Raw genomic sequence first — 55,656 nt, 5'->3', positions numbered from 1 at the left:
GCATCCAGTGGTTCGCGCAGGTGGCGAGGTACTTTTCCCACGCCCACTTGTACTTGAATGGAACCAGTTGGTTGACGTCGGTCTGCCCATTGATGATGCGCTTGTCGGCCGCCACCACACGACGCGCCTTAGGCACCCCGGGGGCCGTCACAGTGCCTGTCGGCGCTGCCTTCGTGGGGGACACCAAGGAAGCGGCAGGGCTCGCACCGTGGGTCATGGGGCGCGGTTGCAGGCCGGGGCGTGCAAGGCTCGCAGAAAAATCTTCTTCCCAACTCAACATCATTTTTCCAATGCTCCAATTATGGGAGCAACTTCGGACATTGAAAAGCGATTCATGTCTTCAACGCTCCCTTCGAACTCAGGGTGTTGCGCGAGCTCACTGGCAGGCTTCGCAGCCCGGGTCGTCGATCGCGCAGAACTTCACGTCCGTTGCCGGCTCCGTCGTGGCCATGGCGGCAGCAGTTTCGTGGCCGGTAGCGGCCGAAACCGCGTTGAGGCGGCCGGCTTGGACGGTGGATTTCTCGGCATGGGTGGCACCCATGGTGCGCAGGTAATAGGTGGTCTTGAGCCCGCTGATCCAAGCCAGCTTGTAGGTCTCGTCGAGTTTCTTGCCCGATGCGCCTGCCATGTAGATGTTGAGCGACTGGGCTTGGTCGATCCATTTCTGACGCCGCGCTGCCGCGGCGACGAGCCAATAGGGTTCGATTTCGAAGGCGGTCGCATACAAGGCCTTGAGTTCCGCCGGAACGCGGTCGATCGGCTGCAGCGAACCGTCGAAATGCTTGAGGTCCATGACCATCACGTCGTCCCACAGGCCCAGGCGCTTGAGGTCGCGCACCAAGTGGCTGTTGACGACCGTGAATTCACCCGAGAGGTTCGACTTCACCGACAGGTTGCCAAACGAGGGCTCGATGGATGCGTCGACCCCGATGATGTTCGAAATGGTGGCCGTCGGAGCGATGGCGACGCAGTTGGAGTTGCGCATGCCATCCTGCGCGATCTTGCGACGCAGTGCGTCCCAGTCCAGGGTGGCGGAACGATCGACTTCGACGTAGCCGCCGCGGCTCTGCTCGAGCAGGTCCAGCGTATCGGGTGGCAGGATGCCCTGGTCCCAGAGCGAACCGCGATAGCTCGAGTACCGGCCGCGCTCGGCCGCGAGGTCGCTCGATGCCCAGTAGGCGTAATAGCAGACGGCTTCCATCGACCGGTCGGCAAACTCGACGGCGGCTTCGCTGGCGTAGGGAATCCGCAGTTCGTAGAGCGCGTCCTGAAAGCCCATGATGCCCAAGCCGACAGGGCGGTGGCGCAGGTTGGAGTCGCGCGCCTTCTTGACTGCGTAGTAATTGATGTCGATGACGTTGTCGAGCATGCGCATCGCGACTGCGATGGTTCGCTTGAGCCGTTCGTGGTCGAGTTCCTTGCCCAAGGGCCCGTCCTTGAGGTGGCGGGCGAGGTTGACCGAGCCGAGGTTGCAGACAGCGGTTTCGGTGTCACTGGTGTTGAGCGTGATTTCGGTGCACAGATTGGACGAATGCACCACCCCGACGTGCTGCTGGGGGCTGCGGACGTTGCAGGCATCCTTGAAGGTAATCCAAGGATGCCCGGTTTCGAACAGCATCGTCAGCATCTTGCGCCAGAGGTCGACCGCGGCAACGGTCTTCGTCGGACGGATTTCGCCGCGACGGGCCTTTTCTTCATAGGCGATATAGGCCTGTTCGAAGTCGCTGCCGTAACGGTCGTGCAGGTCGGGCACGTCGGAGGGGGAGAACAGGGTCCACTCGCCGCGCTCCATGACCCGTTTCATGAACAGGTCTGGAATCCAGTTGGCGGTGTTCATGTCGTGCGTCCGGCGCCGATCGTCTCCGGTGTTTTTGCGCAGTTCGAGGAATTCTTCGATGTCGAGGTGCCAGGTCTCGAGGTAACAACAGACGGCACCCTTGCGCTTGCCACCCTGATTGACGGCGACGGCCGTGTCGTTGACGACCTTCAGGAACGGGACGACACCTTGCGACTCCCCGTTGGTGCCCTTGATGTGGCTGCCCAAAGCGCGCACGCGTGTCCAGTCGTTGCCCAAGCCGCCGGCGAATTTGGAGAGCAGGGCGTTTTCCTTGATGGCTTCATAGATGCCTTCGAGGTCGTCGGGGACGGTGGTGAGGTAGCAGCTCGACAGTTGCGAGCGCAGCGTGCCGGAGTTGAACAAGGTGGGCGTGCTCGACATGAAGTCGAAAGACGACAGCACCTCATAGAACTCGACCGCCCGGGCTTCACGGTCGATCTCGTTGAGCGCCAGGCCCATCGCAACCCGCATGAAGAAGGCCTGCGGCAGTTCGATGCGCGTCTTGCGCACATGCAGGAAGTAGCGGTCGTAGAGCGTTTGCAGTCCGAGGTAATCGAACTGGAGGTCGCGCTCCGGCTTGAGCGCAGCCGCCAGGCGGTGCAGATCGAACTGCGCCAGCCGAGGATCGAGCAATTCATGCTCGATTCCCTTCTTGATGAACCTTGGGAAGTATTCGACGTAGCGCTCGCTCATCTCGTGCGGACGGACGTCCTCACCGAGAACCTCTTTCTGGATCGTGTGCAGCAGCAGGCGGGCGGTGGCGTAGGTGTAATCGGGATCTTTCTCGATGAGTGTGCGCGCGGCCAGAATCGCCGCTTTGTAGACCTCGTCGAGCGGCACGCCGTCGTAGAGATTGCGCAGCGTCTCCGCCAGGATGGGCTCGGCCTGGACTTCAGCGCCCAGGCCTTCGCAGGCCGTGGCGATGAGCGCGCGCAATCCTTCGAGATCGAGCGGCACGCGACGGCCGGCATCCACGACATGGATCGTGGGCGTGGCGCTGGCGGGCGACTCGGTGAGCCCCTGCCGGGCGCGCTCCTGGGCGCGACGCTCCCGGTACAGCACGTAGGCGCGGGCGACTTCATGGTGGCCGCCGCGCATCAGGCCCAGTTCGACCTGATCCTGCACGTCTTCGATATGGAAGGTTCCGCCGTTCGGCCGCGAGCGAACGAGCGCCCGGACCACCCCTTGCGTGAGTTCCTCGACGACGCTGCGCACGCTGGCCGAGGCGGCCCCTTGGGTGCCGTGCACGGCCAAAAACGCTTTCATCAGCGCGATCGCGATCTTGTCCGGGGTGAAAGGAACGACCGCACCATTGCGGCGAATGATTTGGTAGTGCGACAGCGCCGCTGCGGCCGTGGGGACGCTGCCTTCGCGGGCCAGGCCCAGGGTATGTGCGCTGGGATCAGCCAGCGCGGGCTCCGGTGTACGCAAGGGGGGTGGGGTGATCTGCATGGGGCGGTTCTCCGAGGGGTCAGGGCGGAATCGGTTTCGAAAATCGGCGGGCACGGCAGTGCGCATCGCGGCCATCAGGCCAGCAACCGAACCGGCGGGCTGTCGGGCCCAGTTTGGGTCTGGGGCACTACCGGTAGTGGTTCGGACGGCTACCTGCCACTAGATGTAGTGTACCGTGCGGTGAACCCGAGAAAGAACCAGGGGTTTTCCCGCAAGAGCCTCGTTCCCAGCGGCGGGGCGCGAAACCCTAGGGAAAATACCGATCCGGCCAGCCGAGGCTGTTTTGAAACCGGCGCCAGTCGAATTGGGGGCCGGGGTCCCACTTGCGCTCGGGCGCGATGTGCTGGTGGCCGGCGACGGCCTCGATCGGATAGCGCTCGGGCAGGGCGGCGCAAAGCGCGGTCAAGGTCTCGTACTGCGGGTCCTCGAAGGCGATGTCGGCCGTTCCTTCGAGTTCGATGCCGATGGACCAGTCATTGCAGTTCGAGGCCCCGAGCCAGCGGGATTGGCCGGCGTGCCAAGCGCGTTCGTCACAGTCGACGAACTGCCACAAAGCGCCATCCCGGGTGATGAAGAAATGGGCCGATACCTCCAAGCCGCGGATGGCCTGGAAGTCGGGGTGCGCATCCCAGGGCAGGGTGTTGGTGAACAGGCGCTGGACATCGCCGGTACCGAATTGCCCGGGCGGCAGACTGATGGCATGGATGACGACGAGGCGGACTTTGACGCCCAGCGGACGGGCATTGCGGTTGGGCGAAGGCAGCGCGCGCGCGTGCCGGTACCAGCCACCGCGCCAGAATTCAGAGGCTGAGAGGAAATTGGTCATGCCCGCTTTGACGTCCCAAAACACGCCCGAGGGCGTTGCAAATGCGCGCCGTAGCCCGAGCTACGGCTGTGCTTTGCGCCTACTCGGGCGCGTTTTGGGGCGCCCCTTCGGGCACGCCAATTCCCTCTCAGCCTCTCAGCTGGGCTCATCGTCGGTCTCGGGGGTGGGGTCCCGATCGGGGCTGGCAAGTCCCAGGCGCGCCATACGGTACCGGATCTGGCGCAGGCTCAAGCCCAGACGGCGGGCGGCGGCGCTGCGGTTGAAATGACATTCCTCGAGGGCCCGAAGCAGGATGCGTCGCTCTTGTTCGTCGAGCCACGCCGTGAGGTCTTGCGGCAAGGCCGCGGCTGCGCTCGGGGCTTGCGCCAGCGGGACCTTGGGCGCGGTCGCGGCTGGGAGGTCGAGCTCGAGAACGCCGTCCACATCCGGATCCGCGAGCGCCACGGCCCGGTGCAGCAGATTTTCGAGCTCTCGCACGTTGCCGGGAAACGGGTGGCGCGCGAGCTGCTCGAGGCTGGCGGGGGAGAGCTTGGGCGGCGCCGGGAAACCGCTTTCCGCCGCAATCTTCGCGAGCAGGGCTGCACACAACAGCGGCAAATCCTCGAGCCGCTCCCGCAGCGGCGGGACGGAGATGTCGATCACGTTGAGCCGGTAGTAGAGGTCTTGCCGAAACTGGCCCAGGCGGACGGCGGTGGCGAGATCGCGGTGGGTCGCGCTGACGAGGCGGACGTCGACCGGCTCCTCCTGCGTCGCCCCCAGCGGGCGCACGCAGCGCTCTTGGATCACGCGCAGCAACTTGGACTGCATGAGCAGCGGCAGTTCGCCGATTTCGTCGAGAAACAAGGTGCCGCCGCGCGCGGCCTGAAAGTAGCCCTCCCGGTCCTGGCTGGCGCCGGTGTAGGCGCCTTTGCGCGCGCCGAAGAACTCGGCTTCGAGCAGGGCCTCAGGGATGGCGGCACAGTTGACGGCGACGAACGGACCGGGGCTTCGGTGGCTGCAGGCATGAATGGCCCGCGCGACCAGTTCTTTGCCCGTGCCCGATTCTCCGAGGATCAGGACCGGTGCCATGCTTTGGGCGGCCTTGCGGATGCGCTCACGCACGCCGACCATGGCTGCCGAACGGCCGATCAGCCGCGAGAGCGCCTGTGCGGCGCCGTCACCCGGGGCCGCTCGGGTCACCGCTGACGAGGGGCTGCTCTGCGGGGCTTCCGTCGCGCTGTGGCTGGCGGGCCGGGGGCTGTTGCGGGCGTCGGCATAGGCGCTGGCAACGACGAGCCGCAACTGGCGCGGATCGACGGGCTTGGTGAGGTAATCGAAGGCGCCGGCCTTGAGAGCCTCGACGGCACTTTCGGCGGAGCCATAGGCTGTGACGACGATCCAACGCGTGTCGCGGCTGAGCGGAGCGTGTTCGCGGAGCAATTCGAGCCCAGTTCCGTCGGGCAGGCGCATGTCGGTCAAGACGACTGCGTAGCTCCGACGTTCCAGGGACTCGCGGGCTTGTGCCAGCGTCGCGGCAGTGTCGACCGCATAGCCTTCACGCAGCAGGGCCAGCTCGAACAGGGCGCGCAGGTCCGCCTCGTCGTCGATGACGAGGATGGGGCCGGTCGGAGCGGACGGATGCGTGTTCATGGCGGCAGTCAGAGGGCAGCAGGAATCGGAGCGAACAGGATACGAAAGCCGTTGCCCGGCTCGGCCGAAGTTCCCGCCGGGGACGGGCAGCGTTCATAGTCGATCTGAGCTCCATGACGCGCGCAGAGCTCGCGGCAGATGTAGAGCCCCAGACCGCTGGAGCGCCTGTCGGATGAGGAAAAAGGCTCGAACAGGCGGCGCTCGATCGCCGCGTCGAGCGGTGGGCCTGAGCTCCAGACCAGCAGCCAGGCGCGCGCGTCCGAACGGCGTCCCGAGGCTACCTGAATCCGCGAGCCGCGCGCCGCATAGCGCCGGGCGTTGTCGAGCAGGTTGGTCAAGACCCGGCGCAGGTGGGCTTCGGTGAAGGCCACCACCGAGGGATTCGGATCGAGCGTGCAGTCGACGAGCCGCCCCGTTCCTTGGGTGGATTGCCAATCACCGACGATGGTGCGGACCAGCGGCTCGAGCGGCACGGTGTCGCGCAGCGGCCCCGATCGGTGATGCTCGACCCGCGCGACGTCGAGTACGTCGTCGACGGTCTGGGCGATCCGCTCGGCGTTTTGTCGGATCATCCGGGTCAACTGACGTGCCTGATCCGCGGTCAGGGTTTCTTCGAGGAGCGCGTTGGCCTGCACGATCGCGGCCAGGGGGTTGCGGATTTCGTGGGCGACCGAAGCGGACATGCGGCCCAGCACCGAGAGTTTTTCCTGACGCAGCCGAGCTTCCAGCGCGCGCAGGTCGTGCAGCAGCACCACGCAGAGGCGTTGCCCGCCACCGGCCCCCACGCTCGCTAGGCGCAGCTGAGCCTGCACCCGGGCGGGCTCGGCACCGAGGTCGGCCAGTTCCACTTCGGCTTCCGATCGTTCGCTCGTATCGGCAGCCATGAACATCCGCTCGACCTGAACCGCCAGGGGCAGCCAGGAGGCCCGGCTGGCGAGGTTGAAGCGCCGGTGGGCCTGGGCGGCATGCTCGAAGTCGAGCAACTGGGCAGCGACCGGGTTGGCCGCCTGCACTTCGAGTTGGGGATCGACGACGAGCACGCCGTGGGCCAAGCGCTCGATGATGAAGCTGTTGACCTCGGTTTGCAGGGCGGCTTGCTCGGCGCTTCGGCGCGCGGCGGCCTCCTGCCGCGTTAGCCGTCGGGTGAGTTGTTGCGTGAACAAGGCCACGATGAACAGACCCGTTCCGGTCAGGCCGGCCTGCACCGGCCCGAGGAAGGCGCTTTCCCGGCCCAGCGGCTGCAGCAGGTTCCAGCCCGCCTCCGCCAGCAGCAACAGGCTCACGGCGGCGGCTGTGCCCAGAGCGAGTCGGCGTGAGCCCAGGATGCCCGCGGTCAGAACCGGCAGCGCGAACAGCGGCGTGAGGTCGAGGTGGCTGCGTTGCGTGAGGTGCAGAAACGCCAATGCGAGCACATCGAACCCAATCAGCAAGGTTCCACGCGGATCGAGGCGACGGGCTTGGGCCCCGCCGCGCAGGCGCCAGACGAGTGCGGCGACGAAATAGAACGCCCCCGAGCCGAGCAGCAGCGCGCCGTTGTCCTGCCCCAGAGAGATCGCCATGGCCGCGAGCAGCAGCCAAACGGCGCCGACGAGGATGCGCGCGCTCATCAGCGCATTCCAGATCGAGGGCGACAGCGCGGCCAGGCTCGCAGGGTTCGGGGCTGTGGCGAGCGTGCTGCCAAACCAGGTGCTGGGGGCTTGGCTGTCCATCTTGGGTGCTCGGGCTTGGTCGGGCCCCGGGGCTCATGCGCCCTCGTGGGCTTGCCGGTGCTCGGTGCTGCAGTAAAGCCCGAGACGACCGGTGACGGCCTCGCGCTCGGGCAAATGCACGCCGCAGTGGGCGCACTGCACCATGCGCTGTGGCTGCTCGGTGCGCTGGCGTCCCGAGTTCACGGGCGTGGCTGTGCCCGGTGGCTTGCTTCGGCGGCTCAGGGAGGCGCGGATCAGCCCGATCAACGCGAGCAGGGCGAGCAAAAACAGCAAGGCCTTCATGGGCTGCGCCTCAGGATGACTTCCAGCACGAAGCGCGAGCCGGCATAGCCGAGCAGCAGGAACACGGCACCTGCGTAGATCATCTGGACCGCGCGACGCCCCCGCCAGCCCAGGCGCGCGCGGGCGGCGAGCAAAACCGCGTAGGTGAGCCACGCCAGCAGCGAGAACACGGTTTTGTGGTCCCACTTCCAGCGTGCCAGCGAGGTGCCGTAGATTTGCTCGCCAAACAGAAAACCTGCGGCCAGGGTGGCCGTCAGCAGCACGAAGCCGGCTTCGACGAAGCGGAAGGTGATGCGCTCGAGCGTCAGCAGAGGCAGTCCGACCGGAGCGCCGCCGCCGATACGCATGAGCCGTTCGGCGCGGCTCATCAAGGCGGCATGGACGACTGCGGCGCCCAAGAGCCCGTAGGCCGCGAGCCCGAGGGCCCAGTGCAGCGGCAACCAGGCCGAGGCGCTGGGGTGCAGCGGCGCGCCGGGAAAGGCCAGGGGCAGGAGGACGGTGAGGGCGCCGAGGGCCGCGAGCGGCCAACGCGCCTGCAACTGCGGATAGATTTGCGACTCGACCACGTAGACGGTGAGCACCAGCCAAGCCGTCATCGACAAGGCGGGCGCGAAACCGAAGCGCGGCGGCGCCTCCAGCAGCCCCAGGACGAGCGTCCATGCATGCAGCAGCCACGCGAGCGCGAGCCAGCGCTGGGCGCGGCCCGCGCCCGCAGCGCCGGCTCCGAGCGCTGTTGCGGCATAGACCAGCGCCGTGGCGCCCGAGAGCCAAAGGCCCGCAGAGGGCAGACTCGATAAAATCATGGGTCAAGTTTAGGGCAACGCTGAACAAGTCCCTCGCGCGTCGCGCATCCCGGCTGCGGGCGGTCTGCGTCGAAAGCAAATCCTCGCCATAGCTTCGGCTATGGCTGCGGTTTGCGCGGCGCATCCCGGCTGCAGGTGGTCTGTATGCTGAACGCTGCGCGCTGATCCTCATTCCCTCCGTCTCCACATCGGCCTCAAGGCGTTCCAACATGGCTTCTGCTCTTACTGAAAAGCTCTCGCGCCTGGTCAAACAGATCAGCGGTCAGGCGCGCATCACCGAATCGAACGTGGCCGACATGCTGCGCGAGGTGCGCATGGCCTTGCTCGAGGCCGACGTAGCGCTGCCGGTCGTGCGCGATTTCATTGCCCGCGTCAAGGACAAGGCGCTGGGCCAGGAGGTGATGGGTTCGCTCAAGCCGGGCCAGGCGCTCGTGGGCATCGTCAACCGTGAGCTTGCCGCCACCATGGGCGAGGGCGTGGCGGATCTGAACCTGGCCACCCAGCCGCCCGCGGTGATTTTGATGGCCGGCCTGCAAGGCGCGGGCAAGACGACGACCACGGCCAAGCTTGCGCGTCACCTCATCACCAAGCGCAAGAAGAAGGTGTTGACGGTTTCGGCCGACGTGTATCGGCCGGCGGCCATCGAGCAGCTCAAGACCGTGAGCGCACAGGCCGGGGCGGAGTGGTTTCCGAGCACGCCCGACCAAAAGCCGGTCGACATCGCGCGGGCCGCGCTCGACTACGCGAAAAAACATTATTTCGATGTGCTGCTGGTCGACACCGCGGGCCGGCTGGCGATCGACGAAGCGCTGATGCGCGAGATCACCGAGTTGCACGCGGTGTTGAACCCGGTCGAGACGCTGTTCGTGGTCGATGCGATGCAGGGTCAGGATGCGGCCAATACGGCCAAAGCGTTCAAGGAGGCGTTGCCGCTGACCGGCATCATCCTCACCAAGACCGATGGCGATTCGCGCGGCGGCGCAGCCCTGTCGGTGCGTGCGATCACGGGTGCGCCGATCAAGTTCGCGGGCACGAGCGAGAAGATCGACGGGCTGGAGGTGTTCGACGCCGAGCGCCACGCGGGCCGCATCCTCGGCATGGGCGACATCGTTGCGCTGGTCGAGCAGGTGGCTGCGGGCGTGGACATGGCGCAGGCGCAAAAGCTCGCGGCCAAGGTCAAGAGCGGCGCGAGCTTCGACCTCGAGGATTTCCTGAGCCAGATTCAGCAGGTCAAGCAGATGGGCGGGCTCTCGAGCTTGCTGGACAAGCTGCCGACGCAGATGGCGGCCAAGGCGAGCGAGGCGGACCTCAGCCGTGCGGAGCGTGAAATCGCGCGCAAGCAGGGCATCATCCACAGCATGACGCCGCTCGAGCGCAAGAAGCCCGAGCTCATCAAGGCCTCGCGCAAGCGCCGCATCGCGGCCGGTGCCGGCGTGCAGGTGCAGGATGTCAACCGACTGCTCAAAGAATTCGAACAGATGCAGGACATGATGAAGAAGATGCAGGGCGGCGGCCTCATGAAGCTCATGAAGCGTATGGGCGGCATGAAGGGCATCGGCGGCGGCATGCCGCCCATGCCGCGCTGAAGGGATGCCGGCGTCGTGCCCGCGTCGACGCGGCCTGTGTTTGCCTACGGCACGCTGCTGCCCGGCCTCTCAAGCGAGGGCTGTCTCGCGCAGCACCAGCTCGCCGCGCAGCGAGTGCGGCAGCGCCTGGGTGATGCGCACGTCGAGCATCTGGCCCACCAGCCGCGCGGCGTTGGGGCCGCCGTCGAAGTTCACCGCGCGGTTGCACTCGGTGCGGCCCATGAGCTCGGCCGGGTTCTTGCGTGAGGGGCCTTCGACGAGGATGCGCTGCACCGTGCCTTCCATCGAAGCGCTGATGCGGCGCATGTTGGCGTCGATGGCGGCCTGCACCTGCTGCAGCCGCGCGAGCTTGACCGCGTGCGGCGTGTCGTCGTGCAGGTTGGCTGCCGGCGTTCCGGGGCGCGGGCTGAAGATGAAGCTGAAGCTGTTGTCAAAGCCCAGGTCGTCGATGAGTTGCATGAGCTTGGCGAAGTCCTCGTCGGTTTCGCCAGGGAAGCCAACGATGAAGTCGCTGCTCAGCGCCAGTGCGGGCCGCACGGCGCGCAGCCGGCGAATGATGCTCTTGTATTCCATAGCGGTGTAGCCGCGCTTCATCGCCATGAGGATGCGGTCGCTGCCGTGTTGTACCGGCAGGTGCAGGTGGCTCACGAGTTTGGGCACGCGGGCATAGACGTCGATGAGGCGCTGCGTGAACTCGTTGGGGTGGCTCGTGGTGTAGCGGATGCGCTCGATGCCGGGAATCTCGGCGACGTATTCGATGAGCGTGGCGAAGTCGGCCACTTCTCCCGATTCGCCCATGGCGCCGCGGTAGGCGTTGACGTTTTGCCCCAGCAGTGTGACTTCCTTGACGCCTTGCTCGGCGAGGCCGGCCACCTCGACCAGCACGTCCTCGAACGGGCGGCTGACCTCTTCGCCGCGCGTGTAGGGCACCACGCAGTAGCTGCAGTATTTGGAGCAGCCTTCCATGATGGACACGAAGGCCGAGGCGCCCTCGACGCGCGCAGGCGGCAGGTGGTCGAATTTTTCGATTTCGGGGAAGCTGATGTCGACCTGCGGGCGACGCTCACGCTCGCGCGAAGCCAGCAGCTCGGGCAGCCGGTGCAGCGTCTGTGGGCCGAACACCACGTCCACATAGGGGGCGCGCTTGATGATCTCCTCGCCCTCCTGGCTGGCCACGCAGCCGCCGACGGCGATGCGAGTGCCCTTGAGCTTCTTGAGCTGCGCGGCACGGCCGAGTTCGCTGAAGACCTTCTCCTGCGCCTTTTCGCGTACCGAGCAGGTGTTGAAGACGATGAGGTCGGCCTCCTCGGGGTCGGCGGTGGGCTCAAAGCCCTCGGCGGCGCGCATGACATCGGCCATCTTCTCCGAGTCGTACTCGTTCATCTGGCAGCCGAAGGTTTTGATGAAGATTTTCTTGGCCATGGAAGGCTCCATCCGAATGCTATGAAGTTAAGAGCGACAAACGTCCATTTGACGCCGGGACTCAAAGAAAAATGCTCAAAAACCGCGCCCAGCGGTCGTCCGCGGCCCGCTCAGCGCGCGGGGAAGCCGGGTAGCTGGTGGTACGGCGTGTTGCCGTCGTCTCGGGGGGCGGTGTCAGCTTCGGACGCAAAGAGGAAGTTGCGCCCGGAACTGGCGCCGGCGCGCTTTTGCGCGGCCTCGGCGGCGTTGAGGATCCAGACCTCATGCACCAGGCCCTGCGGGTCGCGCAGGTAGTTCACCGTGAGTTCGCGTCCCGCCAGTGGCGCGGGCAGCACCAGCAGGTTGTTGACGTCATGGATGCGGGCACCCGGCGAGAGGCGTGCAGGGGCGCCGTCGAGCAGCACCTCGGGCGCGGTCTGCACCACCAGCGTGCCGCGCAGCGCGCGCTCGGGAAAGCTGCGCACCGCTTCCTGCGCCGAGCTTTGCATGGGGAAAAGCACCAAGCCCAGCGCCAACGCGCCGCTTGTTGCTACGGAAAAAGAAGCGACCAAAGCGATCATCCAGCGGTTCATGGTGTACATCCAGAGGCTGAGAAGGGAACGGACCGGCGCGCCGATTGTAGGCGGCCACATTCGTAGGCAGCCACATTCGTAGGCGGCCACATTCCGGGAAAGCCCGAAAAAAGAAAACCCGCACTGGGGCCAGTGCGGGTGGTATTGTTGGTGGCGCTTCACGGATTCGAACCGCGGACCTGTGGATTATGATTCCATCGCTCTAACCGACTGAGCTAAAGCGCCAGCAAGCTGCAAATTATAGCCAAAATTTGCGGCCTATTTGGGCGTCCACGGGTGCCCGCCATGGCTGGGCGCGGCGCGCGCCCAGGGTGGGCTGTGGGGCTCAGGCGTTGCGGAAGTTCGGGGCACGCTTGGTCAGGAAGGCGTCCATGCCCTCCTTCTGGTCGGCCGTGGCGAAGAGCGCGTGGAACAGCCGGCGCTCGAACATCACCCCGTCGGACAAACCCCCTTCGAACGCGCGGTTGACCGCCTCCTTGGCCGCCATCACCGCCAGTTGCCCGTAGCCGCAGATGGTCAGGGCCGCGGCGAGCGCCTCGTCCATCAGCTTCTCGGCCGGCACCACGCGGCTCACCAGCCCGGCGCGCTCGGCTTCTTGTGCGTCCATCATGCGGCCGGTGAGCACCAGGTCCATGGCCTTGGACTTGCCCACCGCGCGCGGCAGGCGCTGCGTGCCGCCGGCGCCGGGGATGATGCCGATTTTGATTTCCGGCTGGCCAAACTTGGCGTTGTCGGCAGCGATGATGAAGTCGCACATCATCGCCAGCTCGCAGCCGCCGCCCAGCGCAAAGCCGGCCACGGCGGCGATTACGGGCTTGCGGATGCTGCGGATGGTTTCCCAGTTGCGGGTGATGAAGTCGTCGCGGTAGACCTCATGGAACTCGAACTTGGCCATGGCGGCAATGTCGGCGCCGGCGGCAAAGGCTTTCTCGCTGCCGGTGAGCACGATGCAGCCGATGGCGGGGTCGGCATCGAACGCCTTGAGCGCGGCGCCCAGTTCGTCCATCAGCGCGCTGTTGAGCGCATTGAGCGCCTTGGGGCGGTTGAGGGTGATCACGCCGACGCGTTCGGCTTCGGTGCGCACGAGGATGTGTTCATAGGTCATGGTCTGGGTCTCCTGGAAAGGGGCTGTTCGGGTTCCGCCGGTATGGAATGCGGCCGCGGTCGAGGCACTATAGCGGCTCGCGCCCCAGGGAAAACATTGACCAACCGACCGGTCGGTCAATGGTAAATTCCCCGGCACCGAGGAGACCCCATGACCGAAGAACCCGTTTTGTTCGAGGCACGCGGCGCCGTCGCCCTGCTCACGCTCAACCGTCCGGCCGCACTCAACAGCTTCACCCGCGCGATGCACCAGGCGCTGTGGGCCGCGCTCGACCGCGCCGAGGCCGATGAAGCCGTGCGCGCCCTGGTCATCACCGGCGCGGGCCGGGGGTTTTGCGCGGGTGCCGATCTGGCCGAGTTCGACTTCACGCCCGGCCCCGACCTGGTTGCACGCGCCGACCCCGGCCCGGTGATCGAACAGGCCTTCAACCCGACGGTGCGTCGGCTGCAGCGGCTGCGCATGCCGACCATTGCCGCGGTCAACGGCGTGGCTGCAGGCGCAGGGGCCTCGCTGGCGATGACCTGCGACATCGCCATCGCCGCGCCGCAAGCCAGCTTCATCCAGGCGTTCAGCAAGATCGGGCTGATTCCCGACGCAGGTGGCAGTTGGTTCCTGGTCGAGCGGCTGGGGCTGGCGCGGGCGCTGGCGCTCGCCATGACGGGGGACAAGCTGCCAGCCACCCAGGCGCGCGATTGGGGGCTGATCTGGGACGTGGCCGAGGATCCGCTCGCCGCCGCGCTGGCCCTGGCCGAGCGGCTTGCGCAGATGCCCACGAAGGCGCTCGTGGCCACGCGCGCGCTGCTGCGCGAGGCGGGCACGCGGACACTCGATGCCCAGCTCGACGCCGAGCGCGACATGCAGTCGGCGCTGGGCCGCACGCACGACTACATCGAGGGCGTGATGGCGTTCCGTGAAAAGCGCAGCCCGAACTTCAAGGGAGCCTGAGGATGAGCCACCCACATTCACTCGACGAAGCAGCCGCGCGCGCTTTGGCCCAGCGCGTGGGCCAGGCGATGTTCGCCGCCGACGTTGCCTCGCGCGAAACCATGGGCATGGAGCTGCTCGAATGCGCACCGGGCCGTGCCGTCATGCGCATGACGGTGCAGCCGCTGCACCTCAATGGCCACCGCATCTGCCACGGCGGCTTCATCTTCACCCTGGCCGATTCGACCTTTGCGTTTGCCTGCAACAGCTACAACAAGAACGCGGTGGCCGCGGGCTGCAGCATCGAGTTTCTCAAGCCTGCCCACGAGGGCGACGTGTTGACCTGTGAGGGCGTGGAGCAGGTGCTCAGCGACCGTCATGGCATCTACGACATGACCGTGCGCAACCAGCACGGCCAGGTCGTGGCGCTGTTTCGCGGCAAGAGCGCGCAGATCAGCGGGACCGTGCTGCCCGAGGCCGGCGCCTGAACCCGCCGGCCGTACCCACGCTCACGCCCGACCCCAAAACAAGGACCGAGGAGACGACCCCCATGACCGAGAGCACCTTCCCGCTCGAGCCGATCGAGCGCGCGAGCATCGACGAACTGCGTGCCCTGCAGCTCCAGCGCCTCAAAGCCACGCTGCACCACGCCTATGCGAATTCCCCGGTCTACCGGGCGAAGTTCGACGCCGCGGGCGTGCACCCCGATGACCTGCGCACGCTCGAAGACTTGGCGAAGTTTCCGTTCACGACCAAGAAAGACCTGCGCGACCACTACCCCTTCGGGATGTTCGCCGTACCGCGCGAGCAGTGCGTGCGCATCCATGCCTCGAGCGGAACCACCGGCAAACCGACCGTGGTCGGCTACACCGCGCGCGACATCGACACCTGGGCTGGCGTGGTCGCCCGCAGCATCCGCGCCGCCGGTGCGCGCCCAGGCGACATGGTGCATGTCAGCTACGGCTACGGCCTGTTCACCGGTGGCCTCGGCGCGCACTACGGCGCCGAAAAACTGGGCCTGACCGTGGTGCCCTTTGGCGGCGGGCAGACCGAGCGCCAGGTGCAGCTGATCCAGGATTTCCGGCCCGACATCATCATGGTCACGCCGAGCTACATGCTGGCGATTGCCGACGAGGTCGAACGCCAGGGCATCGACCCACGCACGCTGTCGCTGCGCATCGGCATCTTCGGCGCTGAACCCTGGACCAACGACATGCGCCGTGCGATCGAGGAGCGCATGGGCATCGACGCGGTGGACATTTACGGTCTGTCCGAGGTGATCGGCCCGGGCGTCGCCAGCGAGTGCGTCGAAACCAAAGACGGCCCGACCATCTGGGAAGACCATTTCTACCCCGAGATCATCAACCCCGACACCGGCGAGCCCGTCGCCGACGGCGAAATGGGTGAACTCGTGTTCACCAGCCTCACCAAGGAGGCGCTGCCCATCATCCGCTACCGCACGCGCGACCTCACACGGCTGCTGCCCGGCACCGCGCGGCCGATGCGGCGCATCGAAAAAATCACCGGCCGCAGCGACGACATGATGATCGTGCGGGGCGTCAACGTCTTTCCTTCGCAGATCGAGGAACTCATCCTCAAGCGCCCCGAACTCGCGCCGCACTACCAGTGCATCCTCACGCGCGAGGGCCCGCTCGACAACCTGCGCGTGGCGGTCGAGACGCGGCCGGGCGTGTCCCCCGAGAGCATCGAGGCGCGCGCCGCGGCCAAGATGCTGCAGCACGAGATCAAGGTCTATGTCGGCAGCAGCGTGGAAATCGAACTGCGGGCCGAAGGCGGGGTCGAGCGCAGCCAAGGCAAGGCCAAGCGCGTCGTCGATCTGCGGCCGAAGTGAACCTATTAAGGCAACGCTGAACAAGTTCCTCGCGCGCCGCGCATCCCGGCTGCGGGCGGTCTGCGTCGTTGCAAATCCTCGCCATAGCTTGGGCTATGGCTGCGGTTTGCGCCTCGCATCCCATCCCGCGGCCGGGCGCGCGCCATCGCAGGAACTTATTCAGCATTGCCTTAACCCGTCCCTCGCGCGCCGCACATCCCGGCGGTGCGCCTTGATGCAGCGGTATCCGGCGCTTTTTTGAATTTTTCACCCAGATTCCGGCGTGAAATGGCGCTTGTCTGCTCTACTTTTTGATATTGACCGGCGTGGCGCGAAGCGCGCGCACCTGTGCGTGCAGCGTTTGCGCCCAGGCGTGGCGGGTCTGCTCTCCGGCGCTGTGCGGGGTGCCAAAGCGCACGACGGCCGTGATCGTCGGTTCGCCGAGCGTGCGCAGCACCGAGGCCAGCAGCGTCTCATCCCCCACGTAAGCGGGGTGGGTGCTCGGTTGCCCGTCGGCCCCGAGGTAGATCAAGCCGACCGGAATGGCAGGGGCTTTTCGATCGATCGCGGCCTGGAGCAGATTGGGGTGAAAGGGCAGCACGTCCCGCCCGTCGCTCGTCGTGCCCTCGGGGAATACCGCCAGGACTTCACCGTTGTCGAGGGCTTCGGCCATCCGTTGCACGGTGCGGTGGGCGTCGCGGCGGGATTGGCGCTCGATGTACAGCGTGCCAGCCGCGCTGGCCAGCCGCCCGAGCACCAGCCATCGCGCGACTTCGGACTTCGCGACGAAACGGCAGTGCCGGGTCGCGTGGATCACCAGAATGTCGAGCCAGGACACATGGTTGGCGACCAGCAAGGCCGGCCCGAGCGCCGGTGGCGCGCCTTCGACCCTCAGCCGGATGCCCCAGAGCTCGAGCAACTGCGCGGCCCAGGCTTGCACCCGGGCCTCGCGGTGCGAGGGCGCGAGCCGCGGAAAGCGCCACAGCACGGTGGCCAAACCGCGCAGCACATGGATCAGCCCGAGCAACAGCCGCCGCGCCGTGCGTGCGCCGCGCCGCAGCGCCGACGGGATCCGGGCAGATCGCGCAGGGCGGTGCGTCGATGGGGAGCGGTCGGCACGGGCCATCGCGGGCGGGGGCTCAGCCTCTCAGCCGGTGGCTGTGGTGCGGGCTGGCACAGCGCCCAGCCAGCGATGCGCCGCATCCGCATCGGCCAGCCGCAGCCGCACGGTCTGCGTGTTTGGCGGGATGTCGATCGGCAGCCGCAGCAAGCGGCCGTCACGCGATACCCAGGCCACGGCCGAGGCGGCATCCGGGCGGAGGTGGAGCGTGAGCTCGTCGAGCTTGTTCAGGCGCCACGCGCCGCCTGCAGTTTCGCCCACGCCTTCGATGCCCAGCCACTCGTCACCGGCCGCCAAGCCCGCGCGTTCGGCCACGCTGCCGCGCAGGACGGCGCTGAGCTTGACCGTGCCGCCGGACTCCGAGGCGCGCACGCCCAAGCGCTGCGCCCAAGAACCGGGTTCGGCCAAGGTTTCGACGCCGTGTCTCTCGAGCAGCGCCGACAGCGGCAACTCGTCGGTCCCATGCACCCAGGCGTCGAGCTCGGCGGCGTGGTCGCGGGCGCCGACCTCGGCCAGCGCGGCGCGCACATCCGCCTCGTCGATCGGGCCGCCGCGGCTGCGGCGCCACAGCATGCGCAAAACGGCGTCGAGCGACCCTGCGCCTTCGGCCCGCAGGCTCAGGTCGAGGCACAACCCGACCAAGGCGCCTTTGGTGTAGTAGCTCACCGTCGCGTTGGGCGTGTTCTCGTCGGGCCGGTAGTATTTGATCCAGGCATCGAAGCTCGCTTCCGCCAGCGACTGCACCCGGCGCCCGGGCGTCTGCTGCACCTGGTTGATCGTCTTGGCCAGCAGCTTCAGATAGGTTTCGTCGTCGATCAGGCCGGCGCGGCGCAGCAGCAGGTCGTCGTAATAGCTCGTGAAGCCCTCGAAGAACCAGAGCAGATCGGTGTAGTTCTCGCGTGCGTAGTCATAGCGCTCGAAGGCACGCGGCCGCAAGCGCTTGACGTTCCAGGTGTGGAAATACTCGTGGCTGATGAGGCCCAAGAGCCCGACGTACCCCTCGTTGGCCAGTGCCGCTTCGCCCAGCCGCGGCAGGTCGCGACGGGCACACATCAGCGCCGTGCTGTGGCGGTGTTCGAGCCCGCCGTAACCATCGGCGCTCGCGCGCAGCAGGAAGACATAGCGATCGTGCGGCGGCCGACCCCGCGGATGCCAGAACCGGATCGCCGTGCTGCAGATGCGTTGCGCGTCGGCCAGCAGGCGCTCGCCGTCGAAGTTGGCGCTCGCGCCGCTCACGACGAAGCGGTGTTTCACGCCGCAGGCGTCGAACTCGCCGCTCCAGAAGTCGCCCATTTCAACCGGGCTGTCGGCCAATTCGTCGTAATCGGCGGCGGTGTAGCGGCCAAAGCCCCGGGCGTCGACCCGCACGGGCCGCAGCGCGGTCGCGACGCGCCACCGACGCGCGCCGTCTGGGGCCACGATCTGCAGCTCGTGGCGGCACGCATCCGCCGCGCCCTCGACCCGCAGACAAAGGCTGGTGGCATTGAAAAATCCCCGCTCGGCATCGAGCCAGGCCGCCCGCACCGAGGCATCCCGCGCCCAGACCTGGTAGTGCAGCAGCAGCGGTCGGCTCGGGTCGCATTCGATCGTCCAGCTGCATTTGTCTTCGTGGATCACACGGCACGCGCGGGCGCCTTGTCGGGCCTGCAAGCCCTGTAGGTGTCGCGCAAATTCCCGCACCAGGTAACTGCCCGGAATCCAGACCGGCAGCATCACGCGCTGCTCGGCGGCGGGTCGAGGGACGGTCAGCGTGACCTGAAACAAATGGTCGTCGCGGTCGGCCGCTTCGACCCGATAGTGCAGGGCTTCGTTGGAATGCTTCATTCGAGATCCGGCAGTGGGGCGCGCCCAAAGGCGGCGGGTTCGTCGGCTCAGCCTCTCAGACCTTATGTGGCGCCCGCGCCCAGCAGGCAGGCGAGGGTGGCGACCCCGGTGAGGTGCAGCCGCATCGGCAGCCAGGCTTCGAGTCCGGCCTGACGCCAGGTTCGCCGGTCGACGAGATAGCAGCCGACGAGGATGAACGCCAGCAACGGCAGTCCGGCAAAAGGCGGCAGCAACAGTGCGAGCCACGCCAGCAGCGGAGGAATGATGCCCCAGACCAGGTGCAGATGGCGCACGCGGGCATGCTCGCTGGCCAGACGCAGCCCCACGCCCCAATGGATGCCTCCGAGGAACGAGACGATCGCGGCGCCGTAAGCCGCGAGCGCGAGCGCCACGAACGGCACCAGGGCTGGGTCGACGATCCACAGCAGCAGCGCCAGCAGTACGAAGGGAATGAGGCCCGCGTAGCCCAGGCGCTGGATCAGTCGTTCGGTGGGGTCGGTGGCGTGCATGCGTCGGTCTGGGTTCAGCGTTTGCTGCTCGCCTCGCTCAGGCGTTTTTCGAGTTGGGCGGCGCCCACCGCGCCGGGTACCCGCGAGCCGTCGGTGAAGAGCACCGTTGGCGTTCCCGTGATGTGGTGCTGACGACCGAATTCGAGGTTGCGGCTCAGTGCCGCGGTGTCACAGCTCGCGCCAGCCGGCGGGGTGTTGCGCTGCATCCAGTCTTCCCAAGCCTTAACGCGGTCTTTGGCGCACCAGATGTTCTTGGCTTTCTCGGTCGAATCTTTGCCGAGCACCGGGTAGAGGAAGTTGTAGATGGTCACGTTGCTGATTTTCTGCAGGTCTGCCTCGAAGCGCTTGCAGTAGGGGCAGTTCGGGTCGGTAAATACCGCCATCTTGCGCGAGCCGTCACCCCGGGTCACGACGAAAGCGTCCTTCAGGGGCAAGGTCGAGAAATCGACCGCGCTGAGTTTTTCAAGCCGCTCTTCGGTTAGGTTGCGGCGCGCGCGGGTGTCGACCAGCGCACCCTGGATCAAGTAATTGCCTTCGGCGTCGGTGTAGAGGATGTCGTTGCCTTGCAGCCGCACTTCCCAGAGCCCGGGCATCGGGGTTTTGCTGACCTCTTCGATCTTCGGCAGATTGGCCAGCCGTTCACTGAGGTTTTTGCGGATGGTCGCTTCCTGAGCGAGCGCGCCGCCCGCGAGGCAGAAGCCGAGCGCCGAGAGGATGAGCGGTCGGACGAGCGTGTGGAGAGAAGGGTGCATGGAAATCCAGTTCAAAGAGGAGCGAAGGAAGCGGAATGAGCAAGGCAGAAGGCCGGGCGCTGGGTGCTGCGCCTTCGCCCAGGCGAGCGGCGAGCGACCGTCAATGGGGCGGCAGCGTGCGTGCACCGTCGAGGTTGATGGCACGCCGCGCCACCCATTGTTTGATCCAGCCGCTGCGGTCAAAGCCGCCGAGCCCGCGGTTGCGCAGCGTGCGAGCCCACTCGCCGGGCGTGGTGAACAGCCGCTGGATGGCATCCGTGACGCCCGAGGTGACCCACACGTCGGCCGCGCGGGCGCGCTCGTAGCGCCGCAGCAGTTTCGGGTCATCGAGACTGCGCCAGTATTCGCGCTCATGAATGACCCGCGCCAACTCGGCCGCATCGGCCAAGCCCAGATTCAGGCCCTGCCCGGTCAGCGGGTGCACGGTGTGCGCGGCATCGCCGGCCAGGGCCCAGCCGGGACCGACCCAGCGCCGCGCGCGGGCAAGTTGCAAAGGCCAGTGCCGTCGCGGCGCCACCAGGGTCAAGGGACCGAGTCGCCCGTGGCTGGCCGCTTCGAGGGCCTGGCAAAACGCGTCGTCGGGCTCGGTTTCGAGGGCGGCGGCGCGGGCTTCGCTCATCGACCAGACGACCGCAACCGTGTCGCCCTGCGGGCCGTCCAGCGGCAGGAAGGCCAGGATCTCGTCGCCATCGAACCACTGCCAGGCGGTTTGGCCGTGCGGACGTCCGCGAACGCGGGTGGCCACCGCGTGCTGACCATACGGGGTGACGTCGAACTCCACGCCCAACTCGGCGCGGCTCTGGCTGGCACGGCCTTCGCAGATCACCGTCAGCGTCGCTGGCACCGGCTCGCGGACCACCTCGATGCGGGGCTGGAACCGAACCGCATCGGCCAGCAAGGCTTCGAGTGTGGCCACGTCGGCAATCCAGGCGAGCGCCTCGGTGCCGAGTTCGAGCGCATCGAAATCGACCGATCCTCGGGCGTCGCCACACACCCGCATGTGCGTGACCGGTGTCGCCGCGGTGGGCGCGGGCCAGCACCGCAGCGATTCGAGCAGCGCGCGCGAAGCGGCATTGAGGGCGTAGGCGCGCACGTCGGATCCGGTCGCCGCCTGCGCCGGCGCGACGAGCGCCACGCGCAGCCGCTCGCGCGCGAGCAACAAGGCCAGGGTTCGCCCGACGATGCCAGCGCCGCGGATGCAGATGTCATGGGTTGCAACCATGAGCGCGATTGTAGAAGCGAGCGGCCATGAGCCGCCCTCGCCCGGTCGCAAGTCCCATGTCCGGACCCCGTCTTTCCCGAGCGTCGCCCGCGAAGGTGGTCCTTGGGCGTCCGATTCGGGCGCGCCGGTAAAATTTTGAACTTTGTGATTTCGTTCGAAAGTTTTCCATGAGCCTCAAATGCGGCATCGTGGGCCTGCCCAATGTGGGCAAGTCCACCCTTTTCAACGCGCTGACCAAGGCCGGCATCGCCGCTGAAAACTACCCGTTTTGCACCATCGAGCCCAATGTCGGCGTGGTCGAGGTGCCCGATCCGCGGCTGGCGAAGCTGGCGGAGATTGCGCACCCCGAGCGCATCGTGCCGGCCATCGTCGAGTTCGTCGACATCGCTGGCCTGGTGGCCGGTGCCAGCACGGGCGAGGGCTTGGGCAACAAGTTCCTGGCGCACATCCGCGAGACCGACGCCATCATCAACGTCGTGCGTTGCTTCGAGGACCCCAACGTCATCCATGTCGCGGGCCGCGTCGACCCGATCGCCGACATCGAGGTGATCCAAACCGAGCTGTGCCTGGCCGACCTCGGCACGGTGGAAAAAAGCCTGCAGCGCTACACCAAGGCGGCCAAGAGCGGCAACGACAAGGAAGCCGCCAAGCTGGTGCAGGTGCTCACCAAGGTGCAGGGCGCGCTCGACGAAGGCCGCCCGGTGCGCACACTCGAACTCAGCGATGAAGAACGCGCACTCATCAAGCCGCTGTGCCTGATCACCGCCAAGCCCGCCATGTTCGTGGGTAACGTCAGCGAAGACGGCTTCGAGAACAACCCGCTGCTCGACCGCCTCAAGGACTATGCGGCCACGCAGAACGCGCCGGTGGTGGCGATTTGCGCCAAGATGGAAGCCGACATGGCCGATATGAGCGACGAAGACCGCGCGCTGTTCCTCGCCGAAATGGGTCAGGACGAGCCGGGCCTCAACCGCCTCATCCGCGCGGCGTTCAAGCTGCTGGGCCTGCAGACCTATTTCACGGTGGGCGTGAAGGAAGTGCGCGCCTGGACCATCCACATCGGCGACACCGCCCCGCAGGCGGCGGGCGTCATCCACGGCGACTTCGAGCGCGGCTTCATCCGCGCCCAAACCATCGCTTACGAAGACTTCATCGCCTACGGCGGCGAGCAGGGCGCTAAGGACGCCGGCAAGATGCGCGCCGAAGGCAAGGACTATGTCGTCCAAGACGGCGACGTGATGAACTTCCTCTTCAACGTCTGACGGGCGTTGCGGATGCCCTTCCACGGGGCGAAAGCGATTCCTGGGATCGGCAGCGTTGCCCTAACGTCTGGTCGAACGGGATTGGAGATTGAGCCCATGAAAACGGTGGGCATCATTCTTTGAGACACTCCACCGCAGATGCTTCGACTGCGACCACCGACTCAGCCCATCACGACATGGAAAGAAACGCCGATACAGCAGTGCCTCCCTCTTGCGAGGGAGTGACCGTTCTGTTCGACGGCGCCTGTCCCCTGTGCCGACGCGAAGTCGGGCTGTACCAACGGTTGCGCCCCTTGAAACCCGTGAGCTGGCTGGACGTCAGTGATTCGGCTGTCGACCTCTCGGCTGCAGAGCGCGCGCGCTACCTCGCACGCTTTCATGTCCGTCACCCGGACGGCCGCGTCCTGAGCGGCGCGCAAGCCTTTGTCGCTCTGTGGCTGGTCCTGCCGGGTTGGCGCTGGCTGGGACGCCTCGGTGTTCTACCTGGCGTGACGCCCGTGCTCGAGATGTTCTACCGGCTGTTCCTGAAAATTCGCCCGCGCCTGCAGCGGTGGGCGCGAGCAGCGTCCCGCCTGACCACCTGCCCACGGAGGAGCGATCCTTGACGAAACTGGAAGGCGCCAGCCTGAGCGCCGCCCTGGCCCAGTTGCCTGCCTGGGCGTTCGATGCGCAACGCCATGCCATCCATCGTGCGCTGCGCTTTGCCGATTTCAACGCCGCCTTCGGGTTCATGACCCGTGTCGCCCTGGAGGCCGAACGCCGCAATCACCACCCCGAGTGGCGCAATGTCTACCACCGGGTGTCCATCACCCTGACGACGCACGACGCCGGCGGCCTGACCCTGCGGGACGTGGATTTGGCGCGCTGGATCGACGCGGCAGCGCTCACCGCAGGCGGCGAGCCCGACTGAGCGCTGAGCGTGCTCGGGCTGGGTGGGCCGATCCGAGCGCAGCGTTGTCTGACCGTCTTTTCGGGCTGGACCCGGGGTAAAATGGTCTTTCTTTGCTCTCAAAAAAGGACCGTCAAAGCCCATGAGCCGCGCCGGGAAAGGCGTGGAGCAGGCCGGCTGTCATGACCAGGTAACGCAGGAACTTGCCGACAGCCATATAGCCCAGGCAGGGCCAGAAGGGCATGCGCAGCCACCCGGCCACGGCGCACAGAGGGTCGCCGATACCCGGCAGCCACGAGAGCAGACAGGCTTTGGGCCCGAGCCGCTCGAGCCATTCGAGCGCTTTGAGGTGCACCCGCGAATGGCGCACGCGCTCGACCGCGCGGTTCGTGCCCCAGCCCATCCACCAGTCGAGCGCCCCGCCCGCCGTATTGCCCGCCGTGGCCACCAAAATCGCGGGCCAGAACAGATCGGGGTTGAGCTTCACGAGGCCAAACACTGCGGGCTCCGAGCCCAGCGGCAGCAGCGTGGCCGAGACGAAGGACACGACGGCCACGGTGCTCAGGCCGTACTCGGGCAGCGCCAATAGCTGCAGCAGATGGTGGAGCCAGTCGGGCATGGTGAGCCTAGGATAACCCCTTCCGGAGGCGCGGCACGAGCCAAGGTCACCCGGCTGCTTGGGCGGTTTGCTGAAAAATGAGGCAGTACAATCGCACCCCTACGCCCTCGCCCACCGCCGCCGCCCGCGGCCCGCTCCGCTTCCTTCGTCCACCCGTCCATGCGCATCGGCCCTTACACCTTGGCCAACGCCCTGTTCGTCGCGCCCATGGCGGGGGTGACGGATCGGCCGTTCCGGCAGCTTTGTCGCGCGTTCGGCGCGGGCTATGCGGTGAGCGAGATGATCACGTCGCGCCCCGATTTATGGCAAAGCGTCAAGACGCAACGGCGCGCCGACCACCGCGGAGAGAGCGGGCCGATCGCGGTGCAAATCGCCGGCACCGAGCCCGCGCTGATGGCGGAAGCCGCGCTTTGGAACATCGACCGCGGCGCGCAGATCATCGACATCAACATGGGCTGCCCAGCCAAGAAGGTCTGCAACAAGTGGGCGGGCTCGGCGCTGATGCAGAACGAAGCGCTGGCGCTGGCGATCATCGAGGCGGTCGTTGCGGCCTGCGCGCCGCGGGGCGTGCCCGTGACGCTCAAGATGCGCACCGGTTGGTGCGAGGCGGAGAAAAATGCGCTGCGGATGGCGCGTGCCGCCGAAAGCGCGGGCATTGCGTTGCTGACCATACACGGACGCACGCGCGATCAAGGGTATCGCGGTGTGGCCGAATACGACACCATCGCCGCGGTCAAGGCGGCGCTCGACATCCCGGTGGTCGCCAACGGCGACATCGACAGCCCCGAGAAGGCGCGTGCCGTGCTGCGTCACACCGGCGCCGATGCGCTGATGATCGGCCGTGCCGCGCAGGGCCGGCCTTGGATCTTTCGCGAGATCGATCATTTCCTGCGCACAGGCACGAGGCTCGCCCCGCCGCTCGTGGTCGAGGTGCGCCGCGCGCTGCTCGAGCATCTGCAAGCGCATTACGCGTTTTATGGCGAGTCTGCGGGTGTACGGTCGGCACGCAAGCACATCGGTTGGTACGTGCGCGATTGGCCCGGTGCGGAGGCGTTCCGGGCGCACATGCTCAGCCTCGAGACGGCCGATGCCCAGTACGCCGCCGTCGCGCAGTATCTGGACGAATTGGCTGCGCAATCCGAACGCCTGTGGCCCGCCACGAACCCAAGCCGCGTCGAAATCTGTTCCGAAACCGCATGAGCACAGTGCCGAGCTACGGTGCAGACAGCTGGAACGCTTCGCGCCGCTGGCTGCATGAAGAAGAGACCCCTATGAGCCACCCCAGTATCGAAACCTGTATCCGCACCAATCTGGCGACCTATTTCGCCGATCTTGGCGACACCGAGCCCGGCGCGCTCTACGACATGGTCGTCAAAGCCGTCGAGCGGCCGCTGCTCGACGAAGTGATGCAGCGCGCGGGCCACAACCAGTCGCGCGCGGCGCAGTGGTTGGGCCTGAACCGCAACACGCTGCGCAAAAAGCTGCTCGAGCACGGCCTGATCGAATGAGAGGCTGAGTGCGCGCACCCCGTTCCTTTTCCTGACTCCAACCCTTTGCCTTCCATGAACGCCCTGATTTCCGTTTCCGACAAGACCGGCATCCTCGAATTTGCGCAGGCCCTGCACCCCTTGGGTGTGCGGCTGATCTCGACCGGCGGCACCGCCCGGCTGCTGGCCGATGCGGGCCTGCCGGTGACCGAGGTCGCCGAGCTCACCGGCTTTCCCGAAATGCTCGATGGTCGCGTCAAGACGCTGCATCCCAAGGTGCACGGCGGGCTCCTCGCGCGTCGTGATCTGCCCGAGCACATGGCCGCGCTCGCCGCGCACGGCATCGAAACCATCGACCTGCTCGTCGTCAACCTCTATCCCTTCGAGGCCACGGTCGCCCGGCCCGACTGCACCCTGGCCGACGCGATCGAGAACATCGACATCGGCGGCCCGGCCATGGTGCGCAGCGCCGCCAAGAACTGGCGCGATGTGGCCGTGCTGACCGACGCCTCGCAATACCCCCGGGTGCTCGAAGAGCTGAAAGCGGGGGGCATACGTCTGGCGACGCGCTTCGAGCTGGCGGTCGCCGCCTTCAACCGCATCAGCAACTACGACGCGGCCATCAGCGACTATCTGTCCTCGATCGAGTTCGACGAAGCGGCAGAGGTGCCGCGCCGCCATGAGTTTCCGGGGCAAAGCAACGGCCGTTTCGTGAAGCTGCAGGACTTGCGCTATGGCGAGAACCCGCACCAAAGCGCGGCCTTCTACCGCGATCTGCATCCCGCGCCAGGCTCGCTCGTGACCGCGCGTCAGTTGCAGGGCAAGGAGCTGTCCTACAACAACATCGCCGACGCCGACGCGGCCTGGGAATGCGTCAAGAGCTTCGGCACCACCGCGAACGCGCCGGCGGCCTGCGTGATCGTCAAACACGCCAACCCCTGTGGCGTGGCCGTGGGGGTGGATGCGCTCGATGCCTACCGCAAGGCCTTTCAGACCGACCCGACGAGCGCCTTCGGCGGCATCATCGCGTTCAACCGCCCGGTCGATGCCGCAGCGGCGCAGGCCGTGAGCCAGCAGTTCGTCGAAGTGCTCATGGCGCCGGCCTACAGCCCCGAGGCGCTCGAGGTGTTCAAAGCCAAGGCCAATGTGCGTGTGCTCGAGATCCCGCTCGACGGCATCGACCCGGCAGGTGCCACGCCCTGGGCGCGCGGCCTCAACGCCCACGATGTGAAGCGCGTGGGCTCGGGCCTGCTGATCCAGAGCGCGGACAACCATGAGCTCCAGCGCAGCGATCTCAAGGTCGTCACGCGGCGCGTCCCGACCGAGCAGGAACTCGACGACCTGTTGTTTGCATGGAAGGTCGCCAAGTTCGTCAAGAGCAATGCCATCGTGTTTTGCAAAGGCGGCATGACGATGGGCGTGGGCGCGGGCCAGATGAGCCGGCTCGATTCGGCGCGCATCGCCAGCATCAAGGCGCAAGCCGCCGGTCTGTCGCTGCAGGGCACGGCCGTGGCCAGCGACGCCTTCTTCCCCTTCCGCGACGGGCTCGACGTGGTGGTCGATGCCGGCGCGAGCTGCATCATCCAGCCCGGCGGCTCGATCCGCGATGCCGAAGTCATCGCCGCAGCCGACGAGCGCGGCGTGGCCATGGTGTTCACTGGCGTGCGGCATTTCCGGCATTGAATGTCCTCAGCGTGGAGCACCCATGAAAAAGCGGCCCGCGGGCCGCTTTTTCATGGTTTTTTGCCAGTAAGCCGGCGTGAACCGGTCGTTGCTTGCTCTTATTTTGTGAGCAATCGGAACGCCGCCCGTGCCGCCTCGAAGGTCCGCGCGAGGTCCTCGTCGCTGTGAGCGGCGCTGACGAAGCCCGCCTCGTACAAAGCGGGGGCGACATAGACGCCGCGCTCGAGCAGGCCGTGGAACAGGGTATTGAAGCGGGCACCATCGCTCTTCATCACGGCCGTGTAGTTCTGCGGCAGTTCGGGCAGCAGGAAGAAGCCAAACATGCCGCCCTCGCTGTCGGCGCTGAACGCCACACCCGCCGCGTCGGCCTCGGACTTCAGGCCCTCGATCAGCGTGCGCGTCTGGCGCGCCAAAGCGTCATAAAAGCCCTCGCGCGAGATTTCGCGCAGCGTGGCCAGCCCGCAGGCCGTGGCCACCGGGTTGCCCGACAGCGTGCCCGCCTGATAAACCGGCCCGAGCGGCGCGAGTTGCTCCATCACCGCGCAGCGGCCACCGAACGCCGCCAGCGGCATGCCGCCGCCGATGACCTTGCCGAGCACCGTGAGGTCGGGCGCAAAGTCGGGAATGGCTTGGGCGTAGAGACTTTGCGCGCCGCCCAGCGCCACCCGAAAGCCCGTCATCACCTCATCGAACACCAGCAGCGCGCCATGCTGCGTGCACAGCTCGCGACAGCGCTGCATGAACGGCACCGACGCGCGCACGAAGTTCATGTTGCCCGCGATCGGCTCGATCATCAGGCAGGCGATTTCACTGCCGTGCGCGGCAAACGCCGCCTCGAGCTGGCTGAGGTTGTTGTATTCGAGTACCAAGGTGTCTTGCGCCACGACGGCGGGCACGCCCGCGCTCGTCGGGTGGCCAAAGGTCGCCAGGCCCGAGCCGGCCTTGACCAGCAGCGCATCGGCATGGCCGTGGTAGCAGCCTTCGAATTTCACGAGCTTGTTGCGCCCGGTCGCACCACGCGCGAGACGGATCGCGCTCATCGCCGCCTCGGTGCCGGAACTCACGAGCCGCACCATGTCCATCGACGGCACGTGGCGCAGGATTTCCTCGGCCAATTCGATTTCACGCTCGGTCGGTGCGCCAAACGAGAAGCCGTCGCGCGCCGCCTTCTGCACCGCCTCGAGCACCGCCGGGTGCCCATGGCCGAGGATCATCGGACCCCAAGAGCCGATGTAGTCGATGTAGCGCTGGCCGTTGGCATCCCAGATGTAGGCGCCCTCGGCGCGGGTGATGAAGCGCGGCGTGCCGCCCACGGCGCGAAAGGCGCGCACGGGCGAATTGACGCCACCGGGGATGACGCGGCGGGCGCGTTCGAACAAAGCCAGGTTGGCGTCGGTGCGGTCAGTGTCGGGTGTCATTGAATGGTTGGTTGAGAAGGTCGATCGAGCCCTCGGGCGCTTCCTCCGCGTTCTCGGCTTCGTCGGGCTGCGCCCAGAATAGCCGGTCGGGCACGGCTCCGCCCATACCGGGACGAAAGCCTGCATCGAGGGCGCCATCGAGATATTGCAGCGCGTCGCGGAACGCTTCGGTGAGGTCGCACCCTGTCGCGAGAAGCGCCGCGAGGGCGCTGGCCAGGGTGTCCGACGCGCCGCTGAAAACCGCTTCGATGCGCTCGAATCGCTCGCTGGCCAGGACGCTCTGGGCATTGACCAACACATTTTCGATGGTCTCGTGCCCTTGATGGATGCCCGTTACCACCACATAGTGCGTGCCGAATTCAGCGGCAGCGATGGCGAGCTCCCTCGGGGTCGGGCCGCGTTCGCCGCTCCATTCGGGCAGCAGCCAGCGCGTGAGGTTTCCGACGTTGCCCACGAGCACGGTGACTTCGGGCAAGAGCAACTCGCGCAGCGCATCGAGGTAGGCGTCGATCGCGTCGTCGCTCCACCAGGTCAGGTCTGGCAGACAGGCCACCACCGGAATCTCGCCGTATTCGGTCGTCAATTCGGCCAGCACGGCCAAGGTCTCGGGGCGGCCGGCAAATCCGATCTTGATCACCCGAACCGACACATCCTCAAGCGCCGCCCGAGCCTGTTCGGCGACCGCCTCCTCTGGCAGGCCGAAGAAGTCGCGGATGCCCGCCGTGTCCCGGATCCAAGCCCCCGTCACGACCGGCAAGGGGTGCGCTCCGACCGAGGCGATCGTGAGCACATCGGCGGCGAGCCCCGCTGCTCCAGACGGGTCATTCGCCCCGATGGCAAGCACGCAGGCCGGCGCCGACAGGGGGGCGCTTGCGCCCTCGGGGTCGACGTCGGTGGGTTCGATATTGGGGAAAGTCATAGGTGCCCAGCTGCATGAACACGGGCCGGCGCGCCCTGTTGCGTCACGTTGCGCCGATACAATGAATCGATTCTAAGTGAACCCCCCTGAAAGAAGCCGTGACTGCGACTCGAACCTGGATGTGCCTCATCTGTGGCTGGATTTACGACGAAGCTCTGGGCGACCCCGAGCACGGCGTAGCCCCTGGGACGCCTTGGGAGCAGGTTCCCATGAACTGGACCTGTCCCGAGTGCGGCGCGCGCAAAGAAGACTTCGAAATGGTTGCGCTCTGAAGCGCGCGGCGGCAGGGCAGGCGCTTCGAGCGTCACTCCACCGCAGTCGGTCTGACCCCTCAAGGAGACACACGACGTGAGTTCCGACCTTCCGTGTTACAAAGTGTTGGTAATCGACGACAGCAACACGATCCGTCGCAGCGCCGAAATCTTTCTCAAGCAAGGGGGTCATGAGGTCCTTTTGGCCGAGGATGGCTTCGACGCGCTCTCGAAAATCAACGACTTCGAGCCCGACGTCATCTTCTGCGACATCCTTATGCCGAGGCTTGACGGCTACCAAACCTGCGCCATCATCAAGAAAAATGTGAAATATTCCGCAACACCGGTCGTCATGTTGTCGTCCAAAGACGGCGTGTTCGACAAGGCGCGGGGGCGGATGGTCGGTTCGCAGGACTACCTCACCAAGCCCTTCACCAAAGATCAACTGCTGCAAGCCGTCCGCCAGTATGCGGGCGCCCAACCGAAGGAGTCCCAATGAGCATTCAAAACGTGTTGGTGGTCGACGACTCGAAGACCGAATTGATGTTTCTGTCCGAGCTGTTGCGCAAAAACGGTTTTGCGGTTCGCACCGCCAAAAATGCCGATGAGGCCATGCAGCAGCTCGAGACCGCCAAGCCCGATCTGATCCTGATGGACGTGGTCATGCCGGGTCAAAACGGCTTCCAGCTCACGCGGGCGATCACTCGCAACCCGCAGTTTGCCGACGTGCCCATCATCATGTGCACGAGCAAGAACCAAGAGACCGACCGCGTCTGGGGCATGCGCCAAGGCGCGCGGGACTATGTGACCAAGCCGGTCGACGCGGCCGAGCTGCTCGCCAAGATCAAAGCGTTGAGCTGACGATGTCCAGCCGCGACGCATTGCGCGCGTTCCAGGCCCGGCTGGCCAGCCGGCTGCAGGATGCGCAAACCCAGGGCGCGACCGCCGCCTGGTTGGGGGTCGAGGCCGCGGGCGATCGCTTCCTGATCCCTTTGAACCACGCCGGCGAGATCTTCCCCGAGGTGCCGATCCAGGTCGTGCCTCACGCCCGGCCGTGGTTCTTGGGTGTCGCGAACCTGCGCGGGGGCGTCTTCGGTGTCGTCGATCTTGTGGGCTTCCTGCGTCAGCAGCCGCCGCGGCCGCGGGCCGAGGGCGCACAAGCCACGGGCCGTTTCGTTGCGTTCAACGAGGTCCTGGGCGTGAACTGCGCGCTGCAGATCGACCGCCTGGCTGGCCTGCGGCATGTCGATGCGTTCGGTTCGTCCGAGGCGCCTGGGCCCGACGCGCCGGCTTACCTGGGGCATCGCTACGTCGACGCGGCGGGGGCTGCCTGGCAGGAAATCAACCTTCAGGCGCTCTCGACCGACCCTGGTTTCCTTCATATTGGTGTTTGAGATTTCGGAAGGCTCAGCTATGTCCATCAAGGATCAACTCTCCCGGCTTTTTCGCAAGCCCGCGCCGGCCGTTCCGCCCGTTGCTGAGGACGTGACCGCAGATTCGACTCAGCAAGCGGGCGAGCGCACCGTTGCGGCCGAGTCTGAACAGCTCAGCAGCGCCGACTTTGCCGAAAGCCGCTCGCCGTACGCGGCGGACGCGGATATCGAGGTAGCCCCGGCAGAAGACGCGCTGACGCTGCCCGTGCTCGGCACCCGCAGTGCCGCCGAGCACCAGCGCCTGCTCGTTGCCCTGCTTGCGGTCATGCTGGTGATCCTGGCCATCGTCACCGTCGTCGCCTTCCGCCAAGCGAACACGGTGGCGACTCAGGTGGCTGCGACCGGTAATGCGCTGATGCAGTCGCAACGTCTGGCCAAGTCGGTGTCGCAGGCCTTGGTGGGCAACCCAGTGGCCTTCCCCGAAATTCGCGAAGCGCGCGAGGTGCTCGCCAAGACCGTGCGCGGGCTCAAGGACGGCAACGACGAGCTCGGCCTGAAGCCGGTGACGGGCGAGGTTTCCGCCGAAGTCGAAAAGATCGTGCCGATGGTCGATCGTGCTGAAAAGAACGCCGACGTCATTCTGAAGCAGGAAAAAATTCTCACGCAGGTGGGCTCGGCCTTGCGCACGATCAACCGCCAATCCTCGGACTTGCTGGAGATCGCGGAAACCATCTCCTCCCTCAAGCTGCAGCAGAACGCACCGGCATCCGAGATCGCCGCGACCGGTCAGCTCGTGATGCTCACGCAGCGGATCGGCAAGTCCGCCAACGAATTCCTGACCATGGAAGGCGTGAGCCCCGAGGCGGTGTTCTTGCTCGGTAAGGACCTCAACACCTTCAAGGAGATTGCCACGGGTTTGCTCGAAGGCAGTGCCGACCTGCGCCTGGCCCCGGCGAAGGATGCACAAACCCGCGAGCGACTCGAAGCGCTGTTGAAACTGTACGAAGAGACCCGCCAGCAAGCCGGAGCCATTCTGGGCAACCTGCAAGGCTTGGTGGCCGCGCGCGAAGCGCAGGGCGTCATCATTGCCGACAGCGAACCCTTGCGCAAAGGTCTCGAGACGGTTCAGGAAATGCTCTCCGCGCGCACCGGCCTCGGGGGGCTGTCCTTGCTCGCCTTGCTCGTCGCCGCCTTGGGTGCGCTCGGTGCTGCGGCTGGCCTTGCCTATGTTCAGCTTCAGGAAAGCCGCCAGCGACAGCTGATCGCTGAGCGTCAGCGCCAAGAGGCTTTGGCGCAGGAGCAGGAGGCCAAGCGCATCAACGACGCGAACCAGGCGGCCATTTTGCGACTGATGAACGAACTGCAGGCGGTCGCCGAGGGCGACCTGACGCAGGAAGCCACCGTGACCGAAGACATCACCGGGGCCATCGCCGACTCGGTGAACTACACCGTCGAAGAACTTCGCATGCTGGTGGGGAACGTGCAGCAGACGGCCACCCGCGTGGCGCAAACCACGGCGCTGGTGGAAAACACGTCGACCGAACTGCTCGCGGCATCGGGCGAGCAGTTGCGAGAAATCCGCGAAACCGGCCAATCGGTGCTCGACATGGCGGCCCGAATCACCGACGTGTCGGCGCAGGCACAGGAAACGGCGCAGGTGGCGCGCCAGTCGCTGCGCGCCGCCGAGTCTGGCCTCGAAGCCGTGCAAGCCGCCATCGGCGGTATGAACGCCATCCGAGACCAGATTCAGGAAACGTCCAAGCGGATCAAGCGCCTGGGTGAATCGTCCCAGGAGATCGGTGAAATCACCGAGCTGATTTCGGACATTACCGAGCAGACCAACGTGCTGGCCCTGAATGCGGCGATCCAGGCGGCCTCCGCAGGCGAAGCGGGCCGGGGCTTCTCGGTGGTGGCCGAAGAAGTGCAGCGACTTGCTGAGCGTTCGGCGGACGCGACACGGCAAATCTCGGCGCTCGTGCGGACCATTCAGACCGACACCCAAGACGCCGTGGGCGCCATGGAGCGCTCCACGCAAGGTGTGGTCGAGGGGGCGAAGCTCTCCGACAACGCGGGTGCGGCACTGGCCGAAATCGACCGCGTGTCGCGGCAACTCGCCGAGCTCATCGAGCGGATTTCTCAAGCAGCCGCCCGCGAGGCCGAGCAGGCGGGGGAAGTCGCGGGCAACATTCAGCACATCTTCGCCGTGACCGAGCAGACCGAAGAAGGCACTCGGACCACCGCCGAACAGGTGCGCGAGCTGGCGCGCATGGCCGAGGAATTGCGCGCTTCGGTGGCCCGGTTCAAGATTGCTTGATCGTCCTGGGTCCAAGGTCTGAGCGCGCCCGATCCCTACGTTTACGCGGAGCCGATTTGCCCATGTCCTCAACCGAAACTGCCCGTGCCAACGTCGAAGCGGAGCCGATCGTCGACCTCGGGCCGCTCGCGTGGGTCGAGAGCGAACTGCGGAAAAACCTCGAGGCTGTCAACAAAGCTTTGAAGCGCTATCAGCGCGAGCTCCAGACTGCACAGGCTGACGGCCTTGCTGCGGCCGATGTCACGCCGCTGCGACTGGCGCGTCAACAGTTGCACCAGGCCGTAGGGGCCTTGGAACTGGTGGGGTTTTCGGCTCCAGCGCATCTGGCTCGCGCGATGGAGGCCGCCGTTGCGCGCTTCGTCGCGCAGCCGAAACTGGTCGATGCCGATGCAGTCGCCGCGGTGGAAAACGCCGGCTTTGCCTTGATGGAGTTCCTGGCCCGAACGCTTGCCGGGGAGCGCTTGTCGGCCGTGGGGCTGTTTCCGCAGTACCGCGATGTTCAGCGACTGGCACAGGCGACCCGGGTACACCCCGCCGATCTTTGGGAGTGTGAATTCTCGTGGCGTGAGTTGCCGGCTGGGCCATCCGAAGTCGCCGCCGAGTTGCCGCCGCGGCCTCAGGTGGACCGGGCCGTGCTCAGCCTGCTGCAGACGGGCGACCGGGCTGCAGGGCAGGTATTGAGCCAGGTCTGCGAAGCGATCGGCGCGCGCGCCACGCACAGCAACGAGCGCACATTCTGGTCCCTTGCCGCCGCGTTTTTCGGCGCCGCAGCAGAAGGCTCGCTGGCGCTGGATCTGTACGCCAAGCGTGTCGTTTCCCAGCTGCTGCTGCAGATCGCCAATGCCTATCGCGGCTTGGCCGGCGCCACGCCAGCATTGGGTCGCGATCTGCTGTTTCACCTGTCGCAGCTCCCTGCGGGGGCGGTGCACGATGGGCGGGTTGCCGACATCCGCCGTCGATATGGTTTGGCCGACACCGCGCCCGTGGACTATGAGCAGCGCAGTTTCGGCCATTTCGACCCGGCGCAATTGCATCAGCTGCGCAAACGGATCGACGCGGTCAAAGAGGCTTGGGCGAGCCTTGCCGGCGGTCACGATTCGGCGCTCAAGGGGCTCCCCGACAAATTCGCTTTGATGAGTGAGGCTCTGGTTCGGCTTCATCCCGATACGGAGGTTCTCGCCCGCTCACTCGAAGGGGTTGCTGCGCGCTGTGTGGCCGAGGGCCGACCGCCCGAGTCGGCGCTGGCCCTCGAAGTCGCCACGGCCTTGCTGTATCTGGACGCGGCGCTTGCCCGCGTTCGGCCAGACGCCGAGGAACTCGCCGCGCGCTCCGCCCAACTGGCCGAGCGCATCGCGCGGGCGACCGAGCAGCAGGATGCCGGGCCGATCGAGCCTTGGATGGAGGAGCTGTTCCGCAACGTCAGCGACCAGCAGACGATGGGCACAGTCATCGGTGAGCTGCGACATACCCTGGCGGAGACCGAAAAAGCCCTCGATCAATACAACCGCGATGCCCAAGCACTCGATGAGCTGGCGAAGGCCCCGCCTCTGCTCGCCCAGATGCGGGGTGTGTTGTCGGTCCTGGGGCTGGAACCGGCGGCTGCGGCGGTTGCCCACATGCGCTCGCAAACCGAATCGCTGCTGCAGCAGGCCGGCGACTTGGGCGCTGAAGAGCGGCAAGCGCTCTTCGATTCGCTTGGGAACAACCTGGGCGCGCTGGGGCTGCTGCTCGACATGCTGAACTACCAGCCACAGCTGGCGCGCCGCCTCTTCGTTTTCGACGAAGCAACCGGCGAACTCGAGCCCCTGATGGGCCGGGAGTCTGCTGCACCCGTCCAGGTCGCGGCGAACTCGACCGATGCGTCCGCTCCGCTCGTCGCGGATACCTCGCCGCAGGACACGCCGACCGCATCACTGGCCCCTTCCGAGCCCGCAGGCGATTCCGCTTGGGTGCGCGAGTTTTCCGACACGCTCCCGTTTACCGAAAGTGCGCCTGCGGAGCCCCCTGCCGAAGCGCTTGCGTTCCCGAGCCTGGACTTGTCCGTTCCGCCGTCGTCGCCGGAGGCAGAGCCTATCGAGGCTTCCCTGGAAGCCACACTGGCCGAGCTTGCAGGCCCGCCACCCGAGCCCCCGGAGGTCGAGCCGGCGCCACTGGCCGAGCCGGTGGAGATCACGGCCTCCGCGCCTCCCGTGGATGAAGACGATCTGCTGGGGATCTTTCTTGAAGAGGCGCACGAGGTCGTTGCCAACGGCCGCGCAGCCCTCGATGTCCTGGCGGCCGCGCCTAGGGACGTCGATGCGCTGACGACGCTGCGTCGAGCCTTTCACACCCTCAAAGGCAGCTCGCGCATGGTCGGGCTGGAGGCTTTCGGCGAAGCTGCATGGAGCTTCGAGCAGGTGCTCAATCAATGGCTCGGTGAGGGTAAGCCTGCGACTCCCGAGCTTCTCTCGGTGGCGGGGGATGCGCTCGATGCCTTCGGGCAGTGGGCGGCGGACCTCGAGTCCGGGGACGCCAGCGCCTGGACGGCGCAAGTCTTCACGCGCGTTGCCGAGGACTTCCGTTCGAGCGGCACCGTGCAGCCGATCGCTCGCCCGTCTCCGCCCGTGGAAGCCGGCGGTGATGTCGGGCAGACCCAGGATGCGTCGGTGTCTGTAGAAGCGGAGCCTTTGCCTCTGCCCGAGCCCCCGTCCGTCGAGATCACAGAGCTCGCGGCCGGCGAATTCGAAGCCTTCTTCGCGTCGGATGCCGCCGCGCCGGAACCTGCTCCGGCGTTCGCCGAACCCGTCCAAGCCGTCGCCGCAGCAGAAGCCGCAGAGGCAGCAGAAGCCGCAGAGCCAGCAGAGGCAGCAGAGGCAGCAGAGGCAGCAGAGTCAGCAGAAGCAGCAGAAGCAGCAGAAGCAGCAGAAGCAGCAGAAGCAGCAAAAGCAGCAGAAGCAGCAGAAGCAGCAGCAGAAGCAGCAGAAGCAGCAGAGGCAGCAGAGGCAGCAGAGGCAGCAGAGGCCGCAGAAGCCGCAGAAGCAGAGGCCCTTGAGCCGGAAGAAGAAACCGATGCGTATCGACTCGTCGGTCCTTTGCGCATCAGTATCCCGCTCTACAACGTCTACCTCAACGAGGCCGACGAGTGGTCGCGCAAACTCCAGCAGCAGTTGGGGGAGTGGGCCCTCGAATGCGAGCATCGGGCCGTACCGGCGGACGCCGCGGCGCTGGCCCACGCACTCGCGGGAAGCTCAGCGACCGTCGGCTTCCAATCGCTCTCGGCCCTGGCGCGGCAGCTCGAGCACAGCCTCGACCATGTGCAGGCGCAGCCCGGTGTAGCGCCTCGAGTGGCGGGTCTGCTGTGCGAAGTGGCCGACGAGATCCGGCGTCTGCTGCATCAGTTCGCGGCTGGTTTCCTCAAGGAGCCCAGTCCGCATTTGATCGAGGGCTTGGAGCGGCTGGAGCTTGAAGAGCCCGTGACTGGCCTCGACCAACCCGCCGAAGCAGCCGACGAGGGCGATGAGCGCCCCTCCGCTGCGGCGCCGGTTTCGGCTGAGGCGAATCGTGTGGCCACCGGCGTCGCTGGTGCGCCGTCGGAAGAAGGCGATTTCGACGTCCTCGATCAGGTCGACGCGGATCTGTTTCCGATCTTCGAAGAAGAGGCGCTTGAACTCTTGCCCCGCTTGGGCAGCGCGCTGCGGCAATGGGCGGCCCGCCCCGACAATACTTCGGCGCAAGGTGAGGTCTTGCGGACGCTGCACACCCTCAAAGGCAGCGCCCGACTCGCAGGTGCCCAGCGTCTGGGTGAGATGGCGCACCGGATGGAGTCGGAGATCGAGGCCATTGCTGCCGAGTCGGCGTTGGGCGAGGACATCGACCCGCTGTTGGCGGCATTTGATGCCCTGGTCGCGCGCTTCGAGCAACTGCGAAACCCACTCGAAGAAGCCACTCGCCCCGAGGCCGCTCCGGCCGAGCCGGCGCCCGCAGCTGCGCCCAGCGCCACGGCCTCCAGGCTAGGGGAAGCGTCCGCACAGCTCGCATCTCCTCCGCAGGCTGGGGCGGTCGCGCAGCCGGCGCCCTTGTTGGCCGCCCCCTTGCGTGCGGCAGCCAACCAGACGGTGCGCGTGCGGGCCCAGCTGCTCGACCGGCTGGTCAATCAAGCCGGCGAAGTGATGATTACCCGTTCGCGGCTGGAGACGCAGATGCGTCAGTTGCGCCAGTCGCTGAACGACCTTACTGGGAACCTCGAGCGCTTGCGCCACCAGTTGCGGGACGTCGAGGTCCAGGCCGAGAGCCAGATGCAATCGCGCCTCGCGCAAGCCAAGGACAGCCAGCAGAATTTCGATCCGCTCGAATTCGACCGTTTCACGCGCGTGCAGGAACTCACGCGGATGATGGCCGAGTCGGTCAACGACGTCGCGACCGTGCAGCGCGCCCTTCAGCGCACGGTCGACGCGACCGAAGACGACTTGCAGGCACAAGCGCGCCAAACCCGAGCGCTGCAAGAAGATTTGCTTCGGGCGCGCATGGTGGAATTCGAATCGATCTCGGAGCGCCTCTACCGGGTCGTACGGCAGGCGGCGAAAGACACCGGCAAGCAAGTCAAGCTCGATCTGATTGGCGGCGGGATTGAGATCGACCGGGGGTTGCTCGACCGTATGACCGGCGCATTCGAACACCTGCTGCGCAATTGCGTCGTCCACGGAATCGAGTCGCCCGAGACACGCACGGCTGCAGGAAAGCCCGCAGCTGGGACGGTTTCCGTCGACGTGCGACAGGTGGGCAACGAAGTGATGCTGACTTTTGCCGATGACGGCGCCGGCCTCGATTACGCGCGCTTGCGGGACAAGGCGACCCGGCTCGGCCTCATCGCGCCAGACCAGGCGCTGACCGAGCGGGAAGCGGCCGAGTTGATTTTCATGCCTGGCCTGTCCACGGCGTTCGAGGTGACCGAATTGGCGGGTCGGGGTGTCGGTATGGATGTGGTCCGCTCCGAGATCCAATCCGTCGGCGGACGGATCGAGGTCGAGTCGCACCCCGGAGCGGGTACGCGTTTCAAGCTCACCCTGCCTTTGACAACGGCGGTCACGCAAGTCGTGTTGTTGCGCGCTGCAGGTCAGGTTTTCGCGGTGCCTGCCGGGGTGGTCGAGCTCGTGCGCAAGCTCAAGGCCGACGAGGTCGCGGCGGCTTACGCGACGGGTGAATGGCGCTTCGGCGCCGACGCCTTGCCCTTCTATTGGGCGGGTGCCCTGTTCGGCATTGGCAATCAATCGGCTGAATTCCCGGAAAAGACCGCGTCGGTGGTCATCTTCCGCAGCGGCGACCGTCGGATCGCCGTTCACGTCGACGAGGTTTTGGGAAACCAGGAAGCGGTGGTCAAGAACCTTGGGCCCCAGCTTTCGCGTTTGGTGGGGCTTGCGGGGGTTACGGTGCTTCCCTCGGGAGACGTGGTGCTGATCTACAACCCGGTCGTTCTGGCCGCAGCCTACGGCGAGGCTGCGCGTCGGCAGCCCACGCCACGTTCTGCACCGCAGGCTCAGGAGCAGGCGTTCGCGCCCGCAGTTCCGCTGGTTCTGGTCGTGGACGATTCGATCACGGTTCGACGGGTCACGCAGCGCCTGCTGCAAAGAGAAGGCTATCGGGTGGCTTTGGCGGCCGATGGCTTGCAAGCCCTCAAGGTGCTGCAGGAAGAGCGGCCCAGCGTGGTTTTGTCTGACATCGAAATGCCACGCATGGACGGCTTCGATCTGGCACGCAACATTCGCGCGTCCGACGCCCTCAAAGACCTGCCGATCGTGATGATCACGTCACGGATCGCCGAGAAGCACCGGGAGCATGCGAAGGCCTTAGGGGTCAACCACTATCTCGGCAAGCCCTACTCGGAAGAAGAACTGCTGGCGCTCGTTCGCCGCTATGCCTATGGGACGGTCGAGGCCTGACGGCCGCGGACGGCGGCATAGCGGGCGAGCGTGCGCTCGCGCGCAGCCTCGTGCGCGACGATGGGTGCGGGGTAATCGATGCCGAGCCGAACATCGGCAGCGGCAAGGTCGACCGGCTTTGCCTTCCAGGGGGCGTGGATGCTGGTGTTGGGCAGTTGGGCGATTTCCGGCACGTAACGGCGGATGAAGCGGCCTTCGGGGTCGAAGCGCTCGCTCTGAGTCACTGGATTGAATATGCGAAACCAGGGCTGCGCATCGCATCCGGTCGAAGCACACCATTGCCAGCCGCCGTTATTGGCAGCGAGGTCATAGTCGTTGAGCCGGGCCGCAAAGTAGCGCTCGCCTCGCCGCCAGTCGATGCCCAGATTCTTGACCAGGAAGCTCGCCGTCACCATGCGCAGCCGGTTGTGCAGGTAGCCGGTTTGGTTCAGTTGCCGCATACCGGCATCGACCAACGGATAGCCGGTCTGGCCTTGGCACCACGCGTCGAACGCGGCGTCGGCCTCGGCTCCGGTTTCCCAAGTGATCCGGTCGTATTCGGGCTTGAAGCTGTGGTCGACCACATGCGGGTACATCCCCAGGATCTGGAAGTAAAACTCACGCCAAACCAGTTCGCTGAGCCAGGTCGTCGCCCCTGTACCAGCCCCTGTGCGTGCGGCCGCCTGCGCGGCGGCGACGAGTTCGCGGATCGAAATCGTGCCAAAGCGTAGGTGGACGCTCAGATAGCTTGGCCCCTTGAGCGCCGGGTAGTCACGCAGCGCATCGTATCGGTCGATGCGCCCGAGGAAATCTCGAAGTCGCTGGGTCGCGCCGTCCGATCCGGGCAAAAGCCGTTGAACCTCGTCGGCTGGAGGCTCAAACCCCATTTCGGCGAGGCTAGGGATCGGGCGTTGCAAGGCTGGCGGAGGGGCCGCGAGGCTCGCGGCATGGTCGGCCGCGGTGCGGGGCTCGAGGTCTTCTTCCGTGAGCCGGGCGAGCCAAGCGTTCTTGAACGGCGTGAAGACGGAATAGGGCTTGCCCTGCTGCGTGCGAATCTCGTTGGGGGCAAAGACGACCTGGTCCTTGTGGAGGTGGAATGCCACGCCCAACGAGGACAGCGCCGAGCGAACCCGTTCATCGCGGGCGCAGGCTTCGGGCTCGTAGTCCTCGTTGGCAAAAACGGCGTCGACGCCGAGCTGGAACGCCAGATCCGCAATCGCGCCCTCGGCATGGGCGTGCCGGACGATCAGGTTCACGCCCGGTGTCGGGCTCAGCGCACGGAGGTCCCGGTCGAGCGCGAGCACGGAGGCATGAATGAAGCCGACGCGGCGGTCCTGGCGGGGCAGGGGGTCGAGAATGGCGCGGTCGAAAACGAAGGCGACATAGACGCGCTCGCACTGGCGCAAGGCCTGGTGCAAAGCGGTGTTGTCGTTGCAACGGAGGTCTCGGCGGAACCACATCAGGCCGCTTCGATGGGGTTTGTTCGTCGGCATCGGTAAAATTCTGGCATGCCTCGCGACTCCACCGGCACCGACCTCGCAGATCATTTCCTCATTGCCATGCCGGGTTTGGAAGACGGTGCTTTTGCGCGCAGCGTCATCTATCTGTGCGAGCACACCGAGGACGGAGCGCTCGGATTGGTCGTGAACAAACCCGGTTCGATGGATCTCGGTGGCTTGTTCGATAAGGTCGACCTACCCTTGGCCCGCTCGGAGCTGAGCCGGCAAATCGTCCTCCAGGGTGGGCCGTTGCAGATGGATCGGGGTTTCGTGCTCCACGAGCCGTTATTGGATCTCGAAGCCGGGCCGCAAAACGCCCTGTTTTCTTCGACTCGACGGGTTTCCCGCGATGTCGCCCTGACGACCTCCCGCGATGTGCTGGAAGCCTTGGCCTGCGGCGGCGGACCTCGACGGCTGTGTGTGGCGCTCGGATGTGTGGGCTGGGAGGGCGGGCAGCTCGAGTCCGAGTTGCTCGAGAACCTGTGGCTGACCGTCGAGGCTGACCCATCCTTGCTGTTCGAGGTGCCGATCGAGCAACGGTACGAGCGGGCAATGGCACTACTGGGTATCGACGCAGGCCGGCTTTCGGGACAGGCGGGTCACGCATGACCCGAGAGGATGGATTCAGCCGCGCAGGCGTCGAGGGGCTGGCGACGTTTCTGGCCTTCGACTTCGGATTGAAGCGCACAGGCGTCGCGGTGGGCAACCGCCTTCTGGCGCAGGCTACACCTTTGCCGACCATACGTGCCGAGGGGGCGGCCCGCATGGAGGCTGCAGCCGCCCGGATTGCCGAGTGGCAGCCCGACGCCTTGGTCGTCGGTGTGCCTTTCCATCCGGACGGGGCGCCCCATGAAAACACCCAAAGGGCGCGGCGTTTTGCCCGGCAACTGCGCGCCCGCTTCGGCATACCCGTGTTCGAAGTCGATGAGCGCTACAGCACGACCGAGGCGCAGGCGAGGGGTGCTTATGACCTCGATGCTGCGAGCGCCTGCGTCATACTGGAACAGTTTTTTTCGGAGTTGACATGAGCATCACCACGACGGGATCGTTGCCGCTCGACGCGGAGGCTTTGTATGTGGCCTTGCGCGACGGCGTGCGTCCCTGGGCTGACGAATCGGTGAAACTCGTCGGCATCACTTCGGGAGGGGCGTGGCTGGCCGAACGCTTGCACCGAGACTGGCAGAGGGCGGGCGAGCCGGGCGTCATCTCGTCCTCTTTGCATCGCGATGATTTTTCGCGGCGCGGCTTGAGCTACGGGGGGAAAACCCGTCTGCCTTTCGATGTCGAAGGCGCGGAGATTCTCTTACTCGACGACGTCATCCACACCGGCCGAACGCTGCGCGCGGTGCTCAATGAGCTGTTCGATTACGGACGTCCGGCGCGCGTGCGACTGGCCGTTCTGGTCGATCGCGGCGGGCGGGAGTTACCCATTCAGCCGGACTTTGCTGCGGCGAGCGTCGTGCTCGGGCCCTCGATGAAACTCGCGCTGGACCGCGGGGAGCAGGGGCAATTCCGGTTCCGCATCGAGGAGGCTTGAATGTTGCACCAGCGCCACCCTCAGCTCAATCGACACGGGGAGCTGATCCATTTGCTATCGACCGAGGGCCTGCCCCGGGACATCCTCACCCACATTTTGGACACGGCCAGCAATTTCGTCAGTGTCAACGACCGAGAGGTCAAGAAGGTGCCCTTGCTGCGGGGAAAAAGTGTTTTCAACCTCTTCTTTGAAAACTCGACGCGGACCCGGACCACCTTTGAGATTGCAGCCAAACGCCTGTCTGCGGACGTGATCAACCTCGATATCGCGCGCTCTTCTGCCTCCAAGGGCGAGTCGCTGCTCGACACGATTGCGAACCTCTCGGCCATGGCTGCCGACATCTTCGTGGTGCGCCACAGCGAGTCGGGCGCGCCATTCCTGATCGCCAAGCATGTGGCCCCGCATGTCCACGTCATCAATGCCGGCGACGGCCGACATGCACACCCCACGCAGGGGCTGCTCGACGCCTACACCATAGGCCACTACAAAGGCGGCTTTTCCAACCTGACGGTGGCAATCGTTGGCGATGTCTTGCATTCGCGGGTCGCGCGCTCGGACATCCACGCGCTCACCACCCTCGGATGCGCCGAGGTTCGGGTGGTCGGGCCCAAGACTTTGGTGCCAGCTGACATGGCGGCGATGGGGGTTCGGGTCTGCCACACCCTTCAGGAGGGCCTGCGGGATGCGGATGTCGTCATCATGTTGCGGCTGCAGAACGAGCGCATGAGTGGTGCCTTGCTGCCTTCGAGCCAGGAGTTTTTCAAGAGCTTCGGCCTGACGCCCGAGCGCCTGCAGTGGGCCAAGCCTGACGCCATCGTGATGCACCCCGGCCCGATCAATCGCGGCGTCGAGATCGATTCTGCGGTGGCCGACAGCCGGCAGAGCGTGATCCTGCCGCAGGTGACGTTTGGCATTGCGGTCCGTATGGCCGTGATGAGCATCGTGGCTGGAAACGAGGCGTGATCGTGATGGTTGCATGGATGTTGAACGAGGGAGCGCTGCGATGAAGCTCATCATTCGAGGGGGGCGCATCATCGACCCGGCTTCGGGGCGCGATGAGCCCGGCAGTGTGGCGGTCGCCTCGGGGCGGATCGTGGCGCTCGGCAATGAGCCCGCGGGCTTTGCAGCGGACCGTGTCATCGACGCGCAAGGCTGTCTGATTCTGCCGGGTTTGATCGACTTGGCCGCGCGCTTGCGAGAGCCAGGGCACGAACATGTTGGCCTGCTGGAGTCCGAGATGGCCGCTGCGGTCGCGGGCGGGGTGACGGCGCTGGTCTGCCCACCGGACACCGACCCCGTGCTCGATGAACCGGGGCTGGTCGAGATGCTGCGGTACCGCGCCGAGCGGCTGCATCAGGCCCGGGTGTTTCCGCTCGGTGCCTTGACGAAGGGCTTGGCAGGCGAGGCGCTCACCGAGATGGTCCACCTCGCCGAGGCGGGTTGTGTGGGATTTGGCCAGGCGGACCAGGCCATGGCCAACACCCAGGTTCTGCTGCGTGCGCTGCAATATGCGAGCACGTTCGGCTACACGGTCTGGCTGCGTCCCCAAGATGCCTACCTGGGCGGCGGCGTGGCCGCTAGCGGGTCGCTGGCGACGCGCATGGGTCTGCCCGGGGTTCCGGTCGCCGCGGAAACCATCGCCTTGCATACGATTTTTGAACTCGTTCGCGCAACGGGCGCACGGGTGCATCTGTGTCGACTCAGCAGTGCTGCAGGCGTCGAACTCGTGCGGGCGGCGCGGGCGCAGGGCCTGGCGGTGACGGCCGATGTGAGCGTGCATTCGCTGCATCTCACCGACCTCGACATCGGCTATTTCGACAGCCATGCGCGCCTGTCCCCGCCGCTGCGCCAGGCCCGCGATCGCGCGGCCTTGCGTGCCGCGCTTGCCGACGGCACGCTCACGGCGCTGGTTTCCGATCACAACCCGGTTGGCTCGGACGCGAAGGCCTTGCCGTTCGGTCAGGCCGAGCCTGGGGCGACCGCGATCGAGTTGTTGGCCTCGCTGGCGCACAAATGGGCGCTCGACGAGGGCATGCCGCCGACGCAGGCCTGGGCCACGCTCACGAGCCATCCGGCGGACATATTGGCTTCGTCCATGGGGTCTTTGCAATCCAGTCTGGGCCGCTTGGTCGAAGGGGGGGTCGCGGATGTCTGTGTCTTCGACCCGCAGGCGGCCTGGGTCGTCACGGCCGAAGGCTTACGCAGCCACGGCAAGCACACCCCGTTTCAGGGCTACGAACTTCCCGGGCGCGTGCGGGCGACGCTGGTCGGCGGCCATGTGGCGTTTGAGCGCCTCACCGACAGGACGGTTTGAAATCGGCTTCGATAGGAAGCGGTGGGGCGCCGTTTGCGCCTCGGCCAATCTCGTGCACATTTCGGGTTTTGTATGAAAATGCACCGCCGTACGGTTCGTAGACTCGACCGACTGAGAGCCATGTCCAAATCCACGAAGACGCCGGATACCACCCCGTCCTACAGCGAGTCCGATCAGGTGTTCGAGCTTGCTGCGGAAGTTTTTCGGGTCATGTCGGCCCCGATGCGGCTCAAGATCATCAGCAGCTTGTGCAACGGGGAGAAGAACGTGGGCGAGTTGCTTCGAGAGATCGATGCGACGCAGCCGAATATGTCGCAGCACCTCAACACGCTCTACCAGGCCGGCGTCCTTGGCAAGCGGCGCGAAGGGGTGCAGATTTATTACCGGATCATCGATGACCGGGTGGCCAGTCTGTGTCGCGCGGTTTGCACTCAAATCGCCATCGAAAGTCAGATCGACGACGGACCCGGCGGCGAAAAATCGACGTCAGCCTGACGTTGCGCTGACGTGGCGCAGGCGGGTTTTCCCGGGCTGTCACGGTAGTGACGAAAATTTATGATTGATTCGCAAAGCGCTGATATAGATCAGGGCATTGTGCGCCCGATCAGGGGTAGGCCGAACGCCGTTGGGCGTTTGGGCGAACGAAAACGATCAACCGAAGGAGCGACGATGAAGACATGGATTGCTGGAGCCTTGGCGCTGGCTGCAGGTTTGGGCGTGGCCCAGGCACAGCCGGCCGACGCGGTGCAACTGCGGAGCTGGGCTGCCGCGTGTGCCAACTGCCACGGCACCCACGGTGTTGCGGAGAAGGGCATGGAGTCCCTCGCCGGGCAGAAACAGGACGAGTTGCTGAAAAAATTGCTCGACTTCAAGACCGGGCGCAAGCCGGCGACGCTGATGCATCAGATTGCCAAAGGCTATTCCGATGAGCAGCTCCAGCAACTGGCTGGCTATTTCGCGGCACTGAAGAAATAAGAACGAGGAGATCGAGCATGAAACGTCGTCAATTTGTACAAGGGGTCGCGGCCGGTTCCGTGTTGGCCAGCGCCACGCTGTTTGGCGGATGCGCGAGCGTCGGCGGCAACAAGCCCAAGGTCGTGGTCATCGGTGGCGGCTACGGGGGGGCGACCGCGGCGAAGTATGTCCGGATGTGGTCCGAGGGCGGGGTGGACGTCACGCTCGTCGAGCCCAACCCCACATTCATCTCTTGCCCGATTTCCAACCTGGTGCTGGCCGGGTTGAAGTCGATGGATGACATCACCATCACCTATGACAACCTCGTGAAGAAGCACGGCGTGACGCTGGTGCGCGACCGCGTCGAGGCCATCGACGTGGACAAGCGGCAGGTGCGCTTGGCCGGCGGCAACACACTGCCCTACGACCGCTTGATCGTCTCCCCCGGCGTGGACTTCATGTGGGAAACCCTGCCGGGCATGGCTAAGCCCGGCGCGCAGGAGCAGGTGCTGCATTCATGGAAAGCCGGTCCGCAGACGGTGGCGCTGCGCAAGCAGCTCGAAGCCATGCCCGACGGCGGCGTCTACGCGCTCGCCATTCCGCTCGCGCCCTACCGCTGCCCGCCGGGCCCGTATGAGCGCGCCTGCATGGTGGCCAATTATTTCAAGCGCGCCAAGCCCAAGAGCAAGGTGGTGATCTTCGACGCCAACGATGACATCCAGTCCAAGAAGGGCTTGTTCCTCAAGGCCTGGAAAGAGCACTACGACGGGATGATCGAATACCGGCCCAAGCACCGCGTCACCGACGTCGATGCCGCGACGCGCACGCTCAAGTTCGAGTTCAACGACGATTTCAAGGCCAGCGTTGCGAACGTGGTGCCGAGCATGCGTGCGGGCGACATCGCGGTGAAGACGGGTCTGGCGACGGCCAACAAGCGTTGGTGTGAGGTGGACTTCCTGACCTTCGAATCGAAAGCCGCGAAGAACGTGCATGTGATTGGCGACTCGATCCAGATCGCGCCGGGCATGCCCAAGTCCGGGCACATGGCCAATCAGCACGGCAAGACCTGTGCCGCCGCCGTCGTGGCGCTGCTCAGCGGCAAGCCGGTGCCTAGCCTGCCGATTTACAACAACACCTGCTACAGCTTCGTGACCGACGAGGATGCCGTGCATGTCGCCAGCGTGCACCGCTACGACGCTGAGAAGAAGACCATGCTCACCGTGCCTGATTCCGGTGGCATCTCCAAGGCCGCGAGCGAGTTGGAAGGTCGTTACGCACTCGGCTGGGCGCGTAACATCTGGGCGGACACGCTGGGATGATCCCGCTCGGGCCTGCGGCGATCGTCATCGCTGGCCGCGCCCGATCAGGACGAGCGCCATGCGCCGCTTGCTGACCGAGCGGCGCTTTTCTTTCAGATTTATTTCACTGAGTGAGCATATAAACATGCGACGGTTCAACCGCTTCTTCGCCGCAGCGATGGCCATGTTGGCGCTGTCCGCCCACGCCCAGAGTGACGAAGCCCGCGCCAAGAAGATCGTCAATGGCGTGTGTTTCGTCTGCCACGGTGCCGAGGGTGAGTCTTCGAGCGAAGTGTTTCCGCGCTTGGCCGGCCAACACGCCGAGTACATCGCCAAACAGCTCGAAGCCTTCAAGTCCGGCAAACGCAAGAGCACGGCGATGGGCGAGATGGTGGCCAAGCTCAGCTCCGAAGACATGGTGGCCTTGGGCAAGTATTTCGAGAAGCAGAAAGTCCAGCCCGAGCCGCCGAAAGACCCGGAATTGGCTGCGGTGGGCAAATACCTGTATCTGCATGGCAATAAATTCAGTGGCGTTCCGGCCTGCGCCAGCTGCCATGGCCCGGCTGGGTTGGGCACCGCATCGCTGCCGCGCCTGGCGGGCCAGTATGCCGGTTACGTCGAAAGCCAGCTCAAGCAGTTCCACACCCGCGAGCGCACCAACGACAACGCGGTCATGCACACCATCGTCGAGAAAATGACGCCGCTGGAGATGGCCGCCGTGGCGGAATACGTCAGCGGCCTGTGACGCAGATTCGCGCGCCGCTGGCTGGCTCCACAGCTGGATGTTCGGCTCGGCTGGGCGCGCGCTCAGTTCCGCCCCAAACCGCCAATGTATTCGGCCACCGCGCGCATTTCGAGTTCGGACAGACCGCTGGTCACATAAGCCATGGGACCTGCGTCGTTTTGCCGCTCTCGCGCGTGGAAGCGTTGGAGCTGGTTCATCACGTACCGCGGATTCTGTCCTGCGAGCCGGGGCAGTTGGGCGTTGCCCAGCCCGGCTTCCTTGTGGCAAGACGTGCACGCCGGAACCCGCGTGTACGGGTTGCCCCGTTCCCAGATGTAGCGCCCGACGTTGGCCAGCAAGGGGTCGGTGCCGGGGTGCGCCTGCGGCTTGAGCCGTTCATAGTGCTGAGCCAAGGCCTCGATCTGTTCCCCGCTCAGCTCTCGGGCGATCACGTTCATCGCCACGTGCGTGCGGGCGCCGCTGGCAAAGTCGTGCAACTGTTTGCTGAGGTAGCGGGCGTTTTGGCCGGCCAACTGAGGGAATTGCTCGTTGCTGCTTTCGCCTCGGGCGCCATGACAGACGGCGCAACGTTGCGTCGCCAGTGTGGCGGCGTCGGTTTCGCCTAGGGCGGGCGCGGCGGCAAAGAGCGCCAAGACAGCGGCTGCGACCAACGGGGAAAAGCGGTCAATCTGCATGATGAAGCCTCAATGAGTGGATGCGCGCAAAGCGCTCATGGGTCAGAAACGAGCGTGCCCGAACGAGTCTGAGTTCAGGGGGCGACGGCGGGCGTGGCACGGTGTTGCCAGAACTGCACTTGGGCGAGCTTTTGGTCGAGCAGCCAGTCCATGAGTCCGCCGCCCAGCCACATGCCGACGAGCGCGACCCAGGCCGTGAGGGCGAAGATCGCGCCCCCGGTGACGCCTGCGCCGACCGCGCAGCCGCCGGCGAGCATGGAGCCAAAGCCCATCAAGACCGCCCCGATGATGTAGCGGTGCATGCTGTAGCCGTCTTTGAAGCCCTCGACCTTGAAGTCGCGCCCGATCAGCGCGCCGATGAGGGAGCCGAGGAAAACCCCGGGCATCAAGCCAAAGTCGAAGCCGATCGGCGGAGCCGGCCGAACCAGCACGCGCATCAGCCACTCGGCCGAGGGGCCACTGAAGGTCAGGCCCTGGATGCGCACGCTCTCAAAAGAGTTCTGGGCCACGGCATAGGAGAACCACCAAGCGGCTGCCACGCTCAAGCCCACACCGATGCCGCCGACCCACTTCCAGGTTCCACCAACGCTGCGCAGACCGAAAAACAGGGCTGCAGCCGCCCACACACCACCAAACAACCAGCCACCGAAATGTCCAACCCCGGTCAGGGCCAGCAGGTCACGAGACGAACCGCCTTCGACGATCCACCAGCTGCTGATGCTTTCGCGCAGCGGCGAGAGCGCCCCCCCGAGGGCCGCCTGCGCGGTGACCGCAAAAATCAAGCCGGAGAGCAGCGCGCGCAGGTTCCCGTTGGCCGACAGCACCAGCAGACGGCTGGCGCAGCCGCGCGTCATGATCATGCCCATGCCAAAGAGGAGGCCGCCGATCAAGGCGCCCGAGAGGCTGCCACGCGAGGCGAGCTGACGCGCGCTGCCGACGTCGAGCGCGCCGAGCAAGATGAGCGACTGCACGCCTACGACGGCGGCCGAAAACGTCAGCAGCCAAACCGCGAGCTTTTCGCCGAAATGACCGTGCCAGAACTCGATGACCGCCGAACGCAAGCAGAAGCGCGAGCGTTGTGCGAGAAATCCGAAGAGGGCGCCGATCACGATGCCCCCGACGGCGAGCACCGTTCCTTCACCCCAGGTTTCGATCCAGTTTGCGAGCGCCATGGTGTGTTTCGATGATTCCGGAAATAATGATGGAAATGCTAGCCCCGGGGACGGGAGCGATGTTGACCCCGGTCAAGCTTTGTGCGGTGCAGCGACCCCAAGCCGCAACACCTTTTGGAGTGAATACGTGAACGATGGATTTTTCTGTTGCGCCCAGGCGTTGAGGCGCGTCTCGATCCGGCTCGGTCTGTTCTTGAGTTTTGCGTTCACCGCGCTGCTGCCGGCGCTCGCGCAGGCCGCCGATCTCGTGCCGATGAAGCCGGTGCAGGTGACGCCTTCGGCTTGGTATGTCGAGGGGGTGTCGGCGCTGGGGTCGAGTGCGAACCAGAATTTCATTTCCAACGCCGGTTTCGTCGTGACGCCCGAAGGCGTGGTGGTGATCGACGCGCTGGGCTCGCCGGCGCTGGCCGAGCGTTTGATGGCGGAGATCGCCAAGATCACGCCCCAGCCGGTGAAGTGGGTGATCGTGACGCACTATCACGCGGACCATATTTATGGTTTGCAGGCCTTCCAGAAGGCGGGCGCGCGCATCGTGGCGCATCGCGCTGCGCGCGAATACCTCAATTCGGAGACGGCGCGGCTGCGGCTGGAGGCTTCACGGCAAGACTTGGCGCCGTGGATCGACGAGAACACCCGCTTGGTGCCACCCGACGAGTGGGTCGACGACGAGCGGCGTCTGCGACTCGGCGGCGTGGACTTCGTCATCAAACACCTCGGCCCCGCGCATACGCCCGAGGACCTCGCGGTGTACGTGCCGTCCGAGCGGCTGCTGTTTGCGGGCGATTTGGTGTTTCGCAGCCGCATTCCCTTCGTGGGACAGGCCGACAGCGGTCACTGGATCCAGGCGCTCGATGTTTTGCTCGGATTCGATGCGACGGTCGTCGTGCCGGGCCACGGTCCGCTGTCTGCCGAACCGCGCAAGGACATGCAGCTCACGCGCGACTATCTGGCTTATCTGCGCAAGACGATGGGTGAGGCGGCGCGCAATCTCGAACCATTCGAGTCCGCTTATGAGGCGACCGATTGGTCGGCCTTCGAGGCGCTGCCGCTGTTCAAGGTGGCCAACCGCATGAATGCCTACAACACCTATTTGCTCATGGAGCGCGAATCCAAATGAGCATGCGTTCGAGCCTGTTGGGCTGGACCATGCGCCGGCGGGAATGGTGGCTGGCCGCGGCTGCGGGGCTGGGCGCCCTGCGGATCGCGCAGGCCGAGCATCTTCTGCTGCAGCCCGCCAGCGACCTGCGGGCCTCGCTCGTGCAGGCGCTGCGACGCGGCGAGCCGCTGGTGGTGATGGTCAGTCTCGAAGGTTGCCCCTTCTGTGTGGTGGCGCGGGACCACTACCTCGGCCCGATGTATGCCGAAGGGCGGATCGAGCTCGTCCAGGTCGACAAACGCAGCCGCCGCCCGGTGCTCGACTTCGACGGCAAGCCCACGACGCACGACGATCTGGCCAACCGGTGGGCGGTTCGTGTCGCGCCGACGGTGCTGTTTTTCGGCCGCGGCGGGGTCGAGGTGGCCGAGCGGCTCGTCGGCGGCTATTTGCCCGACTTTTACGCTGCCTACCTCGATGAGCGGCTGCGCCAGGCGCGTGCCGCCGTCCGGGGGCGCTGAGCGCACGCCCGCTTGGGGCGGGTTTTTTGCCCATTTTGGCCGAATGCCGGCGTGAAATGGGTCTTTGTTGCTATCAAAATTGACATCACGGGCGAGGCGGGTGGGGCTCGTGCGAGAATCCAGCGCTGCCCCGCTTTGCCCCACATCCAACCCCCATGATCCCGATCAAAACCGAATCTGCCTGGAAAGGGACTGCGGACTGCCGCAGCTGCGGCATCCGTGACATGGTGTTGTTTGCCGACCTCAATGAGGAGGATTTCGGCCTCATCCACGCACCCATCGACGATCTGGACATCCGGGCGGGCACGGTGCTCTATACCGAGGGTGCACCGGCCATGGGGATCTTCACCGTGCGCACCGGCATGATCAAGCTGGTGCGGGTGACGCCCGACGGCCGCCAGCGCATCGTGCGGGTGCTTCGCGCGGGCGATGTGGCGGGGCTCGAGGCCCTGGCCTCGCAGCGTTACGACAGCGACGCCGTGGCGCTGACGGATGTGTCGGTGTGCCGGATCCCGATTTCGGTCATCCAGCGCCTGGGGACGCACTCGGCCCGGCTGCACAAGCGCTTGATGGAAAAGTGGCACCACGCGCTCAAGGAAGCCGACGACTGGCTCGCAGACCTCAACTTCGGCACCGCGCGCCAGCGGGTCGCGCACTTCGTGCTCAAAATGCGCAGCCCGACCAATGCCGAGATCGCGACGCTGTTCGCGCGTGAAGACATGGGCGCCATGCTCGACCTCAAACTCGAGACCGTCAGCCGCGAGATCAGCGCGCTGGTCCGCGAGGGCATCATCGAGCCGCTCGACAAACAAGGCCGGGTCTACCGCATCAAGAACCTCCAAGCCTTGCAGGCGGTGTGAAAGACGTTTGGCCTCGCGCGGCCTCAGCGCGTCAGGCTCATGAACAGTTTGGGCATGCGCTCGGGCAGCTGTTCGACGCGATCGATGACGGTGTAGTGGTGTCCGAAGATCTCGCGGGCGTAACGGTCGGCTTGTGGGTCGAGGCTGACCGCGTGGCAGTGGATGCCCGAGCCGTCGAGCTCGCGCACCGCCTGCCGCGCATCGGCAATCAGGGCCTCGGGGTCGCTGACGTCGACGTCGGCCGGCTCCCCGTCGGTGAGGATGAGCAGTAGTTTTTTCTGCGCGCGTCGGGCGCCGAGATAGTGGGCGGCGTGCCGCACCGCGGCACCCATACGCGTCGAGTAGCTCGCTTGCAGGGCGGCCAGGCGTGCCTTGGGAATATCGCCCCAGGTTTCCGAAAAGCCCAGGATGTGGCTGTAGCGCACGTCGTGCCGGGTGTTGGAGCAAAAACCCGCAATGGCGAGCTGGTCGCCCAGTTCGGAAATCGCCCAGCCCAGCAAGGCGACGGATTCCTGCGCGAGTTGCAGCAGCGTCTGCGTGCTGCCGGCCACCGCTTGGTTCAGCGACTGTGAGCAGTCGAGGAGCAGCAGCACCGCGACGTCGCGGCTTTGCGTGCGGTGGCTGAAGTTCACCCGCGGGTCGGGGCTTTGCCCGCTGTACAGGTCGACCCAGGCGCGAACGGCGATGTCGAGGTCGAGCTCGCTGCCGTCTTCTTGAAAGCGCTGACGCACGCGGTCCTGGGGCTTGAGCCAGTCGAGCCAGCGCTTGAGCGCACGCGCGAGGTCCGCATGCTTGGCCAGCAGCCGATCGACCTCGGCGGCGTTGCCCGAGGGATGGAGCTGGTCGTAGACACTGACCCAATCGGGGCGATAGCTCTGCGTGCTTTCGTTCCACTCGGGATAGAGCCGCGGCGGCAGGCGGTCGGGTTCTTCCTCGGCGCGTGGGCGGTTGGTTCGGTCGAAGACTTCTTCCTCGTCGCCCTCTTCGATGAAGCGCCAAAGGTGGCGGTTGTCGTCCCGGTAGGAGACGATCGTGTCGGTGAAATGCACACGCGCGAGCTGGTCGCTGGCGCGCCGGGTTTCGGCGATGTAGGCCAGCGCGAGCTGGGCCATGGCCGCGGTGCTGCTCGGGCCATCGGCGAGCGCTTCCTGAAAGCGGGCGCGCCAGCGTTCGAGCGTGGCGTCGACCTCCGCCGAGGGATCGAGCAGCGCGCGTGAGAGCCGCGTCAAGCGGTGGCGCAGGCAGGATGTGGTTTCGGGGTCGCAGTCCGCGGCGCGCGGTGCCGGGTGCAAGGCCGCCAACAGCGGCCGCAGGCCGGGTTGGGCGCGGCAGAGCAGATGGTCGACCCGCGCGTCCTCGAAGCACTCGACGGCCAGCCGCTGGGCCGGGCTCCAGTTGTCGGCGATGAGCGAGGCGCTCCAGCGTTGGTGCGCCATCAGGTGCGCCAGTGCCGCACGGTAGCGGTCGATGCCGCGGATGCCGTCGAGGTCCTCGTAGACGTCTGGGACGCGCAGGCCATCGCTTTCGAGATGGGGAACGGCCGGCTGCTCGTCCGCGCTCCAGCCGGTAGCGATCGGAACCAGCGGGTCGCTCGAGTCCCACAGCGCGCGCAGATAGACCTCGAGCGAGCGCTGGACGTTCGCAAACAGCGTGCCGTGGCGCTCCCGCTGCAGCACGGCTCGGCTGTCGGCGCTGTCGAGCGCAAAGTATTCGGCGAGCCGCTGTGGGTGCCCCCGGTGGCTGCGCACGCCTTCATCGACCCAGCGCCGCAGCCCGGCGAGCGAGACGGCTGCAAGCGCACGCGGTGCGCTTTCGAAGAAAGCCGGCAGGGCGGGGCTGGCATAGGTCACGTGCCGGCCGTGGATCGAGGTGCTCGTGCGCTCGCCGAGGTCGACGCACAGCTCGAGGTAGTGCCGCAAGCCCTCGGTCGAGCCGAGCCGCCGCGCCACGGCCGCGAGTGTCTGCAGCATCGGTGCGATCGCCCCGCCGTTGGGCGAGCGCTGCAGCCGCGCGACGGCTTGCATCAGGTCGGCCAGTCCCTCGGCATGACCACCGAGCGCGTCGACGACGGCGGGCCATTCTTCGAGAAAGACGAGCATCGGCTCGACTCCTCGGCCGAGCTTGCCGAGCGTTCGTGCGGCGTCGAGATAGGCCTCGAAGTCGCTCGGGCTCAGCGTCGCCCAGGCGGCGTGCATCAGCGGCTCGAAGACCGCATCGATCTGCGCAAAGCGGGTGTCGAGCCGCGCGCGCCAGCGGGCCAGTTGCTCGGGCGTGGGCGCGATGGTCGGTTCGGCGCTCGGATCGGGGGCTGCCACGGCGTCTGGTGGATGCGGGAGCGGGTTTCAGGCGAACTGGGCGTCGATGGCGTGATCGAGCGTGTCGCGGATGTCGGCGTCGTCGGTGATCGGGCGCACCAGCGCCATTCGACACGCATCGCGTGCGCTCGCACCCTGGCGGATGAGTTGCGCGGCATGCACCAGCAGCCGCGTCGAGATGCCCTCGGCCAGCCCGTGCCCTTTGAGGCGACGGGCCGCATGGGCGATCCGCACCAGTCTCTCGCAGGCGTCGAGTGCGAGCCCGGTTTCCTCGGCGACGATGCGCGCCTCGAGTGCCTCCTCGGGGTAGTCGAAGTCGAACGCCGTGAAGCGCTGCTTGGTCGAGGGCTTGAGATCCTTCATCAGCGACTGATAGCCGGGGTTGTAGGAAATCACCAGCGCGAAGTCGGGATGCGCCGCGACGAGTTCCCCTTTTTTGTCGAGCGGGAGTACGCGGCGGTGGTCGGTCAGCGGGTGGATCACGACCGTGGTGTCCTGGCGCGCCTCGACGATTTCATCGAGATAGCAGATCGCCCCGATGCGGGCGGCGGTCGTCAGTGGCCCATCGAGCCAGCGCGTGCCGCCGGCTTCGAGCAGGTAGCGACCCACGAGGTCGCTGGCGGTCATGTCCTCGTTGCAGGCCACGGTGATCAGCGGGCGCTGGAGTTTCCAGGCCATGTATTCGACGAAGCGCGACTTGCCGCATCCGGTCGGCCCTTTGACCATGACCGGCAGCCGCGCGCCATAGGCCATCTCGAACAGCGCCACCTCATTGCCTTGCGGCTGGTAGTGGGGCTCGGTCCGGATGCGGTATTGCTCGCTGAGCGACATGTGAACTCCTGAAAAAAGAGCAAGAGAGCGCCAATTTGCGCCGGCAAGAGTAGAAAAAAGGCCCAAAACGGGGCCTGCAGGGCACGGGGCGGCTTACTTGTGCACGCCCAGCTTCTCGCGCCAGCCCGGGTAGAGCTTGTCGGCGTCGGCCGGGAAGGACTCGAAGGCGCGCGCGAACTCACGGTGCTGCTTGGCCCATTCGATCGGATCGGCCTTGGCCTTCCAGCATTCGTAGGCTTGACGCAGGCTCTTGGCGCCCGCGGCCGGCGAGTCGATGTGGCCGTAAGAGCCGCCGCCGGCCGTGTTGATCACGTTGCCGTGGCCCAGGT

Annotated in this window: 52 protein-coding genes and 1 tRNA gene (2 of these 53 running past the window's edge); 28 read left to right on the top strand and 25 right to left on the bottom strand. The window is 66.0% G+C overall.

Annotated features, from left to right (window positions below):
* From EDC62_RS07735 to EDC62_RS07705, 7 genes are all read right to left on the bottom strand, one after another.
* Positions 1-280, bottom strand: the 5' end (the start) of a protein-coding gene (locus EDC62_RS07735) for a ribonucleotide-diphosphate reductase subunit beta (protein ID WP_124222681.1). The gene continues 893 nt to the left of window position 1, outside the view; the window shows 280 of its 1,173 coding nt (coding positions 1-280); the start codon lies at positions 278-280; its stop codon lies beyond the left edge, outside the window.
* A gap of 96 nt (positions 281-376) precedes the next feature.
* Complete coding sequence (locus EDC62_RS07730; protein WP_124222343.1) at positions 377-3,289, bottom strand: ribonucleoside-diphosphate reductase subunit alpha; 2,913 nt, start codon at positions 3,287-3,289, stop codon at positions 377-379.
* Positions 3,290-3,536: 247 nt separating this feature from the next.
* On the bottom strand, positions 3,537-4,115 hold the full coding sequence (ampD, locus tag EDC62_RS07725) for a 1,6-anhydro-N-acetylmuramyl-L-alanine amidase AmpD (RefSeq protein WP_124222341.1): 579 nt from the start codon (positions 4,113-4,115) through the stop codon (positions 3,537-3,539).
* A gap of 135 nt (positions 4,116-4,250) precedes the next feature.
* On the bottom strand, positions 4,251-5,744 hold the full coding sequence (locus EDC62_RS07720) for a sigma-54-dependent transcriptional regulator (RefSeq protein ID WP_124222339.1): 1,494 nt from the start codon (positions 5,742-5,744) through the stop codon (positions 4,251-4,253).
* An 8-nt stretch (positions 5,745-5,752) separates the two neighbouring features.
* The gene (locus EDC62_RS07715) at positions 5,753-7,453 is read right to left on the bottom strand and encodes an ATP-binding protein (protein WP_124222337.1); all 1,701 of its coding nucleotides are present in this window, start codon (positions 7,451-7,453) and stop codon (positions 5,753-5,755) included.
* A gap of 33 nt (positions 7,454-7,486) precedes the next feature.
* Positions 7,487-7,735, bottom strand: a complete 249-nt coding sequence (locus EDC62_RS07710; protein ID WP_124222335.1) for a PP0621 family protein — start codon at positions 7,733-7,735, stop codon at positions 7,487-7,489.
* Positions 7,732-8,538 carry a cytochrome C assembly family protein gene (locus EDC62_RS07705; RefSeq protein WP_124222333.1) on the bottom strand — a complete coding sequence of 269 codons (807 nt, stop codon included), beginning with the start codon at positions 8,536-8,538 and terminating at the stop codon, positions 7,732-7,734. The genes EDC62_RS07710 and EDC62_RS07705 overlap by 4 nt, the downstream gene beginning before the upstream one ends.
* Before the next feature lie 209 nt (positions 8,539-8,747).
* Here EDC62_RS07705 and ffh point away from each other — a divergent pair, with 209 nt between their 5' ends.
* Entirely contained in the window at positions 8,748-10,124 is a 1,377-nt protein-coding gene (ffh, locus tag EDC62_RS07700) for a signal recognition particle protein (protein ID WP_124222331.1), read from the top strand.
* 69 nt (positions 10,125-10,193) lie between these two features.
* On the opposite strand, the gene miaB is transcribed toward ffh, so the two are convergent.
* The 4 genes from miaB to EDC62_RS07680 all read right to left on the bottom strand — a co-directional run bounded on the left by miaB (position 10,194) and on the right by EDC62_RS07680 (position 13,223).
* Positions 10,194-11,546, bottom strand: a complete 1,353-nt coding sequence (gene miaB / locus EDC62_RS07695) for a tRNA (N6-isopentenyl adenosine(37)-C2)-methylthiotransferase MiaB (protein ID WP_124222329.1) — start codon at positions 11,544-11,546, stop codon at positions 10,194-10,196.
* Between the two features lie 110 nt (positions 11,547-11,656).
* On the bottom strand, positions 11,657-12,118 hold the full coding sequence (locus EDC62_RS07690) for a hypothetical protein (RefSeq protein WP_245968804.1): 462 nt from the start codon (positions 12,116-12,118) through the stop codon (positions 11,657-11,659).
* A gap of 148 nt (positions 12,119-12,266) precedes the next feature.
* Positions 12,267-12,343, bottom strand: a tRNA-Met gene (locus tag EDC62_RS07685).
* A 100-nt stretch (positions 12,344-12,443) separates the two neighbouring features.
* On the bottom strand, positions 12,444-13,223 hold the full coding sequence (locus tag EDC62_RS07680) for an enoyl-CoA hydratase (protein WP_124222327.1): 780 nt from the start codon (positions 13,221-13,223) through the stop codon (positions 12,444-12,446).
* Positions 13,224-13,373: 150 nt separating this feature from the next.
* On the opposite strand from EDC62_RS07680, the gene EDC62_RS07675 reads away from it, so the two are divergent.
* From EDC62_RS07675 to paaK, 3 genes are all read left to right on the top strand, one after another.
* Entirely contained in the window at positions 13,374-14,168 is a 795-nt protein-coding gene (locus EDC62_RS07675; RefSeq protein ID WP_124222325.1) for an enoyl-CoA hydratase-related protein, read from the top strand.
* Between the two features lie 2 nt (positions 14,169-14,170).
* A complete protein-coding gene (paaI, locus tag EDC62_RS07670) occupies positions 14,171-14,635 on the top strand; it encodes a hydroxyphenylacetyl-CoA thioesterase PaaI (protein WP_124222323.1) in 465 nt (154 codons plus the stop codon).
* Positions 14,636-14,697: 62 nt separating this feature from the next.
* The gene (paaK, locus tag EDC62_RS07665; RefSeq protein ID WP_124222321.1) at positions 14,698-15,999 is read left to right on the top strand and encodes a phenylacetate--CoA ligase PaaK; all 1,302 of its coding nucleotides are present in this window, start codon (positions 14,698-14,700) and stop codon (positions 15,997-15,999) included.
* A 283-nt stretch (positions 16,000-16,282) separates the two neighbouring features.
* Here the strand turns inward: paaK and EDC62_RS07660 are convergent, their stop codons facing one another.
* The 5 genes from EDC62_RS07660 to EDC62_RS07640 all read right to left on the bottom strand — a co-directional run bounded on the left by EDC62_RS07660 (position 16,283) and on the right by EDC62_RS07640 (position 21,405).
* A complete protein-coding gene (locus tag EDC62_RS07660) occupies positions 16,283-17,104 on the bottom strand; it encodes a lysophospholipid acyltransferase family protein (protein ID WP_124222318.1) in 822 nt (273 codons plus the stop codon).
* Positions 17,105-17,125: 21 nt separating this feature from the next.
* Positions 17,126-18,922 carry a M61 family metallopeptidase gene (locus tag EDC62_RS07655; RefSeq protein WP_124222316.1) on the bottom strand — a complete coding sequence of 599 codons (1,797 nt, stop codon included), beginning with the start codon at positions 18,920-18,922 and terminating at the stop codon, positions 17,126-17,128.
* Between the two features lie 62 nt (positions 18,923-18,984).
* Complete coding sequence (locus EDC62_RS07650) at positions 18,985-19,431, bottom strand: DUF3429 domain-containing protein (protein ID WP_124222314.1); 447 nt, start codon at positions 19,429-19,431, stop codon at positions 18,985-18,987.
* A 14-nt stretch (positions 19,432-19,445) separates the two neighbouring features.
* Positions 19,446-20,183, bottom strand: coding sequence for a DsbC family protein (locus tag EDC62_RS07645; RefSeq protein WP_124222312.1), 738 nt, complete (start codon positions 20,181-20,183; stop codon positions 19,446-19,448).
* Between the two features lie 100 nt (positions 20,184-20,283).
* On the bottom strand, positions 20,284-21,405 hold the full coding sequence (locus EDC62_RS07640) for an FAD-dependent monooxygenase (RefSeq protein ID WP_124222309.1): 1,122 nt from the start codon (positions 21,403-21,405) through the stop codon (positions 20,284-20,286).
* Positions 21,406-21,572: 167 nt separating this feature from the next.
* Between EDC62_RS07640 and ychF the strand changes: the two genes are divergently transcribed.
* From ychF to EDC62_RS07625, 3 genes are all read left to right on the top strand, one after another.
* A complete protein-coding gene (gene ychF, locus EDC62_RS07635) occupies positions 21,573-22,667 on the top strand; it encodes a redox-regulated ATPase YchF (RefSeq protein ID WP_124222307.1) in 1,095 nt (364 codons plus the stop codon).
* Positions 22,668-22,888: 221 nt separating this feature from the next.
* The gene (locus EDC62_RS07630; protein ID WP_245968803.1) at positions 22,889-23,272 is read left to right on the top strand and encodes a thiol-disulfide oxidoreductase DCC family protein; all 384 of its coding nucleotides are present in this window, start codon (positions 22,889-22,891) and stop codon (positions 23,270-23,272) included.
* Positions 23,269-23,577 carry a 4a-hydroxytetrahydrobiopterin dehydratase gene (locus EDC62_RS07625; protein WP_124222303.1) on the top strand — a complete coding sequence of 103 codons (309 nt, stop codon included), beginning with the start codon at positions 23,269-23,271 and terminating at the stop codon, positions 23,575-23,577. The genes EDC62_RS07630 and EDC62_RS07625 overlap by 4 nt, the downstream gene beginning before the upstream one ends.
* 112 nt (positions 23,578-23,689) lie before the next feature.
* On the opposite strand, the gene EDC62_RS07620 is transcribed toward EDC62_RS07625, so the two are convergent.
* A complete protein-coding gene (locus EDC62_RS07620; protein WP_124222301.1) occupies positions 23,690-24,175 on the bottom strand; it encodes a YqaA family protein in 486 nt (161 codons plus the stop codon).
* Positions 24,176-24,334: 159 nt separating this feature from the next.
* On the opposite strand from EDC62_RS07620, the gene dusB reads away from it, so the two are divergent.
* The 3 genes from dusB to purH all read left to right on the top strand — a co-directional run bounded on the left by dusB (position 24,335) and on the right by purH (position 27,345).
* A complete protein-coding gene (dusB, locus tag EDC62_RS07615; protein ID WP_124222299.1) occupies positions 24,335-25,375 on the top strand; it encodes a tRNA dihydrouridine synthase DusB in 1,041 nt (346 codons plus the stop codon).
* A 71-nt stretch (positions 25,376-25,446) separates the two neighbouring features.
* On the top strand, positions 25,447-25,683 hold the full coding sequence (locus tag EDC62_RS07610; RefSeq protein ID WP_124222297.1) for a helix-turn-helix domain-containing protein: 237 nt from the start codon (positions 25,447-25,449) through the stop codon (positions 25,681-25,683).
* A gap of 54 nt (positions 25,684-25,737) precedes the next feature.
* Positions 25,738-27,345, top strand: coding sequence for a bifunctional phosphoribosylaminoimidazolecarboxamide formyltransferase/IMP cyclohydrolase (gene purH, locus EDC62_RS07605; protein ID WP_124222295.1), 1,608 nt, complete (start codon positions 25,738-25,740; stop codon positions 27,343-27,345).
* 98 nt (positions 27,346-27,443) lie between these two features.
* Here the strand turns inward: purH and hemL are convergent, their stop codons facing one another.
* Both hemL and thiD read right to left on the bottom strand, forming a co-directional pair.
* Positions 27,444-28,763 carry a glutamate-1-semialdehyde 2,1-aminomutase gene (gene hemL, locus EDC62_RS07600; protein WP_124222293.1) on the bottom strand — a complete coding sequence of 440 codons (1,320 nt, stop codon included), beginning with the start codon at positions 28,761-28,763 and terminating at the stop codon, positions 27,444-27,446.
* Positions 28,747-29,682 (bottom strand): bifunctional hydroxymethylpyrimidine kinase/phosphomethylpyrimidine kinase, encoded by a 936-nt coding sequence (gene thiD / locus EDC62_RS07595; RefSeq protein WP_124222291.1) that lies wholly within the window; start codon positions 29,680-29,682, stop codon positions 28,747-28,749. The genes hemL and thiD overlap by 17 nt, the downstream gene beginning before the upstream one ends.
* Before the next feature lie 98 nt (positions 29,683-29,780).
* On the opposite strand from thiD, the gene EDC62_RS07590 reads away from it, so the two are divergent.
* From EDC62_RS07590 to EDC62_RS07565, 6 genes are all read left to right on the top strand, one after another.
* Positions 29,781-29,954, top strand: coding sequence for a rubredoxin (locus EDC62_RS07590; RefSeq protein WP_211330955.1), 174 nt, complete (start codon positions 29,781-29,783; stop codon positions 29,952-29,954).
* 76 nt (positions 29,955-30,030) lie between these two features.
* Entirely contained in the window at positions 30,031-30,432 is a 402-nt protein-coding gene (locus tag EDC62_RS07585) for a response regulator (RefSeq protein WP_124222289.1), read from the top strand.
* The gene (locus EDC62_RS07580; protein ID WP_124222286.1) at positions 30,429-30,794 is read left to right on the top strand and encodes a response regulator transcription factor; all 366 of its coding nucleotides are present in this window, start codon (positions 30,429-30,431) and stop codon (positions 30,792-30,794) included. The genes EDC62_RS07585 and EDC62_RS07580 overlap by 4 nt, the downstream gene beginning before the upstream one ends.
* Positions 30,795-30,796: 2 nt before the next feature.
* Positions 30,797-31,327, top strand: coding sequence for a chemotaxis protein CheW (locus EDC62_RS07575; RefSeq protein WP_124222284.1), 531 nt, complete (start codon positions 30,797-30,799; stop codon positions 31,325-31,327).
* A gap of 19 nt (positions 31,328-31,346) precedes the next feature.
* A complete protein-coding gene (locus EDC62_RS07570; protein ID WP_124222282.1) occupies positions 31,347-33,620 on the top strand; it encodes a methyl-accepting chemotaxis protein in 2,274 nt (757 codons plus the stop codon).
* 62 nt (positions 33,621-33,682) lie between these two features.
* The gene (locus tag EDC62_RS07565; protein ID WP_124222280.1) at positions 33,683-39,535 is read left to right on the top strand and encodes an Hpt domain-containing protein; all 5,853 of its coding nucleotides are present in this window, start codon (positions 33,683-33,685) and stop codon (positions 39,533-39,535) included.
* Here EDC62_RS07565 and EDC62_RS07560 read toward each other — a convergent pair.
* Entirely contained in the window at positions 39,514-41,007 is a 1,494-nt protein-coding gene (locus tag EDC62_RS07560) for a cryptochrome/photolyase family protein (RefSeq protein ID WP_124222277.1), read from the bottom strand. The genes EDC62_RS07565 and EDC62_RS07560 overlap by 22 nt on opposite strands.
* A gap of 15 nt (positions 41,008-41,022) precedes the next feature.
* On the opposite strand from EDC62_RS07560, the gene EDC62_RS07555 reads away from it, so the two are divergent.
* The 9 genes from EDC62_RS07555 to EDC62_RS07515 all read left to right on the top strand — a co-directional run bounded on the left by EDC62_RS07555 (position 41,023) and on the right by EDC62_RS07515 (position 47,861).
* Positions 41,023-41,622, top strand: a complete 600-nt coding sequence (locus EDC62_RS07555) for a YqgE/AlgH family protein (RefSeq protein ID WP_124222275.1) — start codon at positions 41,023-41,025, stop codon at positions 41,620-41,622.
* On the top strand, positions 41,619-42,041 hold the full coding sequence (gene ruvX, locus EDC62_RS07550) for a Holliday junction resolvase RuvX (RefSeq protein ID WP_124222273.1): 423 nt from the start codon (positions 41,619-41,621) through the stop codon (positions 42,039-42,041). Before EDC62_RS07555 ends, ruvX begins: the two co-directional genes overlap by 4 nt.
* Positions 42,038-42,550, top strand: coding sequence for a bifunctional pyr operon transcriptional regulator/uracil phosphoribosyltransferase PyrR (pyrR, locus tag EDC62_RS07545; RefSeq protein ID WP_124222271.1), 513 nt, complete (start codon positions 42,038-42,040; stop codon positions 42,548-42,550). Before ruvX ends, pyrR begins: the two co-directional genes overlap by 4 nt.
* Positions 42,551-43,513 (top strand): aspartate carbamoyltransferase catalytic subunit, encoded by a 963-nt coding sequence (locus tag EDC62_RS07540; RefSeq protein ID WP_124222269.1) that lies wholly within the window; start codon positions 42,551-42,553, stop codon positions 43,511-43,513.
* A gap of 40 nt (positions 43,514-43,553) precedes the next feature.
* Positions 43,554-44,864: a dihydroorotase gene (locus EDC62_RS07535; protein ID WP_124222267.1), complete on the top strand. Its 1,311-nt coding sequence runs from the start codon at positions 43,554-43,556 to the stop codon at positions 44,862-44,864.
* Positions 44,865-44,984: 120 nt separating this feature from the next.
* Positions 44,985-45,359, top strand: coding sequence for an ArsR/SmtB family transcription factor (locus EDC62_RS07530; RefSeq protein WP_124222265.1), 375 nt, complete (start codon positions 44,985-44,987; stop codon positions 45,357-45,359).
* A gap of 174 nt (positions 45,360-45,533) precedes the next feature.
* The gene (locus EDC62_RS07525) at positions 45,534-45,839 is read left to right on the top strand and encodes a c-type cytochrome (protein ID WP_124222676.1); all 306 of its coding nucleotides are present in this window, start codon (positions 45,534-45,536) and stop codon (positions 45,837-45,839) included.
* A 17-nt stretch (positions 45,840-45,856) separates the two neighbouring features.
* Positions 45,857-47,137 (top strand): NAD(P)/FAD-dependent oxidoreductase, encoded by a 1,281-nt coding sequence (locus EDC62_RS07520; RefSeq protein WP_124222263.1) that lies wholly within the window; start codon positions 45,857-45,859, stop codon positions 47,135-47,137.
* A 124-nt stretch (positions 47,138-47,261) separates the two neighbouring features.
* Entirely contained in the window at positions 47,262-47,861 is a 600-nt protein-coding gene (locus tag EDC62_RS07515; RefSeq protein ID WP_245968802.1) for a c-type cytochrome, read from the top strand.
* Between the two features lie 62 nt (positions 47,862-47,923).
* On the opposite strand, the gene EDC62_RS07510 is transcribed toward EDC62_RS07515, so the two are convergent.
* Both EDC62_RS07510 and EDC62_RS07505 read right to left on the bottom strand, forming a co-directional pair.
* A complete protein-coding gene (locus EDC62_RS07510; RefSeq protein WP_124222261.1) occupies positions 47,924-48,535 on the bottom strand; it encodes a c-type cytochrome in 612 nt (203 codons plus the stop codon).
* 74 nt (positions 48,536-48,609) lie between these two features.
* Positions 48,610-49,707: a YeeE/YedE family protein gene (locus EDC62_RS07505; protein WP_124222259.1), complete on the bottom strand. Its 1,098-nt coding sequence runs from the start codon at positions 49,705-49,707 to the stop codon at positions 48,610-48,612.
* Between the two features lie 253 nt (positions 49,708-49,960).
* Between EDC62_RS07505 and EDC62_RS07500 the strand changes: the two genes are divergently transcribed.
* The 3 genes from EDC62_RS07500 (at position 49,961) to EDC62_RS07490 (ending at position 52,181) form a co-directional block, all read left to right on the top strand.
* The gene (locus EDC62_RS07500) at positions 49,961-50,824 is read left to right on the top strand and encodes an MBL fold metallo-hydrolase (protein ID WP_124222672.1); all 864 of its coding nucleotides are present in this window, start codon (positions 49,961-49,963) and stop codon (positions 50,822-50,824) included.
* Entirely contained in the window at positions 50,821-51,321 is a 501-nt protein-coding gene (locus EDC62_RS07495; protein ID WP_124222257.1) for a thioredoxin domain-containing protein, read from the top strand. The genes EDC62_RS07500 and EDC62_RS07495 overlap by 4 nt, the downstream gene beginning before the upstream one ends.
* A gap of 155 nt (positions 51,322-51,476) precedes the next feature.
* Positions 51,477-52,181, top strand: coding sequence for a Crp/Fnr family transcriptional regulator (locus tag EDC62_RS07490; RefSeq protein ID WP_124222255.1), 705 nt, complete (start codon positions 51,477-51,479; stop codon positions 52,179-52,181).
* A 23-nt stretch (positions 52,182-52,204) separates the two neighbouring features.
* Here the strand turns inward: EDC62_RS07490 and EDC62_RS07485 are convergent, their stop codons facing one another.
* The 3 genes from EDC62_RS07485 to EDC62_RS07475 form a co-directional block, all read right to left on the bottom strand.
* Entirely contained in the window at positions 52,205-54,496 is a 2,292-nt protein-coding gene (locus EDC62_RS07485) for a nitric oxide reductase activation protein NorD (RefSeq protein ID WP_245968801.1), read from the bottom strand.
* A gap of 27 nt (positions 54,497-54,523) precedes the next feature.
* Positions 54,524-55,327: a CbbQ/NirQ/NorQ/GpvN family protein gene (locus EDC62_RS07480; RefSeq protein ID WP_124222253.1), complete on the bottom strand. Its 804-nt coding sequence runs from the start codon at positions 55,325-55,327 to the stop codon at positions 54,524-54,526.
* 93 nt (positions 55,328-55,420) lie between these two features.
* A protein-coding gene (locus EDC62_RS07475; protein ID WP_124222251.1) for a ribulose-bisphosphate carboxylase crosses the window boundary here: on the bottom strand, positions 55,421-55,656 show its final stretch. The gene runs 1,144 nt beyond the window's last position; the window shows 236 of its 1,380 coding nt (coding positions 1,145-1,380); its start codon lies beyond the right edge, outside the window — the gene reads right to left on this strand; its stop codon occupies positions 55,421-55,423.

Source organism: Tibeticola sediminis, assembly GCF_003843835.1.
GTDB classification, from domain to species: Bacteria; Pseudomonadota; Gammaproteobacteria; order Burkholderiales; family Burkholderiaceae_C; genus Tibeticola; species Tibeticola sediminis.
The sequence above is the reverse complement of the archived record's forward strand: the minus strand, read 5'-3'. Positions and strand labels throughout refer to the sequence as shown.

Coding starts and splice junctions, on each gene's coding strand:
- EDC62_RS07730 (WP_124222343.1), bottom strand. CDS start 3,289: ATGCAGATCACCCCACCCCCCTTGCGTACACCGGAGCCCGCGCTGGCT.
- ampD (WP_124222341.1), bottom strand. CDS start 4,115: ATGACCAATTTCCTCTCAGCCTCTGAATTCTGGCGCGGTGGCTGGTAC.
- EDC62_RS07720 (WP_124222339.1), bottom strand. CDS start 5,744: ATGAACACGCATCCGTCCGCTCCGACCGGCCCCATCCTCGTCATCGAC.
- EDC62_RS07715 (WP_124222337.1), bottom strand. CDS start 7,453: ATGGACAGCCAAGCCCCCAGCACCTGGTTTGGCAGCACGCTCGCCACA.
- EDC62_RS07710 (WP_124222335.1), bottom strand. CDS start 7,735: ATGAAGGCCTTGCTGTTTTTGCTCGCCCTGCTCGCGTTGATCGGGCTG.
- EDC62_RS07705 (WP_124222333.1), bottom strand. CDS start 8,538: ATGATTTTATCGAGTCTGCCCTCTGCGGGCCTTTGGCTCTCGGGCGCC.
- ffh (WP_124222331.1), top strand. CDS start 8,748: ATGGCTTCTGCTCTTACTGAAAAGCTCTCGCGCCTGGTCAAACAGATC.
- miaB (WP_124222329.1), bottom strand. CDS start 11,546: ATGGCCAAGAAAATCTTCATCAAAACCTTCGGCTGCCAGATGAACGAG.
- EDC62_RS07690 (WP_245968804.1), bottom strand. CDS start 12,118: ATGAACCGCTGGATGATCGCTTTGGTCGCTTCTTTTTCCGTAGCAACA.
- EDC62_RS07680 (WP_124222327.1), bottom strand. CDS start 13,223: ATGACCTATGAACACATCCTCGTGCGCACCGAAGCCGAACGCGTCGGC.
- EDC62_RS07675 (WP_124222325.1), top strand. CDS start 13,374: ATGACCGAAGAACCCGTTTTGTTCGAGGCACGCGGCGCCGTCGCCCTG.
- paaI (WP_124222323.1), top strand. CDS start 14,171: ATGAGCCACCCACATTCACTCGACGAAGCAGCCGCGCGCGCTTTGGCC.
- paaK (WP_124222321.1), top strand. CDS start 14,698: ATGACCGAGAGCACCTTCCCGCTCGAGCCGATCGAGCGCGCGAGCATC.
- EDC62_RS07660 (WP_124222318.1), bottom strand. CDS start 17,104: ATGGCCCGTGCCGACCGCTCCCCATCGACGCACCGCCCTGCGCGATCT.
- EDC62_RS07655 (WP_124222316.1), bottom strand. CDS start 18,922: ATGAAGCATTCCAACGAAGCCCTGCACTATCGGGTCGAAGCGGCCGAC.
- EDC62_RS07650 (WP_124222314.1), bottom strand. CDS start 19,431: ATGCACGCCACCGACCCCACCGAACGACTGATCCAGCGCCTGGGCTAC.
- EDC62_RS07645 (WP_124222312.1), bottom strand. CDS start 20,183: ATGCACCCTTCTCTCCACACGCTCGTCCGACCGCTCATCCTCTCGGCG.
- EDC62_RS07640 (WP_124222309.1), bottom strand. CDS start 21,405: ATGGTTGCAACCCATGACATCTGCATCCGCGGCGCTGGCATCGTCGGG.
- ychF (WP_124222307.1), top strand. CDS start 21,573: ATGAGCCTCAAATGCGGCATCGTGGGCCTGCCCAATGTGGGCAAGTCC.
- EDC62_RS07620 (WP_124222301.1), bottom strand. CDS start 24,175: ATGCCCGACTGGCTCCACCATCTGCTGCAGCTATTGGCGCTGCCCGAG.
- dusB (WP_124222299.1), top strand. CDS start 24,335: ATGCGCATCGGCCCTTACACCTTGGCCAACGCCCTGTTCGTCGCGCCC.
- EDC62_RS07610 (WP_124222297.1), top strand. CDS start 25,447: ATGAGCCACCCCAGTATCGAAACCTGTATCCGCACCAATCTGGCGACC.
- purH (WP_124222295.1), top strand. CDS start 25,738: ATGAACGCCCTGATTTCCGTTTCCGACAAGACCGGCATCCTCGAATTT.
- hemL (WP_124222293.1), bottom strand. CDS start 28,763: ATGACACCCGACACTGACCGCACCGACGCCAACCTGGCTTTGTTCGAA.
- thiD (WP_124222291.1), bottom strand. CDS start 29,682: ATGACTTTCCCCAATATCGAACCCACCGACGTCGACCCCGAGGGCGCA.
- EDC62_RS07580 (WP_124222286.1), top strand. CDS start 30,429: ATGAGCATTCAAAACGTGTTGGTGGTCGACGACTCGAAGACCGAATTG.
- EDC62_RS07575 (WP_124222284.1), top strand. CDS start 30,797: ATGTCCAGCCGCGACGCATTGCGCGCGTTCCAGGCCCGGCTGGCCAGC.
- EDC62_RS07570 (WP_124222282.1), top strand. CDS start 31,347: ATGTCCATCAAGGATCAACTCTCCCGGCTTTTTCGCAAGCCCGCGCCG.
- EDC62_RS07565 (WP_124222280.1), top strand. CDS start 33,683: ATGTCCTCAACCGAAACTGCCCGTGCCAACGTCGAAGCGGAGCCGATC.
- EDC62_RS07560 (WP_124222277.1), bottom strand. CDS start 41,007: ATGCCGACGAACAAACCCCATCGAAGCGGCCTGATGTGGTTCCGCCGA.
- EDC62_RS07555 (WP_124222275.1), top strand. CDS start 41,023: ATGCCTCGCGACTCCACCGGCACCGACCTCGCAGATCATTTCCTCATT.
- ruvX (WP_124222273.1), top strand. CDS start 41,619: ATGACCCGAGAGGATGGATTCAGCCGCGCAGGCGTCGAGGGGCTGGCG.
- pyrR (WP_124222271.1), top strand. CDS start 42,038: ATGAGCATCACCACGACGGGATCGTTGCCGCTCGACGCGGAGGCTTTG.
- EDC62_RS07540 (WP_124222269.1), top strand. CDS start 42,551: ATGTTGCACCAGCGCCACCCTCAGCTCAATCGACACGGGGAGCTGATC.
- EDC62_RS07535 (WP_124222267.1), top strand. CDS start 43,554: ATGAAGCTCATCATTCGAGGGGGGCGCATCATCGACCCGGCTTCGGGG.
- EDC62_RS07530 (WP_124222265.1), top strand. CDS start 44,985: ATGTCCAAATCCACGAAGACGCCGGATACCACCCCGTCCTACAGCGAG.
- EDC62_RS07525 (WP_124222676.1), top strand. CDS start 45,534: ATGAAGACATGGATTGCTGGAGCCTTGGCGCTGGCTGCAGGTTTGGGC.
- EDC62_RS07520 (WP_124222263.1), top strand. CDS start 45,857: ATGAAACGTCGTCAATTTGTACAAGGGGTCGCGGCCGGTTCCGTGTTG.
- EDC62_RS07515 (WP_245968802.1), top strand. CDS start 47,262: ATGCGACGGTTCAACCGCTTCTTCGCCGCAGCGATGGCCATGTTGGCG.
- EDC62_RS07510 (WP_124222261.1), bottom strand. CDS start 48,535: ATGCAGATTGACCGCTTTTCCCCGTTGGTCGCAGCCGCTGTCTTGGCG.
- EDC62_RS07505 (WP_124222259.1), bottom strand. CDS start 49,707: ATGGCGCTCGCAAACTGGATCGAAACCTGGGGTGAAGGAACGGTGCTC.
- EDC62_RS07500 (WP_124222672.1), top strand. CDS start 49,961: ATGAAGCCGGTGCAGGTGACGCCTTCGGCTTGGTATGTCGAGGGGGTG.
- EDC62_RS07495 (WP_124222257.1), top strand. CDS start 50,821: ATGAGCATGCGTTCGAGCCTGTTGGGCTGGACCATGCGCCGGCGGGAA.
- EDC62_RS07490 (WP_124222255.1), top strand. CDS start 51,477: ATGATCCCGATCAAAACCGAATCTGCCTGGAAAGGGACTGCGGACTGC.
- EDC62_RS07480 (WP_124222253.1), bottom strand. CDS start 55,327: ATGTCGCTCAGCGAGCAATACCGCATCCGGACCGAGCCCCACTACCAG.